This window comes from Haloglomus halophilum (assembly GCF_024298885.1).
Taxonomy (GTDB): Archaea; Halobacteriota; Halobacteria; order Halobacteriales; family Haloarculaceae; genus Haloglomus; species Haloglomus halophilum.
In genome coordinates this window covers 342,704-397,019 of the sequence record NZ_CP101166.1, presented here as the reverse complement: position 1 = coordinate 397,019, position 54,316 = coordinate 342,704, and the positions used below count along the sequence as shown (strand labels likewise).

The following is a 54,316-nucleotide window of genomic DNA, read 5'->3' as shown; positions in this document are numbered from 1 at the left end:
TGCCAGCGGCAACGTGATCTACCGCGAGCGGTCGGAGGCGGACTGGGTCGAGCGCTACTGGGACCGCGAGAGCCAGCTGACTCTCGAGGATCTGGAGGCGCTGCGAACCGAGACGGCCGACGGAATCGCGAAACTACCGACGCCGGAGGCATACGGACAGCAGCCGCAGGCGGAGTGGACCTGCGGCGTCTGGACGGAGGTGGAGCCGCGGCTGACGGGCGACTACCAGGCGGGCGATGGTGACACCGATGGGGGTGAGCAGCGGTGAGCCAGGAGCCCCGCCCCGAACCGCTCGGCTACCTCGTGCTCGCCGGCGTTGCCGTCGACGTGCTGGGTTCAGGAGGTATCCTCGGCGAGTTGCTGGTCCGGCCGGTGGTGCTGCTCGGACAGTCGGCGCGATGGTCGCTGGTGGCGCTCTCAGGAATCGGGCGGTTCGTCGCCGCGGCGGTGGTCCAGCCCGTGACCATGGTCTCGGAGTCGGCTGGGTGGTGGCTGGCCGCGCTCTCGGCGCTCGGTGCGGTGCGGCTACCGGTCGCGGTCGCGACAGTCCTGCTGGTGGCATACCTACTCCACCGGTACCGCTCAGAGGTGAGCGGGTAGATGTGTCTGGAGTCGCTCCTGACGGCCCTCGCGCCCGATGGACTCGCCTCGCTCGCGGTCTACGTGCTCGTGGTCGTGGTGGGTTTCTCCCTGGTTGTCAAGTTCGCACGAGTAGAGGACGAGCGACCGCCGATGCCGCCTATCGAGTGGCCCTGGGAGCCATGACCGTCGACGCCATCCTCGCGACGGTCGCGGAGCTGGGCACCGAGCACGCGCTGCTGACGATCCACGAGCGCGACGGCATGGACATCGTCCGGTGCGAGGCCTGCGGACACGCGGTGGTCGTCGGGCCGTGATGCTCCCAATCCTCTCCCATGGCCACGTCCACGACCCGCTGGCGGCGGCCATTCTCGCCGGCGCGGTGGTCGTGCTGTACGCCCGCGACAGAATCGAGGCGGCCGGTGCGCGGTTCTACGAGTGGGTGCACGAGGACGACGAGGAGCCCGTCGACGCGACCGCCCGCGAGCAGTACGTGGCTGGCGACATCACACTCACCGAGTACGAGCGCCGCGTCGAGGCGGCGCTGGACCCTTCGACATCGCGAGCGCTGGAAGTCCTCGACGAAGCCGACGGGATCGGCGAGCAGCGGGCGCTCCAGCTGGCCGAGGCGTTCGGTTCGGTCGAGACGCTGGCTGCTCACGAGCCCGCAGAGGTAGCCGACGAAGTCGATGGCATCGGCCCGACCTACGCCGAGCGAGCGGTCGAGACTGCGCGCTCGGAGAGCCGGTCCTAACGCGGACCGGCACGCCGACCGGCCGCTGTACCGCCCGGTAGTACTGCCCGTACATGGCGTCGTCAACCGTCCTCCCGCGTGCAGACGCTCGGGGCGGTGCGGTGCGGGAGGGCTGGCCCGCTATGGGCCAGCCCGCTATCCCTCACCACCTTAGTGGCACCCCTCTGAGGCCCCCCGGCAGCACCCCGGGCCGCTGGCTCCCTCCTGAGCGGCGCCGAGAGCGGTCGAGGCCGGCGGTCGCGCCGGCGACTGGCGGCCAGTTGTGGCGAAACTGGCGCGGAAATAAGCTATCAACTCCCCGGTGAAAGTGAAACTACGCACGGCGCCGGATGGGAGTGCGTCGAGACGCTGGGCTCGCGGCAAGCGAGCGCGAAAGAAAGGATTGGTATCGAGTGCTGCGGCTGGGGAAGCGGGCGAGCGCCGGCGTGAGCGGCGCTACCCGGGCGGGCCGTAGGTCGGGAACAGCGACGAGTCGTCGACGCGGACGCGGACGTGCTGGTCGGAGAGGTACTCCTGGTCGAGCGCGCTGGCCAGCTGGTCGGCGGTCAGGTCGAGATCGGCGAAGTACTCCCAGACGTTCGACGAGGCCGTGTCCTCGTTCTCGTCCGCCTGGTCGTCGCTCTCGCGGCGCTCGCGACGCTCCTCGGCACGCTCCTTGCGGTCTTCGGGCTGGTCGTCGGGCTTGATCTGGTCGAGCGCGTCGTCGGCCTGCTCCTCGAAGTAGCGGGAGCTGAAGGTGATGACCGTGACGGCGCCGCGATGCCGCTCCAGGATGCCGGGGTCGTCACCCCCGATCTCCTCGGCGAGCTTCCGGACGTGCTCGCGAACGGTCCGGTAGGCGGCGCCGGTCTCCTCGGCCAAACCGTGGTAGGTGACCGACTCCTTGCGCCGGACGACATCGAGGATGTCGTACACGAGGTCGGTGTGCGTGTGCGTGGCCTCGCGGTAGAGCGCGGGCACGAGGCTCTGGTAGTGCTTCTGGAGCCAGTGACGCCGGCCCGCCGGCATATCGAACGCCAGCACGTCGGCCTCGGGCCCGTCGAAGTAGTCATCCGCGACGAGGTCGCCGCGCTCGATGCCGGCCCACTCCAGGTGCGAGAGGAGGATCTCCTCCAGGATGGCGATGACCTCGTCCCAGCGGTCCCAGCTGAACATCCGCCGGTAGGTCGAGCCGTCCTCCTGCTGGACGCGCTCCTTGCCGGCGAGCGCAACCTCCATCTTCGGCTGGTCCATCGGGTAGTCGAGCGCCTCCTTGTGGTCAGGATAGTAGACCTTCAGGAGGATATCGGCATCGAGGTCGGGGAAGCCGAGTTGCTCCCAGCAGTCGGTCGCGGGGATCTTCCCCTTCAGGACACAGCCGTCCTCGACCTTCTTCAGCCACTCGTGGTCGCCGTGATGCGCCGTCAGCAGGTCCGAGGACTGCTGCAGCGTATGCACGGCATCGCCCTCACGGTCCTCGTCGAACCGGACGTGCACCTCGGCCTTCGAGAAGCCGAGCGAGTCCTGGACGACATCGTCGTGGTCGAGCTGGTAGCCGAGCGCGTGACCGAGGAGTCGCGCCGCACGCTCCAGCATCTCCTCGGGCTCGTCGACCCAGGTGGAGCTGACGCGGACGACCGACCCCTCGCCGTGCGGGAGGTCGAGATCGTTCCCGTCGGGGTAGACGAGGTCGTCGTACTGGGGCTCGATCTTCAGCGTGAGGCTCTGGTCGGGCGTCCGCTCGAAGTCGACCGCGCCGTCCTCGTCGAGCGGCTGGACGGTGAGGTCGTACTTCCACCACGCGCTGTAATCCTCACCCTCGCCGGTGCCAGCCTTCCAGCGACTCGATTTCAGCGTGACCGCGTACTCGGAGTCGTCGTCCGGGCGAGTGAACGACCGCGAGAGGACCGCGTACTGGCGGCCCTTGTGGTCCTCGACGAGCGCGTCGTCGTGAGCGACCCACGCGGCGCGACACCACTGGTAGAGCGAGCCGTCCGGGAGCGTGCGATACTCGCCGACCTCGAACGGGACCGCGTCGGCGTCACGGTGCTGGTCACACAGGACGAGCTTGCCACCGCCACCGTGGCGGGCTGGCGTCGGCCCCTTCGTCGGGACCGTCTCGATCCCCTCGACGCGGTCGGTCTGGTGCCGGGCGCCGGTGGGCCGGACCGAGCCCGAGACGGAATCGGAGCTCACAGCCGACCACCCGCGAATCGCGGGAAGTGTTCCGGGCGCGTCCAGGGGACGATGCGGGCGGCCCCGCGCCCGTAGGCCGAGATGGTGGCGCCCAACAGATGCTCGCGGGCGATGGAGCGGGGCATCTACGGCTCACCCCCGTCGGTGAACGCCTGCAGGTGGGTCTCACCTTCCTCCAGCAGTCGCTCGGGCTCGTCGACGTCGAGCCCGACGCGCTGCTGGGCCAGCGCCACGTACTCTGGGTTCAGGTCGATTCCGATGAACCGCCGGCCCAGTCGTTTCGCGACGAGGCAGGTAGTCCCGGCGCCCGCGAACGGGTCTAGGACGATGCCAGCCTCGGTCGCGTCGGTGTCGCAGTCGCAGGTCTGCCCCCAGCCGGTCGCGTCCCGCTCGGGCCGGTGGACGAACTCACGGAAGTAGCCACCGAGGACCTGCTTCGCCTCGTCGGCCAGCTTCCGGGTTCGATCGTCGACACGGTCGCGACTCCCCTGCGCGGCGTCGCCGTGGGCACCGTCGCCGAAGCCGACCGACCGAGCGGCCTGCAGGTGTGCGACCGTCAGGTCCGAGGCCTGGAACCGTTCCAGGGCCTTACGCTGCTGTGGTCGGTCGAGCGCCTGGATATCACGGTCCCAGAGCGGTGTCGTCTCGACCTCGCGCTCGTAGGGTGTTCCGCAGTCGACACAAACCTCCGGCGGCGCCGTCGCCTTCAGTGGCGTCTCGCAGAGCTCGGGCGGGTAAACTGCGAAGTGCGCCTCGGAGAACGGCTGGACGGTGACCTCGAACACGTCACCTGGGTTCTTGCCGTTCGGATGGACGCCGCGGTCGAAGTTGTGGACGCGAGACTCGGTCTCGCGCCCCGGCATGTGCTCGACGCGGGTCGTCTTCGTGCCAGTGTATCCTCGTGCCGCACGTTCGAGAGACTCGGCCTTGTGTGGCTCCCGAATCGCATCAAGGTCGTACCAGTAGTCCGGCGACGGTGTGAGGTGGAAGACCTGTTCGGTCGTCGTGTTCAGCCGGTCCTTGACCGCAGAGGGCATCGGGTTCGGCTTCACCCACGTCACGTCGTTCCGAACGACCCAACCGGCGTCCTGCAGGGCGCTGGCGACCCGATGCGGGACGAGCATCTTCTGCTTCCCATCGCCAAACGAGTCGCCGAGGTTGAGCCACCACGACCCATCGTCGCGGAGGACACGCCGGATGGCCGCCCCCACGTCGACGAGGTTCTCGATATACTCGTCCAGGGACTCCTCCAACCCGAGCTGGCCGTCGACGCCGTAGTCGCGAAGGCCGAAGTACGGCGGGCTCGTCATGCAGCAGTGAACCGACGAGGCTGGGAGCTGCTCCAGCGTCTCGATGGCGTCGCCGCAGTGGATGTCGTGGGCCCACGCGTCGATATCCGACATCTACGGCTCACCTCCGTCGGCCGCAACCGGCGTCGCGTTCGAGACGGCACTCAGCTCGGCGACCGAGCGCGTGATGGTGTCGCAGTCGGGACAGCGGTAGCCCTCGCCGTCGCGCTCTTCGACGACACTGCCGCAGTCGTCGTGGACCAGCTCCGGGCCGTCGTCGGCCTCGGGCTCGGCCGTGGGTGTCGGACGGCTAACGGCCCGCTGGGAAGGCTCCTCGCGCGCCTTCAGCTGCTGGTCGCGCTGGTTGAGCCAGGCCATCACCTGCTGGCGTGGGCCCCGCTCAAGCCGCACCTCGACGGTCTGCCAGGCGTCGATGACCTCTCGCGACCGGATGCCCTGGATGCGCGCGTGAACCGCTCGCTGCATGGTCCGGTCGGTGTGGCCGGGCGCACGCTCGACGAGGTCGCGGTCGAGCCAGCGGCCGGGGTCCTCGCCGATCTCGGCGGCGATGGCCTGGCGCCACGCGGGCACGCCGGCCTCGGCGCTGGCGCTCTGGAACTCACTGGGCATCGGACTCTCCGTAGTCCGGGCCGTGAACACCCGGGACGTACCCTCCGACGGTCACGTAACCCTCTTCATGGAGGACCTGCTGCTCCATCCGCTTCCCGAGCAGGCGGTGCTGTTCGCTGGTCGGCGTCGGGAGGAAGCACGAACACTCCCGACACATCCCGGGCTCGTTCGCGGCGCCGAGCCCGTGCTCGGCCCCACAGTTGCCACAGACGATGGCCAGCGGGTCCGTGACGGGCTCCTCAGACACCGTCTCTCACCTCTGCGTCGGAGTTTCGAATGAGTCGGTCTTCAGCCTCCCAGCCCTCCATCCAGCGCTTCCAGAAGGCCCGAGCGAACGTGACGCCTTGACGACCGTACTGGTCGCGGTCGTAAGGGCAGGCAGCTTTGCCCTTCCCGTCCCGGCGGGCGAGTGCGCCTTTCCGGTAGGCGCCAGCGAAGGCGGGGTTCGTATAATCGTCCTCGGAGAGGTGAGAGACGGTCGGGTCCTCTTCAGACACCGTCGCTCACCTCCGAATCCCGAAAGACGTGCGACCACGCCAGTTTCGTGTGCGTACACCGGTCCTCGACCTCGATCCAACTCCCGCGCAGCTCGTCGACCAGCGACGCGGGGACGAGCTTCATCGCGAGCGGGTCCCGATTCGGAACGGGCACCGCGACGACGAAGATGTAGACGCCCGCGTCCGCCAGCAGCTCGCCGTGCTGCCCCTCGCGCAGGTAGAAGCGCCCGGTCGCCTCGCGCTCGCCCTGCACTGCGGCGACGCTCTTGATCTCGACGGGCGTGCCCTGTTCGACGAGACAGATACCGGCGAACGGGAGCCGGTCGGTCGGCGCGAGACAGTGCTCGGCGACGGCGTCGTGGCGGCTATCGCGCTCGGGCGCCGCTCGGAGCCCGTCGACACGCTGGATGACCGTCGCCTCGACGCGCTCGCCGAGCCGCTTCGAGCGCGCGAGCCGACTGTCGGCCTCGGGCTGACGGCGGGACACGCTCATGTGCCACCTCCGGAGTCCAGGATGGGTGCGACGTGATACTCGGCCTCCGCCACGGGCCGCTGCTCGCCATGGCGCTCCTGTTTGAGCGTCCAGCGCAGGCGAAAGTCCGTCTCCGCACCGAACTGGAACGAGACGACCGCGCCGTCGGGGATGGACCCGACGACATCGCGGATTAGTTCGCCGGAGTAGACGGCCTCGACTGCGCTCTCGGGCGTCCGGATGGCGTCCTCGGTCGCGACCGGCGCGTCGACGTTGTCGATGTCGCTGTCGCCGATGACGTGCAGCGTGCCGTCGGGCTCGCCGCGGATGCGATACTGGTCGCTGGTGCTGCCGAAGCCGTCCATCGCGCGGAACGGGACGCGGGCGTGTTTGGCGGCTGCAACCAGCTGACGCCGGTCGATGGCGGCCCGATACGTGTAATCGCGCTCCAACTCGGACGCCCGCATCGTGCCGAGGTCGTCGTAGGCGGCGACCGTCCGGCCGACAGGGCCAGCCCGGAGGTGGAGCGGCTGCCCGACCTCGTCGACGGTGATCGAGACCGCCTCCTCGGCGTCGGGCTCGGCCAGCCGAGCGGTCTCGTGGAACGGCCGGAGCGCGACGATGCGCTCGGTCGACTCGTCGCCGAAGTGCTGGAACTCCTCGAAGGCCTCGGCGTAGAGTGCCGTGTCGAGCTGCATCGTCTTGGCCTCGTTGACGACCGAGACGCCGATGCCGTCGGTCCCGAACTCGAGTGGCGCCTCCGGATGGACGATGTCGAGCGCGGCGAGCCAGTCCTGCAGGAGCCCCGGGTCGATGACACCCTGGGTGACGACCTCCGAGGGCCCGTGAGCGGCCACGGGGTCCGGATACTCGGCGTCAGCGCCCCAGTTGCGGTTGCCGGAGAGGCTCACTGCTCGTCACCCCCGTCGAGATCGTACTGCGCGTCGAGCAGTCGCGCCAGCACGTCGGCCTCCGCACCGGCCACAGGGTCGCCGGCACCACCGAACGCGCCGGGGAATGACTGCGTGCAGGCCCACACGACCGCACGCGGGCGGTACCCGGCGTCGTCGTGCTGGGCCTCGTAGTCCCGATACCAGGTCCGCGAGACCGCAGCATCCACGTACAGCACGCGGATCATCGCGCGGTCGCCCTCCAGGCCTCGGAACCGCCCGCGAACCATGAGCACGGCGTAGCCGACGTGCTCGGTGGCCTCGCGGTCAGCGGTGTCGAAGCGGGCGGCGCGCCAGGACTCGGGCAGGGTGCGGGGCTCGCTCTCGGCCCGGAAGTCCGAGTCGTCGGGGAAGTACGTCGCGAGGACGGCCCCATCGGGATCGGCGTCGGTCGCCGCCATCACGCGTCACCTCCGTCGGCTGGCCGGTGGACGCGGTTCCCGCAGGTGCCACGCGACCGCAGGACCGTCTCGCCCTCGTCGGGCCCGTCGTCGGGGAAGCACTCCTGGCACGGCGGGTGGAAGGCCAGCAGGCCACCGGTAGCGGGCTCGGGCCGCCAGTCGCTGTTGGTGCGGCTACACGCGGGCTCGGGGCCGTCGCGCTCGGAGCGCCGTTGCTGCTCGGCGCTCATGGCCGACACCTCCCGTCCTCGCGAGCGTCACAGCGAGGCGGCCGGTCGGGATCGAACCGTTCACCGCAGAACCAGCACTCCGGATCAGGGAGCGCCTCGATATCGAGTGAGCGCTGCTGCTCACTCATCGAGACGCACCTCGTGAAAAACGGCTTGAGAGGTAATGTACCTCTTTTTTACCGGTATGGGTTGGGGCGGATTTGAACCGCCGGCCTCCTCCATGTCAAGGAGGTGTCATAACCAGCCTAGACCACCAACCCGACCTGCACTCACTCGTACCGCGTTTGGTAGTTTGAAGGTTTCGAAACGACCACGGTCCGGACCGGGCCGGGAGATGGCCGAGGCACAGGTCCGGGCCGGGGGCGAGGTCCCGGTTTACGAGTTCGTTTATATACGCGGGATGCTGCTTATAAACCACCGGAGATTACCGCGCCAAGTCATATTGATGGAACAGATAGTCAAAAGAATGTATGTTCAGTCGAACGGCACGGGTTCTTGCGACGGTCCTGGTGGCAGCGGCCGTCGTCCTCTCGATGGCGGTGGGACCAGCAGTGGCGACCCCGGACGACGGTGGCCTACTGGGTGGGGATAGCTCGGACGACAGCACGCTTGGCGGTGACTCCGGAGTCGATGTCGGAACGGACGGCGTCAGCGTCGGCGGTGACTCCGGCATCGATGTCGGAACGGACGGCGTCAGCGTCGGTGGCGACGAGGGAATCAACGCGAGTACCGACGGTGTGAGCGTCGCCGGCCAGGAGGTCGGCACGGGGACCCTCCCGGATGGTGACTCCCCGTCGCTCCCGGGAACGGACGACGGCCCGGTCGGTACCGACGGCTCGAACCTCGAAGTGGGTGGTGACGAAGGGGTCTCCATCGGGACTGACGGCGTGAGCGCCGGCGGAGACTCCGGCGTCAGTGTCGGGACGGACGGTGTCAGCGTCGCAGGGCAGGATGTCGGCGGCGACGGGCTGCCCTCCGGTGATGGACTTCCTTCTGGCGACGGGCTGCCTGGCGGTGAGGGGCTGCCGGGCCTTGATGGCGTTCCGGGCTCTGATTCCGGTAGCGTGGGCGAGGTCCCCACCGGTCCGCTTCCCGTCGATGTCGCGTTCGAGGGGAGCGGCGTGATGAACCGATACGTGACCATCGGCACGTCGGAGTCGAGTCCCGTCGGTGTCGACGGGATGCTGGTCTCCGCGCAGAAGGACGATGGGGCCATGGACATGGTCTCGCGGCTGGAGGTTTCGGACGCAGACCGAACGTATCTGGACTTCGACGGTCGGAACCTCGTCAGCGAGGAGGGCCTCGAGAAGTCCGACGGGGCCATCTACACGGTCAACGAGAGCGGCGGGACGTACCTCCTGGCACTCTCGCGCGACAACGTGCAGGCGGCCGGAACTGCGGTTGCACAGGGTAAGCAGGTCGGCGTCATCAACGCACAGAACGACCCCGGGACCCAGCAGGGGACCCTGGCGGGCGGTCTGAATCCCGCTAACACTCCCGGCCCGTCGCTTCCGGTCGGCCCGCAGGCGCCCGAACGACTCGGTGGCGGCATCAGCTGCAACGGTGAGGAGTGTCAGGTCGGGACGGCGGGCATCTACGAGCAGATTCCCGACAACCAGTTCACGCAGACGCTGCGGAACAACTACCCCTTCCCGCGGACCATCGACCAGAGCGGCGTCGTGGCCCCGTGCAACAAGCCCATCGACTCGGACGACATCCCTGCGGAGCAGCTCCCGGGGCTCTCGGACCTCCCGAAGGGCACCCTGCCCGGCGTGCCGACCTCCCTGCTGACGAACGAGGCGGTGCTCGGGCTCGCGTTCGGCGCCGCACCGGCGCCGTGTGAGGTCACGCAGCCCGTCCTCGACCCGGTCGCGAACCCCGCGAACGAGCCGGGGCAGGCGAGCCCGACGTTCGACGTGGGCGATGGCTCCATGAGCACCGATAGTGGGTTCAGTGCCGTGCGGTTCTTCGAGGTCGGTCCGGGTGGCAACCTCGGCACCGCCGACGGCGTCTACGCTGTCGTCCTCGACCAGGACAAGCAGGACGCGGTGTACGAGATGGACATCTCCAACAGCGAGTACCAGTACGTCCTCATCAACACGCGCGGGACGCGCGAGGATGGGGTCACGAGCGGCGAGCTCGAGGCATCACTCCGAGAGGACTACGCTGGTCTCGCCACCGACTTCGAGAACGGGCCCGGGCAGGGCGAGTTCTCTGGTGGGGTTTCCCCGAGCGTGCTCCAGAAACAGATTATTAAACTCGAGCTGAAGTGCGACGCCAGCGGCTGCCAGCCGAGCTACTCCGGGCTGCCGAGTCTGGGTGCGCTGCCCGAACTCCCGAACCCCATCGCTGGCGACGCGGGCCTCCCGGCCTGATCCGCGACGGTCCGGGCGGTTCGGTATTCGAGTGATCCACAGCTTTCGGGCCCTCCTCTCCGATTATGCGCGGTACTATCCCTTTCTGACTGAACATTCAGTCAGAACCTGGTGTAATAAACACCCGGACATAGCGGCCGCAAGGGGTATGCGGGGAGATGATACATATTGGGATACAACATGGCAGCCAGCATTGCACGGAAGATCGCGGCAATCCTCTTCGCCATGGCCATGGTCGGCAGCGTCGCTGTCGGCCCGGCCCTGGCGGACGACGACGGGGACGTCAGCGTTGGTGGCGATGGCGTCAACGTCGGTGGCGACGACGGGGTCACCGTCGGCGCCGGTGACGACGGCAGCACGAACGGTAGCACGACGGTCTCGGCCGATGCGGGTCAGGACGGTGTCGATGCCGACGCCTCGGTGAGTGGTGGCGACGGCAGCGGAACCGACGGCTCGCTCGACTGTAGCCTCGATACGAGTAGTCAGGAGGCGGACTGTGAGCCCAGCGGCACCGACGGTGGCTCGATGCCCGGCCTGGACGACGCCCCGGAAGCACCCGGCACGGGTGACGCCCCCGAGGCACCCGGTACGGGTGACGCACCCGATGCGCCCGAGGCACCTAGTCTCGGTGACGGTGGCGACGGTGACGGCGGTAGCGGCGAGAGCCCGTCCCCGCCGACCACGATGGACGAGATCTCCACGCCGGAGGTCCCCATCGACGCCCCCGACCTCCCCGTGAACTACGGGGAGAACGTGCCGTTCGAGGCCTTCCCGAACTTCTGTAATCCGCCGTACGGCGTCGACGACGTTCGCGAGGCCAACCCGGTCGACCCGACGGACCCGGTCCCGGGCGCCGTGCAGGAGCAGGCACCGGACGCGGTTCCGACGAGTCCTCCCGACACACCTGTCGGGGACCCGCTCGGGCTCGTGAGTGCGCCCATCGACCAGTGTGACGTCTTCAACCCGTACAACCCGGCCGTCAACCCGACGAGCCCGCCGGACGACCCGAGCGCGACGTTCGATCCGGCACGGACCGACGCCGGACAGGACGGAGTGACTCTCTACTGGCTCGCCGAGGGCACGAGCGATGAGGGTGCTGCCCCCGGTGGCGAGTCGATGGCCATCGTCATGGCCTCGCAGGACTCGAGTGCGGTCGTCGTCGAGCCCAGCGCCACGAACGGCCGAACTGACACGGGCGGTGCGGTCGACCTCCGGATGCCCGGGAACCAGCCCAATCAGGGCACCTACGTCGTCGAGGCCGTCGCGTTCGGCCAGGGCGCTAGCGCGAGCGTGACCTGTGACGGCTCGGAGTGCAAGCCCAAGGCCGGCGGCGTCCCCAGCGGGAACGCCGTGCCGGCCGTCCCGGCTGGCGGCGGTAGCGGCGGCGAGGACCCGCAGCCGGGTCCGTCCGCCGACACCGGCCAGCCGGTGACCAATGTCGGTCAGGGCGGCGCCGTCATCATCGACGACCGTGAGGCGACGCTCGGCGACGGCCTCCCCAGTGGAGAGCACGACGCCATATTCGCCACCGACGGTCAGCGAGTCGTCGCAGAGGAGGACGCCCAGGCATCCGGCCAGGGCCGTCAGGCTAACCTGGTGACGGCCTACGACAGCGGCCAGTACCCCGGTGACGACGACGTCTACGTGCTCGCGAAGGGCGAGGGCGCCGGAGTCATCGTCGGCCTGAACTGTGACGACTACCGCTGCAGCCCGGCCGACAACACCGGCGTCTACGCCGGCCCCGGCTCGATGGTCTTCGACATGATCCCGAGCCCGCCGGAGCCGGTCCCCTCGCCGTAAGCAGCCGTAGCGGCCTCGTTCTCTCTTCTCCTCCGTTCTCCTCTTCCGTTCTCACGCCCCGTAGCGACAGCCATGCCCGCCGAGCCGACACGCTTTTACTGCCGTACTACTTCGACCATCATAAGACAGAACTGTACATCAGTGATTCCACATGCAGGACTACATCGAGCGCGTGACGGACGGCGGGGACCTGACACAGGCGGAGGCCCGCGAGGTATCGACGCTGGTCTTCGAGGGGGCGACCGAGGCACAGATCGGGGCGTTGCTCGCGGCGCTCCGGGCGAAGGGGGAGACGGAAGCGGAGATCGCGGGGTTCGCCGAGGGGATGCGTGCGGCAGCGCGGACCATCTCGCCCGACCGCGAACCGCTCGTCGACACCTGTGGGACGGGCGGTGACGACTACGACACCATCAACGTCTCCACTACGAGCGCCATCGTCGCCAGCGGTGCCGGCGTCCCCGTCGCGAAACACGGCAACTACTCGGTCTCCTCGTCCTCGGGGAGCGCGGACGTGCTGGAGGTCGCGGGCGTGAACGTCGAAGCCGAGCCCGAAGCCGTCGAGCGGGCCATCCAACGCGACGGCATCGGCTTCATGCTGGCCCCCGTGTTCCACCCGGCGATGAAGGCGGTCATCGGACCGCGCCGCGAGCTGGGGATGCGGACGCTGTTCAACATCCTCGGCCCGCTGACCAACCCCGCGGGCGCCGACGCGCAGGTCGTCGGAACGTACGACCCCGACCTCGTGGTACCGATGGCCGAGGCGCTGGCGCGGATGGATGTCGAGCGCGCGCTCGTGGTCCATGGCGACGGTCTGGACGAGATCTGCCTCCACGGCGAGACCATCGCAGCCGAGGTGAGTGGTGCCGACGTGACCGAACTGGAACTCGCACCGGAGGACTTCGGGCTGGAACGCGCGCCCGTCGCGGACATCTCGGGTGGGACGCCGGAGGACAACGCCGCGGACCTCCGGGCCATCGTCGAGGGCGAGGAGCAGGGCGCCAAGCGCGACATCATCCTGGCGAACGCCGGCGCCGCCATCTACGTCGCGGGCGAGGCCGACTCCCTGGAGGCGGGTGCCGAGCGCGCGCTGCACGCCATCGAATCCGGTGACGCTGCGCAGAAACTCGACGACCTCTGTGATGGGGCCTGAGATGGACGGGGACACGTCCAGGGCCACGGCGGCTGCCCGAACCCGTACGAAGGTCTGTGGCGTCACGCTCGAGGTCGACCTCCGGACCGCGGTCGACGCGGGCACGGACGCCGTCGGCGTCATCACGGACGTGACCGTCGACACCCCCCGGGAGGTGTCCGTCGAGCAGGCGCGTGGCTTGCTCGATGTGGTCCCGCCGTTCGTGACGGGGACGCTGGTGACGATGCCAGCGAACGCGGAGGCCGCGGTTCGACTGGTCGAGCGGCTGGAGCCGGACGCCGTGCAGGTTCACGGCCTCACGCCCGACCGGGTCGCGGCCCTGCGCGTCCGCGCACCGGTGCCCGTGCTGGCGGCCGTCGACGCGGTCGACGCACCACGGTACGCCGACGCGGCCGATGCACTGGTCGTCGACTCGCTCGACGAGCAGGGCGGCGGCGGTACCGGCGAGACGGGTGACTGGGAGCGGACCCGTGACCTGGTCGCGGAGCTCGACGTGCCGGTCGTGCTGGCCGGCGGACTCACTCCCGAGAACGTGGCCGACGCGGTGCGAACGGTGCGACCGTTCGCCGTCGACGTGGCCTCGGGCGTCGAGCGCGAGGGTGGCGTCAAGGACGCCGACGCGGTCCGCGCGTTCGTCAGGAACGCGACGCAGGCACCCGACGAGGAGGGGGTCGCGACATGAGCGACGGCGCCGACGATGCCGAGCCCGGACCGATGCTCGACGTCTCCCGGGAGTCGTTCGCCGACCTCGTCGCCCACGGGCGCCGGACCGACGCCGGGAGCGAGACGGGCGTCGTGGTGCGCGCCGAGGCGACCCTCCCCGTGGACGTGGCCCCGCTCCCCGCGTACGCGGCGTTGAGCGGGCGCACCAGCGACGCGCCCGGCGCCGACCACACCTTCCTGCTGGAGAGTGCCGAGAAGGTCGCCTCCAGCGACCCGGACGGCGCGTTCACGCCCGACCGTGGCGGCGCCGACCGACACGCACGCTACTCGTTCGTCGGCTACGACCCAGCGGCGCGCGTGACGGTCCACCCCGAGGGCGAGGACCGCGTCGACATCGAGGTGCTGGACGAGCGCTACGAGAGGCTCGTGACGCCGGGCGAGGGCGACACGCTGGACACCCTCCGCGCGGCGCTGCCGGACGTCGCCCGGCGCGGCTTCGGCAACGGCCACCGCCAGCGACTCGATGGGGGCCTCGTCGGCTTCCTCTCCTACGACGCCGTCTACGACCTCCACCTCCACGAGGTGGGCCTGGAGCGGCCGGACTCGCGGTTCCCGGATGCCGAGTTCCTGCTGACGACCCGGACGCTCGTGTTCGACGACGAGCGTGATACGGTGTCGCTGGCGTTCACGCCCGTCGTCCGCCCGGAGGACGCCCCGGACGCGGTGTACGACGAACTCGTCGCCGAGGCCGAGCGGGTGGCGGGGCTGCTGGCGGACGCGGTCGCGCCCGACCCCGGCGGCTTCGTCCGAGCGGGCGAGCGTGCGGGCCCGCAGGACTCGTACGAGGACGCCGTCGCGACCGCGAAGGAACACGTCCTCGACGGCGACATCTACCAGGGCGTCATCTCGCGGACCCGGGAGCTGTACGGCGACATCGACCCGCTCGGGCTGTACGCGGCACTGCGTGAGGTGAACCCATCGCCGTACATGTACCTGCTCGACCACGACGACCTGACCATCGTCGGGGCGTCGCCGGAGACGCTGGTGTCGGTGCGCGGGGAGACGGTCACCGCGAACCCCATCGCGGGGACCTGTGACCGTGGCACCTCGCCCGTCGAGGACCGACGGCTCGCGGGCGAGATGCTGGCCGACGGGAAGGAGCGCGCCGAGCACACGATGCTGGTCGACCTCGCGCGCAACGACGTACGGCGGGTGAGCGAGGCCGGCTCGGTGCGCGTCGAGGAGTTCATGAACGTCCTGAAGTACAGCCACGTCCAGCACATCGAGTCGACCGTGACGGGCCGCCTGGCCGACGATGCCGACGCCTTCGACGCGGCGCGAGCGTCGTTCCCGGCGGGGACGCTCTCGGGCGCGCCGAAGATGCGTGCGATGGAGATCATCGACGACCTCGAACGGAGCCCACGGGGCCCGTACGGCGGCGGCGTCGGCTACGTCTCCTGGGACGGCGACGCCGACATGGCCATCGTCATCCGGACCGCGACGGTCGAGTCGGGGGCGGGGCCGGACGGCACGGACCTCGTCACCGTGCAGGCGGGTGCGGGCATCGTGGCGGATTCGGACCCGACCAGCGAGTACGAGGAGACCGAGAACAAGATGCGGGGGGTGCTCGCGGCGCTGGAGGAGATCGAGTGCGAGGGCGGGGCGACCGCTGACGGCGACGGCACGGCCGACGCGGAGCCGGAGGTGTCCCGATGAGCGTCGAGGCCGCCGCGGATGTCACCGACGACGCGCCGCTCGTGCTGTTCGTGGACAACTTCGACTCGTTCACCTACAACCTCGTCGAGTACGTCAGCCAGCACGCTCGGACGACGGTTCGGCGCAATACCGCATCACTCGACGAATTGCGCGATATCGACCCGGACGCCATCGTGGTGTCGCCGGGACCCGGCCATCCCAGGAACCCCCGCGACGTTGGCATCACCAACGAGGTGTTCCGGACGCTCTCGGAGACGGTTCCGACACTCGGCGTCTGTCTCGGCCTCGAAGCGGCCGTGTACGCCTACGGCGGGAGCGTCGGGCGCGCGCCCGAACCCATCCACGGCAAGGCGTTCCCCGTCGAGCACGACGGGCAGGGCGTCTTCGCGGGGCTGGACCAGGGGTTCCAGGGCGGGCGCTACCACTCGCTCGTCGCGACCGAGGTCCCCGACTGCTTTGACGTGACCGCGACGACCGACCACGAGGACGTGGACCTCGTGATGGGCGTCCGCCACGAGGACCACCCCATCGAGTGCGTGCAGTTCCACCCCGAGAGCGTCCTGACTGGCGTCGGCCACGACGTGGTGCGGAACTTCCTCGACGGCGTGTAGCCGCCCGGGAGACGGCCTTCGTGTCACGTACCGTCCATAAACGAGCTTCAGGAAAGCCTTACTCCGGGTCCGGGTCACGGGTCGAGCATGCTACTCGCTGGAACCGAGGACGGTGTTCACCGGGTCGAGGGCCTCGACAGCGGCGAGGCGACCGTTCGGACGGTGCTCGATGCGGGAGCCGTCATGCGTCTCCGAACGTTCGAGGCATTCGAGGGAGTGTTCGCGGCCACGGCGACGGGCCTGTACCACTCGACCGACGCCGAGCGGTGGGCGGACCTCGGCGTCCCGCAGGAACGGGTGTACGCTGTCGGGGCAGCCCCCGACGGTCGGCTGTACGCCGGCACGCGCCCCGCACATGTCTACGTCGCCCACCCGGGGGATGTGGACGACCTCGACGACCGCTCGTGGCGCGAACTCGATGGGTTCCAGGACCTCCCCTCGCGCGAGGAGTGGCGCCTGCCCCGCCACGAGGACCTCGCGCAGGTCCGGGACCTCCACGTCCACCCCGACGCGCCCGACCGCGTGACCGCCGGCGTCGAGGTCGGCGGCGTCCACGTCAGCGAGGACCGCGGGGAGACGTGGACCGAGCGCCGCGAGGGGGTCCACGACGATGTCCACGAACTCGCCGTGCTCGGCGCCGACGAGTTCGTCGCCGCGACGGGCTACGGGCTGTTCCACACGGACGACGCCGGGGCGTCGTGGACCCGGCTGGACGAGGGGTACGACCAGCGCTACTTCCGCTCGGTCGGCGTGGTCGGTGACGTGGTGTACGCCGGCGGGGCCCTCGCACACACGTCGACGTGGCTGGAGCCGGACGCCGACCCCGAACTGTTCGCCTGGCGCGGCGGCGACCGGGCCGAGCCCGTCTCGCATCCACGCCCCGACGAGACAGCCACCGGTATCACCGCGGCCGACGGCGACGTAGTCGTGGGGACCCACGAGGGGACGGTACTGCGCCGGACGGCCGGGGAGTGGACCGTCGTCGGAACGCTCCCGGCGACGGACGGGTTCGCGGGGAGCTACACGCCGCTGCTGGAGGTCAAGCGCTGACCCGGTCGGCTGGAGACGGGCTCAGAATATCTCGAACGAGCCCTGCTGCCGCTCGCGCTCCAGATGCTCGCGGTGGAACTCCCCGGTCATGCGGAGCATCGAGTCGGACATCTCGACCAGGTCGAGTATCGCGCCCGTCTCGTCGTCCGTGACGGTGTCACCCGGCGAGAGCTCGCGCCGGAGCCGGTCCGGGTCGGCACCGGTCTCCCTGGCGAAGTTCTGCAGGGAGATCGTCATCCGGAGCCGGACGATGTCCTTGCTGGCGTGGATAACCTCCGCACGATAGCCGTTCGCGTCCTGAAGCGTATCACCCTCCGAGAGCATCACCGGCCGTTCTGCCGCCGCCGGCAAGCCGTTTTCGCCGGGTCGGCTCCGGGAGTGGGAACGTCCGGCACGGTGGACGGCGCAGTTCCCGCACGTATCGAAACCTACACCTTCCGGACGCGTATCCCTCCGAGTGACTGATATGGCTGCACTCGACAAGCGGACCCACGACCGGAAGTTCGTGCGGACGTTCATGACGACGCCGACAGCTGTCAGCGATAAAGACGACACCGCGGAGATGCTCCGGAAGTCTATCCAGCTCCGCGGCATGCAGGCTCCCGACGTCTGGGTTCCGGACAACGAGGACGCCACGGCGCCGAACATGCGCGACGAGGGCGCCGAGAACATCGCCGAGGTGCTCGCCGAGGGCGGCGCCGACTTCCCCGGCGAGATCCACCCGCGCGTCGTCTGGCACCGCGACAGCCCGGAGACCCGCTACAAGGGCTTCCAGCACATGCTCCACATCGCGGACCCCGAGAACGGTGCCGTCGAGAACCTCGACGGCTTCGTCATCCCGGAGGTCGGCGACATCGACGACTGGAAGAAGGCCGACGAGTTCATGACCATCGTCGAGAACGAGCACGGTCTCGAAGAGGGGTCGCTCGCGATGAGCGTCATCATCGAGTCCGGCTCCGCCGAGCTCGCCATGGAGAAGCTCCGTGACGAGATGGGCAAGCCCTCGAACAACCTGCAGCGCCTCTTCCTGCTCGTCGACGGCGAGGTCGACTACACGAAGGACATGCGCGCCATCACGCCGACCGGCGCGCTGCCGGAGTGGAAGGAGCTGCGCCACAACACCTCCCGTGCCGCGAGCGCGGCCGGCCTCATCTCCGTCGACGGCCCGTACGACGACATCCGCGACGTGGACGGCTACCACGAGCGCATCACGGCCAACAACGCGATGGGGATGCTCGGCATCTGGTCCCTGACGCCCGGGCAGGTCGTCGAGGCCAACCGGAGCCCGCTCCCGCCGGCCGCCGGTTACTGGATCATCGACGCCGACGGCCGCGAGGTCGAACTCGAGAGCCAGGACGGCGTCGAGGTCTACTCCGGCGACCGCATCGAGCTCGAGGCGGAGGACGGCGGCTACGAGCTCGAGGTCGGCGGCGACGAGCTGTTCTTCGAGACCGAGGACGAGCTCCGCGAGGAGCTGCTCGACCTGCTCGACTACGTTCCCTCGATGGACGACATCGTCGACTCCATGGAGGAGTTCGAGGCCGCGAAGGAGGCCGGCAAGGGCGCCATCGCGATGACCCAGTCCGCCACCGTCTCCATCGACGGCGTCGAGGTCGACATCGCCAAGGACCGCATGTGGGACGAGGCGACCTACCAGGCCCTCATGACGCCGGTCGCGCTGTTCCAGGACGTCTACGAGAACCGCCCGGACCAGCACGACGACCTCGCCGAGCTGTACAGCGAGGACGTCGTCGAGCGGGCGATGGGCGTCGGGAACTGAAGCGGCCACGACCCACGTTCTCCGTTCTTTCACCTCTCCGGTAGCACCAGCAGTGGCTACGTGAGTTCTTGCTGAAAAGTATATTCAAAGGGCGAAAGACGAACATTGGGGGATAATTCTGCCACTCTGTGCTCTATGTCTGGGTTAGTGAAGATGTCTGCGTGACGCGCTGCTGCTCCTCGTCCTCTCTGGCGACGGCCCGTTCCACTCCGGTCCGACCGGCCGCACCCCAGCGCCCCCGACCTGTTTCGAGCCGCGAAAGTAGTCCCCGACCCTTTGTGTCCAGGAGTCCTACCGCGAGATATACCCGTGCGGTGTCTTCGACCGTCCGATCCGAGAGCCGTCTCGCCGGCCGTCGGCGTCGCGCTCATGCTCGCCATCGTCGTCGCGCTGGGCGTCGTCATCTCGGGGCTGGTGCTGGGGCTCGCGGATTCCGGGCCGGCGTCGCCGGAGAGTCGACTGGCGCTCCAGGGCGACGACTGTCCCGTCGACCTGGTCCATCGGCAGGGTGACACGCTCGACGGGGACCGGATTCGGCTCCAGGGGACCGAGCACGCTACACCACTGCAGGACCAGCGGTTCGAGGCCGGCGACAGCGTCACCGTGCGGCCGACCGCCGACGAGGTGACCGTCGTCTGGAACTCCCCCGACGACGGGTCGACGTACGTCCTCTCCCGTCTGGAGCCGCCCGGAGGGAGTGCGACCGCCTGCGGTGGCGTCCTCTACGCGGGTGACGGCGGCTCGCTGACCTCGATAGACACGGGAAGCGGCACGCTGGAGACGCTGTCCGTTCCCGGGAGTGTCGACGCGCTCGGCCCGGCGACGACCAACCTCCTCGACGACGGCGGGACGGACGTTCCCTACGTCGACGGCACGGACCGGGTCCGCGTGACCGGCCCCGACGGGTCGACCACGACGCTGGCGACGAGCGGCGACATCCCGGGCACCATCGAGGGCGCGAAGACCCGGCTGGCGACCGGCCGCTGGGACGGGAGCGACCCGTCGGTCCTCTTCGTGAACGAGAACCATGATACCCTCTATCGCGTCGCGGAGGGCGGAACGCCGACCGCAGTCGCCGCGCCGGGCGACGGCACCCAGGCGGTCGTCGGTATCGCCGACGTCGACGGCGACGCGGCCGACGAACTCGTGTTCGCCGACGGCAGCCAGCGGCTCCAGGCGCTCGACCCCGACGGAACCGTGACCGCGCTCGCCGACGGGCAGCTCGGGTCGAACAACGGCATCGGCGCGGGCGCGCTGGCCGACTTCGACGGAGACGGCATCCACCGCGCCGTCGGGGTGGACGGGAGCAATCAGGTGAAGCTGGTCGGAACCGGGACGGCTGCCGGTGGCGAGGCGACGACCACGCTCACGGGTGGCGTGGCCCGGAAGTCGCCGGCGACGGTCGCCGACGTGGATGGCGACGGCACGCCGGAGGTCGTCTTCGTGAGCAACGACAGCGAGAAGCTGAAGTACGTCGACGATGTCGGCGGCGCGAACACGGTGACGCTGCTCACCGACGCGGACGGCGACCCCATCCAGCGGTCCGAGGAGACTGGCGTGGTGTAGTCGAGGGCCACCGGTCCCGGAGCCCTACTCGTTGTAGAGTCGTCTGTACGCTGCGAACAGTTGGATCAGTACGACGATTGCACCGCCACCGACCAGCATGACGCCCGATGCGAATCGCGCTCGGCCAGCAGTGAGCAACACGGCGGATATGATGATGAAGAACAGCGCTGTCAGCCGAGAGAGGAAGTCGAGTTCGGCAGGCGAGAGACTCACGCCTGATCGGTCTCGAACCTGAACCGTCCCAGCGAGAAGGCGAGCAGAGCGACGACGGCCGACCCGCCCAGTGCAAGCAGGCCGCTGGTAGAGAGGCCGCCGGTGAGGATGAGCGCCCCAACGGCCATCATCGCGACACCGACCAGGAAGATGGTGAACTGCTCGATGCCGATACCATCCTCGATTCTCATGGCTCGGAATTGCCGGGCAAGGAATATATTCCCATCGGTGGCCGAGGTCCCGGTTCGAGCGTCCGGTGGCGACCAGGTCAGTCCCACGGCGCACTCGGCGGGTTCACGCAGCGATGGCGGTCCTCGATGGCCGAGATGCGCGCCACCTGGTCGTCCGTGAGCGTCACCGACTGCGACTCGAAGTTCTCCGCGAGGTGGCCGCCGGTCGTCTTCGGGATGGCGGCGACGTTGCGCGCGCGGAGCCACGCGAGACAGACCTGTCCGGGCGTGGCGTCGACCTCGTCGGCGACCTCCTGCACCACCGGATGGTCGAGTGCCTTCCCCCGCGCAATCGGGGAGTACGCCACGGGGAGCACGTCGCGCTCGTGGCACGCCTCGACCAGGTCCTCCTGCGGGAGCAGCGGGTGGCACTCGAACTGGTGGGCGACCGGACGGTGGTCGGCGTGGGCCACGAACTCGTCGAGCAGCTCGACCGTGAAGTTCGAGACGCCGACGGTGCGGGCGGTCCCCTCGTCGACGAGGTCGTCCAGCGCCCGCGTCGTGTCTTCGGGGTCGTACGCGGCGCGGGGCCAGTGGACGTAGACGAGGTCCGGCGCCCGGCCGAGGCGGTCCTTCGAAGCCCGGACCGAGGAGACGCAGTCCTCGTACGAACAGTTCTCCGGCGCGACCTTGGTGGCGAGGAAGACGTTCTCGTCGGGGTCGACCCGACGGATGCCACGCCCGACCTCGAGTTCGTTGTCGTACAGCTGGGCGGTGTCGACGTGGCGGTAATCCGTCTCCAGGGCGTCGGCCACGACCTCCGTACAGGTGTCGCCGGTCAGCTTCCAGGTGCCGAGGCCGAGGGCGGGCACGTCGTCGGGCGTCGGCGCGGGTTCGTCGGCGGTCATTGTGCGGTCCACCCCCCGTCGACCGCGATGTTCTCACCCGTGACGTACGAGGCCGCATCGGAGACGAGGTAGACGACCGCGCCCGCGATGTCCTCGGGATCGGCCATGCGCTCCATCGGCGTCCGGTCCTCGTACGCGGCCACGAACTCCGGGTCCTGCTCGTCGAAGACGCCGCCCGGCGAGACGGCGTTCACCCGGACCTCGGGGGCGAACTCGGAGGCGAGATAGCGCGTGAGGTTGAGGATGCCGCCCTTGCTGGCGGAGTAGTGCGCCGGGCTCGGCGGCATGTTCGCCTCTTCGTAGACCCGGAAGTCGGGCGCGACCATCCCGTAGGTCGAGCCGAAGTTGACGACTGCGCCGCCGTCGCGGACTGCGTCGTCCGGGTCGGACTGGCCGGCGGTCCCGGCACCGTCGGGGTGCATCCGGCGGATGGCCTCCCGGGAGAGGGTGGCGGTGGCCGTGAGCTGGGCGTCGACCTGCTCGCGCCAGTCGCTTTCGTCGCGCGCGAGGAAGGCGTCGCCGTAGGCCGCGTCCCGCGGGTAGGCGGCATGGACGGCGGCGTCGATGCGGTCGAAGCCGTCGATGACTGCGTCGTAGAGTTTGCGGATAGAGGTCTCGTCGGTCACGTCCACGTGGTGGTAGGTGCCGTCGATGTCGTCGGCCACGCGCCGGCCGGCGTCGCGGTCCACGTCGGCGACCACGACCTCGGCGCCGTGGTCGGCCAGCGCCCCGCAGACGGCGGGACCGATACGCCCGGCGCCCCCGACCACCACGACGACCTCGTCCGTCAGGTCGAACAGTGTCATGGCCGGGGGTTCTCCCGGCGGGAGCATAAAGCCGGGAGGCCGGAATCACCGGGAACCGCATCCGGCGGGACCGACGCCCGACCGCGAACGCGCCCGACGGGACCGACGCCCGACCGCGAACGCGCCCGACGGGACCGACGCCCGACCGCAACGCTAACGGCACGCGACCCACACCGCTCGGCAGTGACCGGTCCCGAATCCGAGGCGGCAGGGACAGCCGGGACGGCCGTCGCGGCGCCGCCCGAGCGCCCGCGCGACGCGCTCGTCTCCGTCGTCGTCCCGACCTACGAGCGGGCCGACCGGGTCGGCGGGGCCATCGAGAGCGCGCTCGACCAGAGCCACGACCGTCTGGAGGTCGTCGTGGTGAACGACGGCTCCACCGACGACACCCGCGCCGTCGTCGAGGGGTTCGCCGAGCGCCACGACCGGGTTCGGGCGCTCCACAACGACACCAACCGCGGTATCAGTCACACGCGCAATCGCGGCATCGGGGCCGCGCGCGGTGCGTACGTCTGTCAGCTCGACGACGACGACCGGTGGCGCTCCCGGAAGGTCGAGCGCCAGCTCGCCGCGCTCGCCCGGCTCCGCGAGCGCGACGACTGTGACCCGGCAGACTACTGCGGTGTCTACTGCGGCGGCGTGGTCCGCGACGGCGACGGCGCGGTCGTCCGCCGTGTCAACACCGGCGCGGCGGGGGATTGCTGGCCCGAGGTGCTCGTCCGATTCGATATCCGGCCCCACTCCGGCCATCTCGTCCGGCGCGACTGCCTGCGGGCCGTAGGCGGTTACGACGAGTCGTTCCCGCGCGGCGTCGACTGGGACCTCACGGTCCGCCTCTGCAGGCGCTGGCGCTGGGCGTACGTCCCCGAACCGCTCGTCGAGCGCCGCTACGCCGACGACAACGTCTCCGGCGACGCCGCGTTCGGCGACCCCTCCTACGAGGTGCGTATCCGTGAACGGCTCCGGGAGAAGTACCTCGACGACCTCGAATCGCATCCCGAAGCACGGCGGCGGTTCGAGGCGATGCTCGCGAAGCAACGGGGCCTCGCCGCGCTCGAACGACGCGACCGCCGCGAGGCCGTCCGCCGGTTCGCCCGCACGGTGCGGCTCGCACCCGAACCGACACACGCCGCGATGCTCGGCCTCGCGTCGCTCGGCCGGCGCCCGTACCGGCTCGCGTGGCGTGCGAAGCAGGCGGTCGCGGGGCCATGAGCGGGGACGGAGCACGCGACGGGGGCGCCCCGGAGCGAGATACCGACGACTGGACGCTCGCGGCCGTCACCGACGCGCTGCTCGCCGTCGAGGCGGACCTCGACCTCCTGTCCCGGACGGCGGACGGCTGTCGCTACTGGGCCCACGTCCGGTTCGATGCCCAGCAGCGGCTCCTCGAACGGACGGGGGCGACCGACCGTGCCCACGGCTCCGGCGGCCTGACGACGGCTGACCGCGCCCGGCGTATCCTGGGTGGGCTCCGACCGTCACGGAACCCGTGGCTGGCGCCGGATGCCGACCTCCTCGTGTGGGGCCACGAGCGTCGGACTCGGCGCGATGAGGTGTGGCACGACCGCTACTGCGACCCGTTGCTGGACGCGTTCGATGGAGGCGGAACCGAAAGCGGCGGCGAGCGCTCGTGGACCTTCGTCGAGGCGCCCCACGAGGGCGAGCACCTGACGCCGGCGCGGACGGACGGTGTCCGGTATCTCGACCCGGTCCTCTACGGTGCGGGGCTCGCGGACCATCTGGGCGATCCGGCCGACGAACTCCCGGCGAGCGAGCGGACGAAGCTGCGTACCGCCGAGGCACGCCTCCGTGCGGCCGTCGGCACGGCGCCGGACCTCGTGGCGATGGTCGGCCGGCGTCTCGCGCGGCGGCGGCTCGAGCGCCCCGCGTTCCGCGCGCTCCTCCGGCGCGTCGACCCGGACCTCGCGGTCGTGACCGTGTGGTACACGAAGCCGACGTTCGTCGAGGTCTGTCGGGAGGAGGGGGTCCCGGTCGCCGAGCTCCAGCACGGGGTGATGAGCCCGTACCACCTCGGGTACGCGTACCCCGACAGCGACGCCCCGGGCTGGACGGGGTCGCCGAGCGTCTTCCCGGACTACCTCCTCTCGTGGGGCGAGCACTGGGCCGACCTCTGTCCGCTCCCCCTGCCCGCGGAGCGTGTCCTGCCGGTCGGCTACCCGGAACTCGAACGCGGCCGCGAGCGATACGCCGAGACGAGGACCCGGGACCGAGTGACGTTCATCTCGCAGGGGACCGCCGGCGTCCGGCTCTCGCGGGTCGCGTGCGAGGTGGCCGACCGGCTCGCCGATCGGGCGGACGGCCCCGGTGACGGCCCGGAACTCGTCTACAAACTCCACCCCTCCGAGTACGACCGCTGGCGCGACCGGACGCCGTGGCTGGTCGATGCCCACGAGGCAGGGCGGCTCCGCGTCGTCGCGGACCCCTCGGCCGACCTGTACGAGCTGTTCGCCACGAGCCGGGCGCAGGTCGGTGTCTACTCGACGGCGCTGTTCGAGGGGCTGGCCTTCGGCTGCGAGACGCTGCTCGTCGACCTGCCGGGGGTCGCGTACATGGACCGGCTCGTCGAGGCCGGCGCCGCGACGGTGCTCCCGGACGCCGCGGCCGTCGCCGAGGCCATCGCGGCTGGTGGCGACGACGATGCCGCGGACACCGAGGCCTCCGCCCCGGCGTTCGGCCCGGATGCCCCCGCCCCGGCGTTCGACCCGGATGCCCCCGCCCCAGCGTTCGACCCGGACGCGTACTTCCGGCCGGACGCGACCCGCCACGCGGTCCGGACGCTCGACCGGCTGGCGGCCGAGGGACGGCGGCGGTGAGGGGGACGGCGGCGGTGAGCGCCCACGACGAGAAAAGCACTTACAGCGCAGGCGAGTGCGTGTGGTATGGCTACCGTCACCGACGCCGAGGGGGAGGCGGCGCTCGACCTCGACGCGGACGCCGGGACGTTCGCGGATACGCTGGCCGCCGACGGTGTCGTCGTGGTGGAGGACTTCCTCGCACCGTCGCTCTGTGACGAGATCCGCGAGCGCGTCGAGACACGGCTCGACGACCTCCCGCGCGCCGGCCCGGACGACGATTACGGCTCGCTCTCGACGCGCGGCGAGCCGGTCGTCAGGGAACGGACCGGCGAGAACGACGACGGGATGCTGGACGTGTTCAACATGGACCTCGCGGTCCCGGCGCTGGCACAGCGCAAGCGCGACCGCTTCGTCGCCGAGATCGTCAACGACGCGGCCGGGGCGCGTTACACCCCGGACAACCTCAACGTGTACGTCAACCGCGGCGTCACGGACACCCGGGACTTCCACGCCGACACCTACGCGGGCAAGTTCAAGGCGTTCGTCTACCTGACCGACGTACCCGACGAGCGCTACGGCCCGTTCCAGTACATTCCGGGGAGCCACGAGCCCTCCGTCCTGCGGAAGAAGGCCGCACAGCTCGTCAACCGGGTCCGCGGGGACCCGCCCACCGACGGCGTGTTCCACGACGAGGACGACGCCCTCGTCTGCACGGCCCCGAAGGGAACGCTCATCGTCGCGAACCAGGCCGGGCTCCACCGCGGGACCCCGCAGGAGCCGGGCTTCGAGCGCATGCTCGCGACCACCTCGTACACGCCGGCGGGCGCCGACCACCACTGATGATGCGCAGACCACCGACACCCACCACCCACTGATGCCGGACGAACGCGACATCGAGCCGGTCCACATCGGCGATAGGGCGGTCGGCCCGGGCGAGCCGGCCTACGTCATCGCCGAGGCCGGGGCCAACCACGACGGCGAACTGGCGAAGGCGAAGCGACTCGTCGACGCGGCCGTCGAGAGCGGCGCCGACGCCGTCAAGTTCCAGAACTACTCCGCGGACACCCTCGTCACGCGCGACGCACCGAAGTACTGGGGCGAGGGCACACAGTACGAGAAATTCGCGGAACTGGACGTCCTCGAGCGCTCGGACTACGAGGCGATGGCGGCTCACGCCCGCGAGCAGGACATCACCTATCTCTCGACGCCGTTCGACCACGCGGCGGTCGACCTGCTCGACGACCTCGACGTGCCCGCGTACAAGATTGCGTCGGGCGACCTCACCCACCATCCGCTCCTCCGGGACGTGGCCTCGCGGGGCGAACCAGTCATCCTCTCGACCGGGATGGCGACACTCGCGGAGATCCGCGAGGCCGTCGGCGTCATCGAGGACGCCGGGAACGACGACATCGTGTTGCTCCACTGCATCACGAAGTACCCGACCGACATCGAGGACGCGAACTTGCGGATGATGTCGACCCTGATGGCCGAGTTCGACTACCCCGTCGGCCTCTCGGACCACACCATCGGGACCACCGTCCCGGTCGCCGCGGCCGCGATGGGTGCCGCCATCATCGAGAAGCATTTCACCTACGACACGTCGCTGGAGAAGAGCCCGGACCATCGGCTCTCGGCCGACACGGAGGTCATGCGCGACATCGTCGACCGGACCCGCGAGGTCCACGCCGCGATGGGTCGGGCCGAGCAGGGGCCGACCGAGGTCGAGGCCGACGGGATGCGCCTGGCGCGGCGCTCGCTCGTCACCGACCGCGCCATCGAGGCGGGCGAGCGCATCCGGCGGGCGGACCTCGCGGTGAAGCGACCGGGGACCGGCCTCGCCCCGAAACTGCTGTTCGAGGTCGACGACGAGGCGTGGCGCGCGACCCGGGACCTACCCGCCGACGAGGTGCTGGCGGCCGAGGACATCGAGCGGGAGCACTGACGACGACCGAGGACGCCGACGACGGCACCACACCATGGACCCGACCGACCCACTCTGCATCGTCCCCGCGCGCGGGACCTCCCCCGGCCTGCCGAAGAAGCATTTCAAGCAGCTCGCCGGGAAGCCGGTCCTCGCACACACGGTCGAGACGGGACTCTCGTGCCCGGGCATCGAGGAGGTGCTCGTCACGACGGAGGACGAGGCGCTGGCCGACCTCGCGCGGGAGCACGGCGCCCGGGTCCCGTTCCTCCGCCCCGAGCGACTGGCCACGGACGCGCTCCTCCACGAGGTCGTCGCGCACGCCGTCGAGGAGATGCGCGCGGAGCGACCGGTCACGGCGGCGACGCCCATCGTCGTCCTCCAGCCGAACGTCCCGTTCCGGCGGGTCGCCGACGTGGAGACGGCAATCGAGCGGTTCCGGGACGGCCACGAGGCGGTCATCAGCGTGGCCGAGGAGCGGCGCTTCTTCTGGCAGGCACGCGACGACGGGGCGAGCGCGACCGGGGACGACGGGAGCGATGCGGACGACGGGGTCGGCGTGGGCGGAGACGCCGGGAGCGGTGAGAACCACGGAGCCGGGCGGCTCGAACCGCGTTTCGACGAGCGCGCGCTCCGGGCGGACCTCGAACCGTTCTACCGGGAGACGGGCTCCATCAACGTCACCTCGACGGCCCTGCTCGAACGGGGGACCCGGGTCGGTGAGGCGCCGGGCTACGTCGTCACCGACCGGCTCTCCTCGCTGGCCATCGACGGCGTCGTGGACCTGTGGCTGGCCGAACGGCTCGCGCAGGGCCCGCGCGTCGTCTTCCGCGTCGACGGGGGCGGGGGGCGCGGGCTGGGGCACGTCTCGCGGTGTCTCACGCTGGCCGCGGAGCTGGAGCGGACGCTCCGCGCGGCGCCGACCTTCGTCTGTCGGGCCGACTACCCCGCGGGGGTCGCCGCCATCCGGGACGCCGGGCGCGAGGTCCAGGTGGTCGACCCGGACGAGCGCGACCCGCTCGCGCCCGTCACGGCGATGGACCCGGACCTCGTGTTCCTGGACGTACTGGACACGGACCCCGAGCGGGTGCGCCAGCTCCACCGGACCGCCGCCGCGGTCGTCAACCTGGAGGACCTCGCGGGCGGCCCCGAGTCCGCCGACCTCGTCGTGAACGCGCTGTACGAGCCCGAACTCGTCGAGGGGGGTGACAACCACCTCGCGGGCGCGGAGTACTTCGTCCTGCGCGAGGAGTTCCGCGACCGCCCGCTCGAAGTACCCGAGACGGCCGAGCACGGCCTGCTGACGTTCGGCGGGAGCGACCCCGCGGGGCTGTCGGCGCTCGCCGTCGCGGCGGTGGCCGGGGACGGCCGCGAGTACCGGCTCGTCCGCGGGCCCGATTTCGACGACGCCGACCTCGACGACGCGCTGGCCGGGGCGCCGAACGTGGCCGCCGTCACGGACCCGGAGATGGGTGCGGTGATGGAGTGGGCCGACTTCGCGGTCTGCTCGGGCGGGCGGACGGCCTACGAACTCGCGGCGACCGGGACGCCGACGCTCGTCCTGGCGCAGAACGACCGCGAGCACGAACGGATGGCGGCGCTCGGCGAGCGCGGCGTCGTCGGCTACCTCGGCGACGGCCGCGGGATGTCGGCCGGGGCCCTGCGGACGGCCGTCGACGACCTCGCTGCGGACCGCGAGCGCCGGCGGCAACTGGCCGAGCGCGCCAGGGAGTTCGTCGACGGCGCGGGTACCCGGCGCATCCTCGATGCCGTCCACGAGGCACTGCTGGGGTGAGAATGGATTGCGGGAGTCGATACGCGTATCCCATCCGACAGTCTACCTCCGGGTATGCCCGAAGAAGTGCTGTTCGAGACGGAGTCGATGCGGAGCCGGTCGGAGGTCGCCGCCTACCTGCGCGATGTCGCGGACGCGCTGGAGTCCGACGGTGCCGTCACGCTGAAATCCGGGGACCAGTCGGTCTCCGTGACGCCGCCCAACCGGGTGGAGTTCGAGGTGAAGGTCGAGCGCGAGGGACCGGCCAGCGGCCCCGGCGAGCTCGGGCTCGAGCTGGAGCTGGAGTGGGACGAGGACGCCCCCGTCGACGGCGAGGAGCTCTCCATCGAGTGAGCCCCGTCGCGCGGCCGAGCGCCGCGGGACTACGCGGCCCGGGGACTCAGACCGAGAAGGGCGTCTCCGCGCGGACCTCGCTCTCGCGGACGCGGAGTTCGCCGATGGCGGTGTAGTCGCCGGGCTCGGGAGCCGGCCACTCGGCCTCGAACGTGGCCGACTCGCCGGGCGCGAACTCGGCCGGGCGGAGCGCCTGCGCGAACATCCGGCCGTCGGACCAGCGCCACACCTCCTCGCCGCCGGGCGTCAGCACGGCGAAATCCGCGTCGCCGCTGTCGCGGAAGGTCACGCTGACGGGGTCGTGACCGGCGTTCTCGACGACCAGCGTGAACTGCACCTGCTGGCCGTCGCCGTCGACCGTGACCTCCAGCGACGCGTCGAGCGGTGACACGGCCGGAGCATACGACCCCGGGGAGAAAGCGTTTGTGCGGGTTCGACGGGCTGCCGGGCTACCGCTGCAGCGCCGCTGGGACATCCAGCAGGCCGGCGCCCGTCTCGGCCACCTCCCGACCGATGTCCTCGGCCGTGTAGAGCAGTCGTTCCTCCGTCCGTGCGGGGTCGTGGCCGGCTGCACGGAGCAGCGCGGCGGCCCCGGTGACGTGGGGGGTCGCCATCGACGTGCCGCTCTTCTCCGTGTAGCCTGCACCGAGGTCGGTCGAGCGGACGTCGACGCCCGGCGCGGCGATGTCGACGCCCGGTCCCGTCGAGGAGAAGCCGGCCACGTCGTCGTCGGCATCGGTCGCGCCGACGCCGATGGTCGTGGGCAGCTTCCCGGGCGCGGCCACGCAGTCCGAACACGGGCCGTAGTTGCCGGCTGCCGCCACGAGGACGACCCCGCGCTCGCGGGCGAACGCGCAGGCGTCACGGAGCATCCGGGTGCCCGATGCGGCCGTGGTCTCGACGCTGAGGTTCACCACGTCCCAGCCCTGCTCCGCGGCGAGTTCGACACCACGGGCCAGGTCGGCGTTGTAGCCGACCCCGGCCGCGGTGAGCGCCTTGACCGCGTGGACGGTCACCCCGGGTGCGACCCCGACGACGCCGCCGGAGTCGTCGGTCGCGCCGACCGTCCCGGCGACGTGGGTGCCGTGTCCGTTGTCGTCCTGTCCCGCGGGTGCCGCGGCCCCGGTGACCCAGCTCCCGACCGTGGTGAAGCTCTCACCGACACGGCCGAGCAGGTCGGGGTGTGTCGCGTCGATACCCGTGTCCACGACGCCGACGTGGGCCCCTTCGCCGGTCGCGTCGACAGCCGTCGCCCCGACACGCTCGATGCCGTACGGGGCGGTCTGGGTGTCCTCGGACTCGACGGGCCCCGACCCGTCCACCCGGACCTCCCCGTCGACCTCGACGTAGCGCACGTCGTCGCGCGACCGGAGGTCCGGAATCGCCACCTCGGGGACGGTCGCCGTCAGCGCGTCGAACGCGTAGGTCCGGTGGACCGTCGCTGCGGCCGCCCGAATCGCCTGCTCCCCGCCCGGCCGGACACCGACGTTCACGCGCGTGGTCGCGCCACCATCGCGACCATCGCGCCCGTCGGCCGCTCCGAGACCAGCACCGAGACCGACCGCCGTCGTTCCCGCACCGATCGCCTGCAGTACCGCCCGCCGACTCCGTCCACCCTGTCTCATACCACCACCGACGGGTCGCCGGTCCGTATCCCCCCGTGCCATCACAATGTATCAAAGAATAGCCGTATCTGCGCCACCATTTATCAGTACAGCGGCGACGGCACCTCTTTTGCCGTCCCCCACGAACACCACGTGTGCAGTTCGTCGGCTACGACCGGTCCCCCGACCCCGCGCTACAGCTCGCCGCCGGGGGTCCCGTCGAGCGTGTAGCGCTGGTGTCGGGTGCCTCCCTGGAGTACGGGCTCGGGGAGCGCCACTGCGCGGGCGCGCTGGTCGCCGAGGGCGGGGACGGTGGGGCCGAACTGCAGCACCGCTCGTGTGCCGCGTCGCGGGCCCCGTACTGCCGTGACCACACCTCGACGTGGGCCTGCGCCCGTTGTACGGGGAACTGCGACATGCCGCTGGAGAACTGCGGCCGCGAGCACGTCTGCTACCTCGCCGCCTTCGCACCGGACACGTTCAAGGTCGGCGTCACGAAGCCCGAGCGCCTGGAGACCCGCCTCCGCGAGCAGGGCGCCGACCGCGCCGCGCTGATCGAACACTTCCCCGACGGCCGGGCCGCACGACGTCGGGAGGCCGCGCTCGCCGACCGCCTGCCGGACCGGGTCCGGACGCCGACGAAGGTGGCAGCCCTCGCGCGGACGGTGGACGCCGGGGCGTGGGAGGCACTGCTCGCGGAGTTCGACCCGCTGGAGACGTTCGACCTCGACTACGGCTTCACCGTCGACGACCGGCCGGTCCGCGAGACGCTCGCGACTGGAACGGTCGTCGGCGTGCAGGGCCGACTGCTTGTACTGGAGAACGCGGGCAGCACCTACGCCGTCGACCTGCGCGACCTGCTGGGTCACGAGGTCACGGACGGCGCGGGTGACCGGGATATCCAGTCGTCGCTCGGGAGGTTCGGGTAGCAGCGATACCGGACCGGGGGTTACCGACGATTCCCGCATGTTTTTCCGTGGCGCACCGATACCGGGAGGTATGACGGACGAACCCGAAGATACGGACAAGCCGGCCGAGAACAGCGGCGAGGACGGTGGCGAGAACGGCGGCGAGGAGAAGTCCTTCCGCGAGCGCGTCGAGGAGATCCGACAGCAGCGCGCCGAGGAGCGCGAGGGCGAGGGCGGCGAGGGGCAGAGCCCCGAGGAGCGCATGGAGGAGATGATGGGCGGCGGTGGCCCGCCCGGGATGGGTGGCGAGGGCGGTGGCCCGCCGGGCATGGGCGGCGGTGGCGGCGGCAACCCGTTCGCGCAGATGATGGGCGGCATGATGGGCGGTGGCGGCCCCGGCGGCGCGCTCGGCGGCTCGCCCGGTGGCCCCGAGGGCCGCGGGCGCGACGAGGGCGGCCAGGACAACGAGGAACTCGTCCGCGAGGTCCGGAAGGTCCGGGACGAGCTCCACGACATCCGCCGCGAGGTCGAGCGCGTGGCGGACGCGCTCGAGGACCGGTAACGGACGATTCGGCGGGTCGTACCCGTTCGGCCGACGTTTTCGAGAGTCCGACCAGAAGATTGAGACACCGGACCGTGCAAGCGCGGCCATGACCACTCGACGTACCTTCCTCGCGGCCGCCGGAACGACCGCCGCCGCGGGACTGACCGGTTGCACCGAACTGGGCGGTGGCGACGGTGATGACGGTGGCGACGGTGGCGATGGCGATGGCGGAAGCGGGAACCAGGGCACGCCGAACGGCCCCGTGGCGACCGCGCCCGTCCCGGACGATCCCGGGGCGACCACCTACGCCCGGATGGATGCCGGGGCGTCGACGACCATCACGTATCTCGGCAACTGGAAATGCCCGTTCTGCGCGGAGTTCTCGACGGGCTCGGACCGGGTGCTGTCGCTGGGCACCATCGTCTCCGACTACGTCGCCCCCGGCGACCTCGCGCTGGAGTACCGGGCGCTCTCCTACACCGGCGACGGCGAGCCGTTCCTCGGCCCCGACGCCCCCCGCGCCGCGCGGGCTGGCCTCGCCGTCTGGAACGTCGACCCGGATAACTACTGGCGGTACCACGAGCACGTGATGGCGAACCAGCCGGCCGAGAGCAAGCGCTGGGCGACGAAATCGAAGCTCGTCGAGTTCGCCCGCGAGGCCGGCGTCTCCGACCCGGAGGCCGTCGGCACGGCCATCGGCGGCGGCGAGTACGAGAGCGAGGTCCGCGCCAACACGGAGTTCGCCGCCAACAGCGGCGTCGAGGGGACACCCGCCGTCGTCGTCGGTGACGCTTCGTACAGCCCGTTCGAGCCCGATAGCCTGCGGAGCGCGCTCGAAGGAGCGACCGAGTGAGACGATGGCCGGCGAGACCGGGGGACCGCCGGGTGAGGTCGCCATCGACTCGCGGTCCCTGCTCGTGCTGGCGACACTCGTCGCGACCGTCGCGACGGCCGGGAGCCTCTGGTTCTCGCTCGGCCTCGGGCTGGTGCCGTGCGAGCTCTGCTGGTACCAGCGCGTCCTGATGTACCCGCTCGTGGTCGTGCTCGGCGTGGGAGTCGCGGAGTCGCGACCGGCGGTCTGGCGGACGGTCCTCCCGCTGGCCGTTTCCGGTCTCGTCGTCGCGGCGTACCACAGCTACCTGCAGGCGACGACCGTGGCCTGCGGTTTCGAGGGTGACTGCGCGGCGGTCCTGTGGCGCGCCCCCGTCGCCGGCCTCACGATTCCGAACCTGTCTCTGGTGGCGTTCGGACTCGTGGCTGGGCTGGGCGGCGTCGTGGCGGCCCGGGAACGCGGACTGCTCGGCTGAGTCAGTTCGCGCCGGCCTCGGGGGCCTCGGCCGGGTCGACCACCTCGCCCGTGGCGGGGTAGACACCGACCTGGTCGCAGACATCGGCCATCGGACACGCGTCCGGGTCCTCGAGACAGGCGGGCTTGCGGGCCGTGCAGAACTCGCGGCCGAACTGTATCATCGCGGTGTGGCCGAAGCCGCACTTCTCGGCCGGAACGTCGCGTTCGAGCGCCGCGCGGACGCCCTCGTGGTCGGCGTCGGCCGGCGCGAGCCCCAGCCGCCGGGCGATACGGTGGACGTGCGTGTCGACGGGGAAGACACCGCCGCGTCCACCGGAGAACAGCAGCACGCAGTCGGCCGTCTTCGGCCCGACACCCTTCATGTCCAGCAGCGCGCCGCGCACGGTCGTCGGGTCCTCTCCGGTGACGAACGCGTCGAAAGCGTCGGCACCCCCGTACTCGTCGCGGACGCGCCCGGCGAGACGGATGAGCGTCTCGGACTTCCGGTTGTAGAGGCCGGCCGACGAGATGGTCTCGGCCAGTTCGTCCTGCGCGGCCGCGGCGAGAGCGGCAGCCAGGTCGCCCTCCTCGTCGGGCCCGCCACGCCCGTACTGCTCCATCAGTGCGTCGTGGGCCGGCTGGGAGGCCTTGTCCGAGGTGTTCTGCGAGAGGACCGTCCGGACGAGACACTCGAAGGCGGCCTGCCCGCCGTACGCCTTCCGCCAGTAGCGCTCACCGAGGCGGTCGACGACGGCCTCGGCACGGGTCGCCGGGTCGGCCGCCGGCTCGAACGGGTGGGCATGGCCGCCCCCGGAGTCACCCCCCGAGATGTTCTCGGTCGGCTCCGGGTCCGACGCGGGGTCGCTGGAACCGTCTCCGGGCTGCTCGCTCATGGCCGAACCGTGGGGTGGCGGTGCCATAGGACTGCGGTTCGCGGCGGTCCCATCGGCATCCGTCAGCATCCGCCACGACCGAAACCAATGAATACCGTGGAGGACCATCGTACGGTAATGAATCCGTTCCTCGCGCCACTGCAGCTGTTCGTCCGCTCGCTGAACCTGCTGCCCGGCGTCTCCGCCGCCGTCCGGACAGGGTACGTCGAGGTCGAGGACCGCCCCGACATCGGCGGGCGGCGCGTGCTGCTCGTCCGGCGCGGTGGGGACGCGGACGCCGTCCGGCGGGCCGTCGCGGCCGGCCGGGGTGAGGTGGCCGACGACGCGGGGACGGTGCCCGAGCCGCTGGTCCGGTTCGACTGCGCGCCGGACGGCGAGACGGCGACCGTCGTCGTGGACGACCCGGACGCGACGGTCGAGCTGGGTCGCTTCGGCGTGACCGTCCGCGCCGAGGGTGTCGAGCGCTCGTTCGACCTCCCCTTCGACCCGACGGATGCCGACCGACGCGTCTCGAACGGCGTCCTGACCGTCGACATCGAGTAGTCAGCAGGAGCGTCAGTTCTCGGTGACCCGGAGCGTGAGCCGCAGGTCCGCGCCGTCCGCGAGCGCCGCGACCAGGTCGCGGTCGAGGTCCGCGGCCGCCGCGTCGGTACCCAGCATGACGGTCCGGTCGTCGGCGTGGTCGCTGGTCCGACCCACCGCACCACGGTCGTCCGAGAAGGTCAGGTCCGGATGGCCCCGCCCCGTGATGGTCGTCTCGTGGGCTGGCGCGTCCCAGTCGCCGGCCGGGTCGACGGCGATGGTGGCCTCGATACGGGCGTCGGCATCCCGGCATGCGGCGACGAAGCCCTCGTCGAAGTCCGCGGGCGCGCGGTCGGCCTCGATGGCGAGGATGCAGTCGCCGGCGGGCGTGAGCCAGTCGTCGGTCGTCACCTCGAACGTGCTGGCGTGTTCGGCGCGGACGTGCTCGTGTCCGTGCGCGTGGACGACCTCCTCGTGGGTGGTGTCGACGGGGGCGTGGTCGCTCATACCCGGACCGGAGCGACGGCTGCACTTCAGGCCGACGTTCCGCTGGTCCGTCCGGTGGAATTCCCCCCCGGTGACGCCGGGCGGGCCCGGTGACGAGCCCCGGAGACACGGGTAACTTATATACTGCTTGCCTGTCCCGTGTGAACTGTTGTCGCGGGTAGGAGGGCCGTGTGGCTCGTTTTCACGGGTCTCGCATCGGCGAAACCATTATATGGTTGAATGATAAAGATGCAGGTACCAGAACGCCTCCGGCGTTCACCCGCATCGCCAGCCGACCAGAATGACAGGACCCTTCGATCCTTCGGTGGCTGCAATGTCCCCTAGGGACCGGTGTGTGGACCCGGAGCGGTAATGGATAGAGAGTTACTAACAATGGCAGAGAGCATTGACGAAAGCAAGAACGTAGAACTGACAGACGACGACCTCGAGAGCAACTCCAAGGGCCAGCTCATCAAGAAGGCCGGGCAGCTCCGTGACCGGCGGAACGAGCTGAACCAGATGGCCTCCGAGCGCGCCTCCAAGCGCGACGAGCTGAACGCGAAGACCCGCGAGAAGGTCGACGAGGCCCAGGAGCACCGCGAGAAGCGCGACGAGCTCAACGAGCAGGTCCAGGAGCACAAGGAGCAGCGCAACGAGCTCAACGCGAAGGCCAACGAGCTCTTCGACAAGGTCGACGACATGAAGGACGACCTCGAGCTGAACGAGGGCAAGTCGGCCGACGAGCTCAAGGAGGAGATCGAGGATCTGGAGTTCAAGCAGCAGACGGAGGTTCTCTCGACGGACGAGGAGCGCGAGCTCATCGAGAAGATCGAGAACAAGCGCGAGAAGCTCCAGAACCGGAAGGAGAAGCTCGACCAGACCGGTGACCTCGAGGGCGTCAAGGAGGAGGCCCAGGAGGTCCGCGCCGAGGCCAGCGAGCACCACCAGAAGGTGACCGAGCTCGCGGACAAGGCCCAGGAGCACCACAACCAGATGATCGAGGCCTACCGCGAGGCCGACGACATCCGCGACGAGGCCGACGAGTGGCACGAGAAGTTCGTCGACGCCCAGGAGGCCGCCGACCGCCACCACGAGGACTTCGTCCGCGTCCAGAAGCGACTCCGCGAGATGGACAAGGAGGAGGAGGAAGAGCGCAAGGACGAGCGCCAGGCCAAGAAGGAGCAGGCCCAGGAGGAGGCCGAGGAGATCTACCAGCGCTTCAAGGAGGGCGAGACCCTCGACACCGAGGACCTCATGAAGCTGCAGCGCGCCGGCAAGCTCTGAGTTAGCGAGTTCCGTTTCTACCCGTTCTCACCGACCGGTAGCCGTGCATCGGTGGTTCTCGTTCACCGAGAGCCGACAGTATCCTGAAGTGCGGTCCCGTCGAACTGCCGGCCGAGATGACGATGACGGACCCGCGGCACGAACTAGAGCTGTACCGGGAGGACGACCACTACCTCGTGCTCGCCCACGTCGATGCCGACCCCGCGGACATCGACGTGAAGTGGGTCGACGGCCACCTCCACGTCGCCGCCGAACACCATCAGGAGGGCCGCACCCGCGTCACCCATCGGGACATGACGTTCCCGCGGGCGGTCGACGAGGACGCGATCACCGCCGACTACAACGACTCCGATGACGTACTGGAGATCCGCCTCCCCATCTCCGGCGACCGCCCGCAGAGCCGGACTGTCGAGGTCGGGCGGTCCGAGTAATCGGCACTATCCCGTACCAGTGGCGTATAACTAGCACATTCTGGAGTTTCCTATAGAGTACAAGATACATCTCGTATAGCTAGAGGATTCTGCAACTATCGGTCTAGCGACAGCCCCGCGTGCCAGTGGTCGGCGCCGGCCTCCTGCTTGACGTGGTCCATGTGGTCGAGGACGACGGCGGCCTCGCTGGCCACCTCGGCGGCGCGTGACTCGCCCTCGGTCCGGAACTCGCCGGTGACGCGGTTGGCGAAGACCGTACAGACCGCACCCGCCCGCAGGCCGTAGAGGGAGGCCAGCGTCAGGAGCGCGGCGGCCTCCATCTCGTAGTTGAGGACGCCCGCCTCCTGCAGTTCGGCGGTGCGCTCCTCGGCCCCTGCGGCCTCGAAGCCGCCGTGCCCGGGGCGCCCCTGCCCGGCGTAGAACGAGTCCGTCGAGCAGGTGACGCCGAGGTGGTAGTCGTAGTCGAGGCGCTCGGCCGCCGTCACGAGGGCGGTGACGACCTCGCCGTGCGCGCTTGCCGGGTAGTCCTCGCGGACGTACTCCGCGCTGGCCCCTTCCTGCCGGACGGCACCGGTGGTGATGACGAGGTCGCCGACCTCGGCCTCGGGCTGGATGGCCCCGCAGGAGCCGACGCGGATGAGCGTCTCGGCGCCGACGTTGGCGAGTTCCTCGGCCGCGATGGCCGCGGAGGGTGAGCCGATCCCCGTCGAGGTACAGGCGACCGGCGACCCTGCGCGGTGGCCCCGCATCGTCCGGTACTCGCGGTGGTGCGCGACCTCCTCGGCCCGGTCCCACTGCTCGGCGACGACCGGGACCCGGTCGGGGTCCCCCGGGAGCAGGACCGGCCCGTCGATGTCGCCGGGCGCCAGTTCGAGGTGGTACTGGACCTCGTCGTTCGGGTCCTCGCTGTCCATGGGCCGTTGTGGACGGGGGGGCACTTTGTAGTTGAGCGTGTGGGCGGGAACGCTGGGACCACGCGGTCTCTTTCAACTCCGACGGCGACGACGGGGACTCCTCCGAAGCCCTCGTGCTTCGATTCTGCCAGGACTGCACACTTGTCAGTCGGTATTCGTCGGCCTCACACCTCCCCAGCCGTCTGCGGTGCTCACTCCGGTCGCTTCGCTCCCTCCGTTGCGCTCCTCGTCCCTCGCACGGTGCCGGCGGCTGGCCTGCGGCACAGCCGCCAGCGCGCGCCCGCTCGACTGACGGGGAGTGGATCCCCGACGAGCGGTATCCCGGCAGGGTCGACGCGGGACGGCGGGTTATGCGGCGTCCGTGACGGCGGCCTCGACGACCTCGACGGTTCGGTCGACGAGCGCGTCCACGTCGTCGTGTTCGGCGTAGACCCGGACGTACGGTTCGGTTCCGGAGGGGCGGACGAGGGTCCAGCCCCCGTCGAGTTCGAGGCGGACGCCGTGTTCGGTGTCGACCGCGGCGTCCGGGAACGCCTCCGGGAGGGTGCGCTCGAGCGCCGCCATCACCGCCGTCTTGCGGTCGTCCGGGCAGTCGACGCTCACCTTCCGGTAGGGACGTTCGGTGATGGGGTCGCGGAGCGCCCCGAGGCCGGACTCGGCGACCAGCCGCGCGAGGACGGCCGCGCTGGCGACGCCGTCGATCCACGGGCCGAACCGGGTGTGCGTGTGCTTCCAGGGTTCGGCGGCGAACACGACTTCGGTGTCGGGGCCACCCGCGGCCCGGGCGGCGGCGATGCCCTCGTGGAGCGCACCCAGGCGGACGCGCTCGACGCGGCCACCCGCCTCGGCGACGCGCTCGTCGATGCGCCCGGAGGCGTTCGGCGTCGTCACGACCACCGGGTCGCCCGGGGCCGCGGCGCGGGTGTAGTGCTCGGCGAGGACGGCGAGGACGGTGTCCTCGTGGACCACGTCGCCGTCGTCGTCGACGACGACGATGCGGTCGGCGTCGCCATCGAACCCCAGCCCGAACGCGAACTCGCCGTCCGCGACGAACGCGCGGAGGTCCGCCAGGCTCTCGGGCGTGGGTTTGGACTCGCGGCCGGGGAAGTGACCGTCCACGTTCCCGTTGAGCGTGACGACGTGCGCGCCGAGTTCCCGGAGCACCCAGGGCGCGGCCCGCGCGGCCATCCCGTTGCCCGTGTCGGCGGCGATCCGGAGGCCGTCGAGCGGGACGCCGTGGCCCCGGGCGTACGCGACGACGGCGTGGCGGTACTCGGTGAGCCGGTCGGCACGCTCGGCGCCGCCCCAGTCGTCCCAGGCGACCGGCGGGGCCTCGGTCGCGACGGCTTGCTCGATACGCCGCTCGACCTCGCGGTCGTACTCCCGGCCGTCGCGGAACAGTTTGAGGCCGTTGTCGGCCGGCGGGTTGTGGCTGGCCGTGACCATCACGCCGTAGCGGCCGCGCGAGGCGTACGCGAGCGTCGGCGTGGGGACGCGGCCGACCCGGACGACGCGCGCGCCACCGGACTGGAGCCCCGAGGTGACCGCCGACGCGATGGCGTCGCCCGTCTCCCGGCCGTCGCGCCCGACCACGAACTCGACCGGCGTGCCGTCGCCGTCCCCTCCGTTCCCGTCTCGTTCGCCGTCAGCGTGTGCTTCACGCGCCGCCGCGCGCCCGACGCGCAGGGCGAGTGCCGGCGTCACGCGGTCGCGAACCGGCCCGCGGATGCCCGCCGTGCCGAAGAGGTCCATACCGACCGCAGGCGGCGAGGGGGTTTCAATCTCCGCGGTCCCGTCCGTCCCCGTCCGGGCGAGACTGACTCCACACGGGCGTCGAGGCACGGCCTGTCTCCCGATGAGGGCAGTCTTTTGTACGAGGCGCGGCGTACTGTCGGACGATGGGAGTCCGGCCACCGCAGAACGACGACGACGAGCCCGATACGATCACGTTCGGCATCGCGGCTCTGGACGCCCACCTCGAGCGCGCGGACGTGGAGTTCCCCGTCGACGCCGAGACGCTGCTGACCCAGCTGGGCGACCCGGACATCCCCTACGACGCCACCGGGTCGACCGTGGCGCTCTCGGAGGCCATGGACAAGGTCCACATCCAGCAGTTCGACTCCGAACAGGAGCTGCTGAACACGCTCCACCCCGTCTTCGAGTCCTACCGCGAGCGCGCCGGCAACAGTATCCTCGGCCAGTTGCGCGCGCTGCTCCCCTTCTGAGTCAGCGAGCGTCACCCCTATCGGTACGGGCACCGTCCCCGGCGGTATGACCGAGTACACCACCGTCTCCATCCCGAAGGACCTGGCCGAGCGCGTCGAGGGGACCATCGAGGGGACCTCCTTCTCCTCGACCAGCGACCTGGTGCGGTTCCTGTTGCGGAGCATCGTCATCCAGCACCAGCAGCAGGGCGAGCTGACCGAGGCGGAGTTCGAGGAGATAACCGCACAGCTGCAGGACCTGGGCTATCTGGAGTAACGGGGCCGTCAGGGCGGCAGCGACTCGGCCGGCGGCTCGACATCGAGCAATTCCAGGTCCCGCCCGCGGCCACGGCGGTCGAACGCCGCGATGGCGGTATCGTCCCACGGGGGAACACCGATGAACACGACCTCGTGGAGGTCGTCCGTCTGCCGGACCTCGAGCCGGCCGTCCGGGTGTGAGACGAACCGCCCGTCGGAGGCGGGCGTCCCGAGGTCCATCCCGAAGACGGCCGCGACGGAGCCCCCCGTTCCCGGGAGGTAGAGGTCCGTGAAGACGGGTGTCTCCGGCGGCAGGTCGAGCGGCGGCTCGAACTCGCCGGCGGGGGTGGTGGTGACCGCGATGGTCACCTTGTTCGGCGAGCGGTCCTCGGCGATGTCCAGCAGCGCCCGCACGAGCCCCGCGGTGGCGTACACCGGCGGCCGCCCGCCCGAACCGTCCGGCGTCGCCGCGTCGAGGTCGTCGGTCACACCTCCAGTACGCCGCCGAATCGCTTAACACCGGTGGTCGCCGGGGCGACCGGCTGACCGACGGCCGCGTCAGAAGAGCGCGTTCTTGACCGTGCTGATGTAGAGCCCGGGCGCGTTGGTCGTGGCCTTCCGGAGTGCCGTCCGAATCAGGTCGTCGGCGTCGTCGGTGATCCCCTCCCCGTGGCCGACGAGGAGACGCTCGAGGTCGAGGCGCTTGAGCTTCTTCGGCGGCGTGAGCCGGAGCATCGGGTGGACGCCCAGTTGCTCGCTCGGGGCGCAGTAGTAGTCGACGGTGCCGAACACCTCCGGCAGGACCAGCACCTCGGCGTCGGGGTCGTACATCCCGGCCTCCTGCCAGAACGGGTTGTCGATGACCCGCCGGACCTCGTAGGAGGTGTCCGCGAGCAGGTCCGCGAGGTCGGTCGTGGGCGCGTCGAGGTCGCCGGCGACGCCGCTCATCCACGACGGGACGCCCACGGGGACATCGTGGCGGTTCGCGACGGCGGCCGAGTCGCGTTTGTGCCGGTCCAGCAGCACGGCCACGCCGGCCACCCCGTCCGCGCCGGTGTCCGCGGCGAGGTCCGCGAGCCACTCGTCGAGGTTCGGTACGTCCACCGGGTCGACGACGACGAGCCCCTCGTCGGTGGCGACGGCGTGACTCGCGCGCTGCATCTCCTCCTCGGGATAGGGAATCCAGCTCGCGCCACCGCCCCAGCGGTTGACCTCGTTGAGCGACCCCGCTCCGGATGACTTCATCGGCATACCCCTCGATTCGGCCGGAACGCGGTTAAAGGGTCGTCTCCGGGCAAGCGAGCGGCCCCACCGGTGGGCGACGGCGCTGTCCGGTGCCGGGGCGGCACTTAACACCCGAGCGCGCGAACGGCGGGTATGCTCTCGGGACTCGCGTGGCTGGCGCTGGAGGTCAAGTACCTCGACCGGGCGGTCGCGTTCTACCGCGAGCACCTGGACCTCCCGATCCGGCGCAAGGACGGCCGCGAGGCCGCGCTCGGGGCCGGGGAGACGGATCTCGTCCTGCGGCGCCCGGCCGGCGTTCCCCGGGGTGGTCTCCACACCCACTACGCCTTCTCCTGTCCGGCCGACGCGTACGAGGACTGGTGGGACCGGCTGGAGGACGACTTCGACCTCCACGAGGAGACCTTCGGCGACGTGCGGTCGCTGTACTTCTACGACACGGAGGGGAACTGCGTCGAAGTCATGGGGCGGGACCAGGGGAGCCAGACCGCCATCACGGGCCTGATGGAGGTGGTCCTCGAGGTCGAGGACCTGCCGCGCGCGGAGGCGTTCTACACCGCACTGGGGATGGAGATCGTCGACCAGGGCGACCGGCGCAAGCGGACCCGTCTCACTGCGGGCCCGTTCGACCTGGAGCTGTGGGAGCCCCACCTCGGGCTGGCCGACGCGCGCGGCGGCGTCCACGTCGACCTCGGCGTGTACGTCGACGACCCCGAGACCGCGACCGACGCCGTCTGGGGCCGGGCCGACCGCATCGAGGACCTCGACTCGGGTGCGGTCCGGGTGCGGGACCCGGACGGGCACTACCTGACGTTCGTCGGGGAGTGAGCCGCGCGGCGGACTTTTGTCCCGTCCGCGCGACAAGGGGGCATGGCCGACGAGGAGGACACCCACCCCGACCCGGACCCGCTGGACGGCGCGTACGACTACCGGCAGGTCGCGGTCGACGACCTGCCCGACGCCCCGAACCCGACCCGCGCGAAGCGCGAGGTGGACGAGGCCGTCGGCGCCACACAGTTCGGCTACAACGTCTTCGTCGCCGAGCCCGGCGAGAAACTGCCGTGGGGCTACCACTACCACCCGGACCACGAGGAGGTGCTGCACGTGCTGGAGGGCGAGTTGCGGGTGGAGACTCCTGACGGAGAGCGCCGGGTTCCGGCGGGCGAGGTGCTGTTCGTCCCGCCGAACCACCCGCAGAAGGCCGTCGCCGTCGGGGACGAACCCGCGCGGGTCATCGCCGTCGGCGCGCCGAAGGCGTCCGACGGGGCCACCATCGTCGAGGTGTGCGAGGCGTGCGGTGAGCGGACGGGGCGGGACTTCGCGGCCGACGAGGAGAACGGTGTGACGGTGTACGTCCTGTCCTGCGCGGGGTGTGGTGCCGAGACCGACCGACTCCGGCCGGGTTCGGCGGAGTGAGGCGGCGGCCCGGGCCGACGACCTGACGCGTCCCCACTCGGGGACAGGTATTTGTTCTCGGTGAACAGTCATTCAACCAATGTCCAACAGTAGACGTAGCGCGACGTGGGGCTTCGGCGGGCCCGAGGACACCACTGCCCTCGGACTCGGGGCTCTCTTCGCGGCGCTCATCGCCGTCAGTCTCTGGTCGGCCGCGGTGGCCTCCCTGGCACAGTTCGCCGGGCGGCCCCTCGGGACCCCCGGATCACTCCTCCTCGTCTCGGGAGCCGCGTCGCTCGCCGGACTCGCCGGCGGCGCGCTAGCGTACGCTCGCTACCGTGGCATCGACATCTCGCTGGGGCGGCCCCGTGACGGGTCGTGGCCGGTCGCCACCGCGACCGTCGTCGGGCCAGCAGCCATCGCGGGGGGCACGGCGCTCGTCGCGAACACGGTGTTCGGGGTTCCCCTGAGCTCGCTCCTGAACCGGTTCGTGAACCCCGAGGCATCGATGTCGGTCCTCGCGTGGGTGATGGGGCTCCCGTCCGTGTTCCTCGGTGTCGGTCTCGGCGTCCTGTTCTGTGCGCTGGTCCCGGAGCGGGCACGGGCTCTCGTCGGCGCCGAGGACGCGCCCGTGGTCGCCACCCTGCTGGTCGCGTTCTTCTGGCTCCTCCCCATGGACGCTGTCGGCCTCCGGCTCAGCGTCGGGAACGCCGTCGAGTTCACCGCGTCGCTCGTGTTCGGCGTCGCGTTCGCGATGGGCGTGGGCATCCTCTACCGCCACGCCGAGGGGACGGACGGCTCCGTGACGTTCGACGGCGAGGCCCTGGAACGCCGACATCTCGCCGTACTGGCGCTGGCGCTCGTCGGCATCGTGGGTGTCGGAACCGGCCTGACGACGCTCGGGGAGATCGTCGTCGACGCGCTGTGGGTCGCCGCGTTCGGGCTCGCGGTCCTCGGCTACGAACGGACCCGGTCGGTGTGGGTACCGGCCCTGGCGATGGTCGGGTTCACGCTCGCGCTCGACGTGGTGGTCTACGCGGAGGCGCTGGCCGGCCTGAGCGGTATCTAACCGGGGCCGTCCGGCCGTCCCCGAGACGCGCGATGACCCAGCCTCGTCGGGAGAGCTGTCGACGGGTATTCGCCGTTCACGTGGGAGCGCCGTTCCCGTGGGAGCGCCGTTCACAGTCGGTCGGTATCGATCTCCACGTCGGGCGGTGAGACCACGAGGAAGCCCCGGAAGTGCATCAGTTCGCCGCCGAGTTCCCGCACGTCGCGGGCGAAGCCGGCCGCGAGTTCGTTGAGGTCGCCCTCCACGTCCAGCACGAGGACCGCGCCGTCCCGGATGGCGGCGATCCACTCCTCGGGGTCGTCGGAGCCGTCCAGCACGCCGAGTTCGACGCGGTCGAACGCCTTGGGGGTCGGCTCGTCGATCTCCCCCTCGGCGGCCTGCAGGTCGAGGTCGCTCAGCGGCCCGCCCGTCGAGTCCGGGTCGTCGCTCATGGGCGAGGGGTCGGGAGGGGGCGGCAAAAAGGTCGCGGCAGGGTCCGACGCGCGGCTGTCGGCGGGCCGGGCGGGCAGCGGGTCAGTCCTGCGCGTACTCCTTGCGGAAGCCGCGGAACTCCGTGCGGTGGGCCTCCTCGTCCGCCAGCAGGGTCACGGCGAGGTCCTCGGTGACGGGGTCGTCGGCCGCCTCGGCAGCGTCGATGAGGTCGCGGTAGGTGGCGATGGCGTCCTCCTCGGCCTCGATGACGCCGTCGATGACGCCGAGTACGTCGGTGGTGTCCTCCGGCGGCTGGAGCGAGCCCTGGGTGGCGACGAACGCCTCGCTTCCGGGGACGTTCTCGTCGAGCTGTTTGAGGCGCTCGCCCAGCATCCGGGCGTGCTGGAGCTCCTCGTCGATGTCCACCTCGAGGGACTCCTTGATCTCCTCGGCCCGCACGCCGTCGAGGACGATGCTGTTCGACAGGTAGTTCATCACGGTCTCGATCTCGTCCTGGTACGCCTTCTGCAGCAGTCGGGTTACCTCGTCGTCGCTCATACAGTCGGGACTCACGGGCTCCGGACTTAGGTGTGTGCCGGCGAGAGGCTCCGACGGTAGTTCCGGGGTACCGTTCCCGACCCGGTCGCGGACCGAGACGGACACGTGTCCACCGGACCGGCGCGCGCTGGCCGCGTGCGAGTTTATTCTGTCAGAGAACCTCTGGAATGTTCACCTGGCTCCGATATAAACCACTCCGTTCGTGGCACGTTGTACCTTGGCATATAAGGGCCCTCCCGGTCTCCCACACCGTTTACGTCGTGCGGTTCTGCTGCAGTGGTCGTGCTGGGGTGGGCCGGACTCGTGCCCGCAGACGCTGCCGCGACGACAGTATTAAATAGCCGGGAGCATCCAGTGACGGATAGCCATGACAGGCAACACCGAGGGTTCGTCGACTTCGTCGGCGGGTCGAGTTCTTCCAGGGCACGCTTGATTCCACTGGAGAGATAGACGAGGCACGAATTTTCGACACCACGCTGCGCGACGGTGAGCAGTCGCCACGCACATCGTTCTCGTACGAGGACAAGCGCGAGATCGCGGAGGTCCTCGACGAGATGGGCACCCACGTCATCGAGGCCGGGTTCCCCGTGAACTCCGACGCGGAGTTCGAGGCCGTGAGCGACATCGCCGAGAGCACCCGCAACTCCACCGTGTGCGGGCTGGCGCGGGTCGTCGACAAGGATATCGAGGCGGCGCTGGACTCGGGCGTGGGCATGGTCCACGTCTTCTGTTCGACCAGTGACGTCCAGCTGGAGGACTCGATGCACGCTTCCCGCGAGGAGGCCGTCGAGCGCTCCGTGGACGCGGTCGAACGGGTCAAGGAGGCCGGCGCGACCTGCATGTTCTCGCCGATGGACGCCACGCGGACCGACGAGGCGTTCCTGGGCGAGGTCGTGGAGGCCGTCTCGAAGGCGGGAACCGACTGGATCAACATCCCCGACACCTGCGGGGTGGCCACGCCGCGACGCTTCTACGACATGGTCGAGGGCGTCGTCGGAACGGCCAACGAGGCCGCGACGGAGGTCGGCCAGGGCGAGGTGTACGTGGACGTCCACACCCACGACGACTTCGGGCTGGCCGCCGCCAACGCCATCTCGGGCTACGAGGCCGGCGCGACCCAGTCGCAGGTGTCGGTCAACGGTATCGGCGAGCGCGCGGGCAACGCGGCCTACGAGGAGGTCGTGATGAGCCTCGAGTCGCTGTACGACGTGGATACGGGCATCGACACCACGCGCATCGTGGAGCTGTCCCGTATCGTGGAGGAGAAGTCCGGCATCGACGTGCCGGCCAACAAGCCCATCGTCGGCTCGAACGCGTTCAGCCACGAATCCGGTATCCACGCGGCCGGAGTCATCGAGAACTCCGACACCTTCGAACCCGGCGTGATGACGCCGGAGATGGTCGGCGCGAAGCGCGAACTCGTGCTGGGCAAGCACACGGGCCAGCACTCCGTGCGCGAGCGCCTCGAGGAGGAGGGCTTCGCCCCGACCGACGACGAGGTCCGCGAGGTCACCCGGCGGGTGAAGGACTACGGCGCCGAGCAGGGCCGCGTCACGCTGGCGCACCTGAAGGAGTTCGCCCGCGAGATCGGCGTCACCCGCGAGGAGGTCAGGGTCTAGGCCCATGCCCCCTCATCCGGTCGTCGCGCCCACGAGAGTGGTACGTAGCGAGCAGACCAGCGCGCGTCGCTCACCTACGAGCGGCTGCGCCGCCGTGCGCGCGACCGGGCCATGCGCCCACGTGGACGGCCACACCCGCGCTCGGGGGGGCGCGACACGACAGCGTTTTACCAGAGCAGCGCACTATCCACGACGTGATGACACGGCGTGTCGCGCAGGACCGGACGCCCCGGACCAGCGACGCGACCGTGCGCCGTCTCCTTACGATTCTGGGTATTGTAGGGGCTGCCTAGCCCCGACATCACCCATCCTATCGACGTTGCCGCAGTTCACGACCAACAGCACGCGTTCGCGTGCTACCTGCCGCGTTCACGAGGAACCAGATATGTACGACGAAAACAACCACCCAACCCCGGACCGACGGAGGTATCGACCATGAGCAAGGAACAACCGAAGCCGGTGTCGCCCACGACCGAGACCGAGGCGACACCCGACGAGACCGAGGCCGACGAGGAGCCGACCGGTCGCGGTGCCGTGACTGGCGCCGAGACCGTCGTCGAGGCGATGGAGAACGCCGGCGTCGAGTACCTGTTCGGCGTGCAGGGCGGCGCCATCATGCCCGTCTACGACGCGCTGTACGACTCGGAGATGACCCATATCACGATGGCCCACGAGCAGGGCGCGGCCCACGCGGCCGACGCGTACGGCATCGTGAGCGGGGAGCCGGGCGTCTGCATGGCCACCTCCGGGCCGGGCGCGACCAACCTCGTCACGGGGCTGGCCGACTCCAACATGGACTCGGACCCGGTCGTCGCGCTGACGGGGCAGGTCCCGACGGATTTCGTCGGGAGCGACGCCTTCCAGGAGACCGACACCATCGGCGTCACCCGCCCCATCACGAAGGAGAACACGTTCGCCTCCGACCCGGACGAGGTCGGGACGGACGTGAGCGAGGCGTTCGCACTGGCCCGCGAGGGCCGCCAGGGGCCGACCCTGGTCGACCTGCCGAAGGACGTGACGAAGGGCGAGACCGAGCGGCGCCCGGGCGCGCCGAAGACGCCGAAGACGTACGACCCGCCCGAGCGAGCGGACCCCGAGGCCGTCCGTGACGCGGCCGACGTGCTCGCGAGCGCCGACCGGCCCGTCATCCTCGCGGGTGGCGGCGTCATCAAGGCCGACGCGAGCGACGAACTCCGGGAGTTCGCCATGGAGCACGAGATCCCGGTCATCACCACGATGCCGGCCATCGGTGCGTTCCCGGAGGACCACGACCTCTCGCTGGAGTGGGCCGGGATGCACGGCACCGGCTACGCGAACATGGCCATCACGAACTGCGACGCCATGTTCGCCGTCGGGACGCGGTTCGACGACCGCCTGACCGGTGGCATCGAGACGTTCGCGCCGGACGCGGACATCATCCACGCGGACATCGACCCCGCCGAGATATCGAAGAACGTCGAGGCCGACTACGCCCTGCTGGGTGACGCCGCACACGTCATCAGCCAGGTCCACGAGGCGATGCCGACCGCGCCCGACTGCGAGGCGTGGCGGGACACCTGCCAGCAGTGGAAATCGGAGTACCCGATGGACTACTCGGCGCCGGCCGACGAGCCGGTCAAGCCGCAGTTCGTCGTCGAGGCGTACGACGAGGCGACCGACGACGATACCGTCGTGACGACCGGCGTCGGCCAGCACCAGATGTGGGCCTGTCAGTACTGGATGTTCACCGAGCCCCGGACCTGGGTCTCCAGCCACGGGCTGGGGACGATGGGCTACGGCCTGCCGTCGGCCATCGGCGCCCGCCTCGCCGCGGACGACGACCAGACGGTCGTCTGCTTCGACGGCGACGGTTCCTTCCTGATGACGCTGCAGGAACTCTCGGTCGCCGTGCGCGAGGACATGGACATCACCGTCGTCGTCCTCAACAACGCCGCGGTCGGGATGGTCCGGCAGTGGCAGGACGCCTTCTTCGAGAAGCGCCGGATGGCCTCCGAATATCCGTGGGTGCCGGAGTTCGACACCCTCGCCGAGGCGTTCGGCGCGAAGGGCTTCCGCGTGGACACGTACGAGGAGCTTCCCGACGTGGTCGAGGAGTCGCTGGCGTACGACGGCCCGAGCGTCGTCGACGTCCACATCGACCCCGAGGAGAACGTCTACCCGATGGTTCCGAGTGGCGGAGACAACGGACAGTTCGCGCTGTCGGAGGACCAGCTATGAGCAGCGAGGACACGCACGACGAGTTCGAGTCCCGCTCGCGCGCCGAGCGCGAGGCGGAGGACCGAAAGGGCGGCCTGCACGGGCCCGAGCCGGGCGAGCGGATGCGCCCGACCGGCCGGCGCAACTCGCAGGGTATCCGTATCGACCCCGAGGCCGAGGCCGAGCACCACCCGCGCCGCACGGTCATGACCGCGCTCGTGGAGAACGAGCCGGGGGTGCTCTCGCGCGTCTCGGGGCTGTTCAGCCGCCGGCAGTTCAACATCGAGTCGCTGACGGTCGGCCCCACGCAGGAGGACGACTACTCGCGCATCACCATCGTCGTCGAGGAGCCGGACCCGAACATCGACCAGATCGAGAAGCAGCTGAGCAAGCTCGTCCCGGTCGTGAGCGCCCGCGAACTGGACGGCCAGCCCGTCTCGCGCGAGCTGGTGCTGCTGAAGGTGAACGGCGAGGAGCCGGACAAGGTCCACGCCATCACCGAGATGTACGACGGCACCACCCTCGACGCCGGGCCCCGGACCATCACGGTCCAGATAACCGGCGACGAGGGGAAGATCGACGACGCCATCGACGCCTACGAGCAGTTCGGCATCCGGGAGATTGCCCGGACCGGGCAGGCGGCGCTGGCCCGCGGCGAGACCGCGACCGCGCCCAACGACGCCATCGCCGTCACGGACGGGAGCGGCGCAGCCGACGAGGCCGCGGTGACGGCGCCCGCGAACGACGCGGACGCCCCGGACCCGGAGTACGAGCGGCCCGCCGTCACGGCGCCCGCCAACCGGGAGGCTGCCGTGGACGTGCCCGCCAACCGCGAGCGCGTCATCTCCGTGCCGGCGAACGAGGAAGCGACCGACGGCGTGACCGACGACGAGGCGAATACTGACGGGACCGCGCACGACGAGGGCGCGGCCGACGAGGTGGTTGACGAATGAGCACTAACGACGACGACGGAAACGAGGAGTTCACGACGACGGTCTACTACGACGACGACGCCGACCTCGGCGCGCTGGCCGAGCAGACGGTCGCGGTGCTGGGCTACGGCAGCCAGGGCCACGCGCACGCCCTGAACCTGCACGAGTCCGGCATCGATGTCGTGGTCGGCCTGCGCAAATCATCGAGTTCCCGCGAGGCCGCCGAGGCCGAGGGGCTGCGCGTGACGACCCCGAAGAACGCCGCCAGCGAGGCCGACCTCGTGAGCGTGCTGGTGCCCGACACCGTCCAGCCCGCCGTCTACGACGAGATCGAGGACGAACTGGGGCCCGGCGACACGCTCCAGTTCGCACACGGCTTCAACATCCACTACGGGCAGATCGAGCCCAAGGAGGAGGTCAACGTGACGATGGTCGCCCCGAAGTCGCCGGGGCACCTCGTCCGCCGGAACTACGAGCACGACGAGGGCACGCCCGGCCTGCTCGCGGTCTACCAGGACGCGACCGGCGAGGCCCACGACGTGGGGCTGGCGTACGCGAAGGCCATCGGCTGCACCCGCGCGGGTGTCGTCGAGACCTCGTTCCGCGAGGAGACCGAGACCGACCTGTTCGGCGAGCAGGCCGTCCTCTGTGGCGGCGTCACCTCGCTGGTCAAGCAGGGGTACGAGACGCTCGTCGACAACGGCTACTCGCCGGAGATGGCCTACTTCGAGTGCCTGAACGAGCTGAAGCTCATCGTCGACCTGATGTACGAGGGTGGGCTCGGCGAGATGTGGGATTCCGTCTCCGACACCGCCGAGTACGGCGGCCTCACCCGCGGTGACATGGTCGTCGACGACCACGCCCGCGAGAACATGGAGGAGGTCCTCGAGGCGGTCCAGGACGGCACCTTCGCTCGCGAGTGGATCAACGAGAACCAGGCGAACCGACCCTCCTACAAGCAGCTCCGGCAGGCCGAGAAGGACCACGAGATCGAGGCGGTGGGCGAGAACCTGCGCTCCCTGTTCGCGTGGGGCGAGGACGCCGAATCGGAGGGAGAGACAGCGGAGACACCTGCGGACGACTGACAACAATGACAGAGGACACACCGGACGACACGGAACCGAAGACGCTGGGCGAACTGAGCCACACCAACCCGTTCACGAACAAGGCGTTCGGCGCCACGCAGACGTACGACCGTGGCCGCACCATCGCCGCGGACGGCGGGGAGGCCGAGGTCGAGGCCACAGCCGACGAGGCGTCGGCCGACACCGAGACGGCCACCGACGGCGGTGAGGCCGAAGCCGAGGAACTGCAGGACGTCGAGCACACGCCCCCGGGCGACGCCGAGGGGACCAACGGCGTATACGAGCGCGGCCACGAGGGCCGCGAGGAGAACCGATAGGATGAGTCAGGGCACGCTCTACGACAAGGTCTGGGACCGCCACAAGGTGACGACCCTGCCGAACGGGCAGGACCAGCTGTTCGTCGGCCTCCACCTCATCCACGAGGTGACGAGCCCGCAGGCGTTCGGCATGCTCCGCGAGCGCGACCTGGAGGTCGCGCGGCCGGACCTGACCCACGCGACGGTCGACCACATCGTCCCGACGGCCGACCAGTCGCGGCCGTACAGCGACGACGCTGCCGAGGAGATGATGGCCGAACTCGAGGAGAACGTCCGCGACGCGGGCATCGAGTTCGACGACCCCACCACGGGCAACCAGGGCATCGTCCACGTCATCGGGCCGGAGCAGGGCATCACCCAGCCCGGCAAGACCATCGTCTGCGGTGACTCCCACACCTCGACGCACGGCGCGTTCGGCGCGCTGGCGTTCGGCATCGGGACCTCGCAGATCCGTGACGTGCTGGCGACCCAGACCGTCGCGATGGAGAAGCAGCAGGTGCGGAAGATCCAGGTCGACGGCGAACTCGGCGAGGGCGTCGAGGCCAAGGACATCATCCTGGAGATCATCCGCCGCCTGGGCACCGAGGGCGGCGTCGGCTACGTCTACGAGTACGCCGGCGAGGCCATCGAGAACCTCGACATGGAGGGCCGGATGTCCATCTGCAACATGTCCATCGAGGGTGGCGCCCGCGCGGGCTACGTCAACCCCGACGAGACCACCTACGAGTGGCTCGCGGAGACCGACTACTTCCAGGAGAACCCCGAGGAGTTCGACGAACTGAAGCCGTACTGGGAGTCCATCCGGAGCGACGCGGACGCCGAGTACGACGACGTCGTCACCATCGACGCCTCCGAACTCGACCCCGTCGTCACGTGGGGCACCACGCCCGGGCAGGGCGTCGGCATCCACGACCCCATCCCGGCACCGGAGGACCTCGCCGAGGACAAGCAGGACACGGCCCGGCGCGCCCAGAAGCACATGCGCGTCGAGCCCGGCGAGACGATGGAGGGCTACGACATCGACGTGGCCTTCCTCGGCTCCTGTACGAACGCCCGCCTGCCCGACCTGCGGCGTGCCGCCCGCATCGTGAAGGGCCGGCAGGTCGCCGACGACGTACGCGCGTTCGTCGTCCCCGGCAGTCAGCGCGTCCAGCAGGCCGCCGAGGAGGAGGGTCTCGCTGACATCTTCCGCGAGGCCGGCTTCGACTGGCGGAACGCGGGCTGCTCGATGTGTCTCGGCATGAACGAGGACCAGCTGGAGGGTGACGAGGCGTGTGCCTCCTCCTCGAACCGGAACTTCGTCGGCCGGCAGGGGAGCAAGGACGGGCGGACCGTCCTGATGAACCCGCGGATGGTGGCCGCCGCGGCCATCACCGGCGAGGTCACAGACGTGCGCGACCTGAAGGAGGTGACCTTAGCGTGACCGACGCGACCGAGGAGATCCCCGAGGTCGACTACGTCGAGGGGACCGGCATCCCCATCCGCGGGAACGACATCGACACGGACCAGATCATCCCCGCGCGGTTCATGAAGGTCGTCACCTTCGACGGCCTGGGCCAGTTCTCCTTCTTCGACCTGCGGTTCGACGACGACGACAACGAGAAGGACCACCCGATGAACGAGGAGCGGTTCCAGGACGCGAACATCATGGTGGTCAACAACAACTTCGGCTGTGGCTCCTCCCGGGAGCACGCGCCGCAGGCCCTGATGCGCTGGGGGATCGACGCGCTCATCGGCGAGTCCTTCGCCGAGATCTTCGCGGGCAACTGCCTCGCGCTCGGCATCCCGACGGTGACCGCGGACCACGAGACCATCAACGACCTGCAGCAGTGGGTCGACGACAACCCCGACGGGGAGGTCGAGGTCGACGTGGCCGCCGAGACGGTCACCTACGGCGGCCAGGAGGTCGGCGTCTCCGTCGACGACGCCCAGCGGAAGGCACTGGTCGACGGCATCTGGGATACGACCGCGCTGATGAAGGCCAACGAGCAGGCCATCGCGGAGACGGCGGCGAACCTGCCGTACGTCACGGGCGACTGAACGTCGGCTGGAACTGCTGCGTTCCGGCCGTCGTCACTCCTCGACGACGCGGACGATGACCTGTGCCACCTTCTCGCCGCGGTAGTGGCCCGGGGCGGTCGCGATGACCGCTTGCTTCACCGTGCCGTCGACCGTCTGGAGTTTGAACTCGGCCCGTGGGGCCGGCTCTCCCTCGTCCATGAGCTGTGCGAACCGTCCGTCGGCGGCCTCCTGGTACTCCGGGTGGACGAACTCCGGCATCGGCGTATCGAGTAGCGCCGCGGCGCTGTCGGCCTCGAGGAACTCGACGGCCGCGTCGTTGGCGTAGCGGAGATGCCCGTCAGGACCGAACAGCGCGATGGGGACCGGCGCGGTGTCGACGAGGTTGTGGTAGCGCTCCTCGGAGCGGTACCGGCTGACCGCGTCCCGGACGCGCTTGGCGAGTATCTCGTAGCAGTCCCGCCCGCCGCTCTTCTGGAGGTAGTCG

Annotated in this window: 65 protein-coding genes, 1 tRNA gene and 1 pseudogene (2 of these 67 cut by a window edge); 39 read left to right on the top strand and 28 right to left on the bottom strand. The window is 70.2% G+C overall.

All coding sequences use genetic code 11. From position 1 onward, the window contains the following. The 5 genes in view from NL114_RS01875 to NL114_RS01860 are tightly spaced (each overlapping or abutting the next) and all read left to right on the top strand, a layout consistent with a single transcriptional unit that may run on beyond the window. On the top strand, positions 1–268 hold the end of the coding sequence (locus NL114_RS01875) for a hypothetical protein (RefSeq protein WP_254823107.1). The gene continues 389 nt to the left of window position 1, outside the view; the window shows 268 of its 657 coding nt (coding positions 390–657); its start codon lies off the left edge, out of view; it ends in the stop codon at positions 266–268. Beyond that, positions 265–600, top strand: a complete 336-nt coding sequence (locus tag NL114_RS01870; RefSeq protein ID WP_254823106.1) for a hypothetical protein — start codon at positions 265–267, stop codon at positions 598–600. Before NL114_RS01875 ends, NL114_RS01870 begins: the two co-directional genes overlap by 4 nt. Continuing rightward, on the top strand, positions 601–765 hold the full coding sequence (locus tag NL114_RS01865) for a hypothetical protein (protein WP_254823105.1): 165 nt from the start codon (positions 601–603) through the stop codon (positions 763–765). After that, complete coding sequence (locus NL114_RS21575; protein WP_286671092.1) at positions 762–896, top strand: hypothetical protein; 135 nt, start codon at positions 762–764, stop codon at positions 894–896. Before NL114_RS01865 ends, NL114_RS21575 begins: the two co-directional genes overlap by 4 nt. After that, entirely contained in the window at positions 896–1,333 is a 438-nt protein-coding gene (locus tag NL114_RS01860; RefSeq protein ID WP_254823104.1) for a helix-hairpin-helix domain-containing protein, read from the top strand. Before NL114_RS21575 ends, NL114_RS01860 begins: the two co-directional genes overlap by 1 nt. Before the next feature lie 435 nt (positions 1,334–1,768). On the opposite strand, the gene NL114_RS01855 is transcribed toward NL114_RS01860, so the two are convergent. From NL114_RS01855 to NL114_RS01810, 12 genes are all read right to left on the bottom strand, one after another. Beyond that, a complete protein-coding gene (locus NL114_RS01855; protein WP_254823103.1) occupies positions 1,769–3,508 on the bottom strand; it encodes a DUF7845 domain-containing protein in 1,740 nt (579 codons plus the stop codon). Continuing rightward, entirely contained in the window at positions 3,505–3,633 is a 129-nt protein-coding gene (locus tag NL114_RS21570; RefSeq protein ID WP_286667631.1) for a hypothetical protein, read from the bottom strand. Before NL114_RS21570 ends, NL114_RS01855 begins: the two co-directional genes overlap by 4 nt. Then, entirely contained in the window at positions 3,634–4,911 is a 1,278-nt protein-coding gene (locus NL114_RS01850; protein ID WP_254823102.1) for a DNA-methyltransferase, read from the bottom strand. After that, a complete protein-coding gene (locus NL114_RS01845) occupies positions 4,912–5,427 on the bottom strand; it encodes a DUF8129 domain-containing protein (protein ID WP_254823101.1) in 516 nt (171 codons plus the stop codon). Beyond that, complete coding sequence (locus NL114_RS01840; protein WP_254823100.1) at positions 5,417–5,674, bottom strand: hypothetical protein; 258 nt, start codon at positions 5,672–5,674, stop codon at positions 5,417–5,419. Before NL114_RS01840 ends, NL114_RS01845 begins: the two co-directional genes overlap by 11 nt. After that, entirely contained in the window at positions 5,667–5,924 is a 258-nt protein-coding gene (locus NL114_RS01835; protein ID WP_254823099.1) for a hypothetical protein, read from the bottom strand. Before NL114_RS01835 ends, NL114_RS01840 begins: the two co-directional genes overlap by 8 nt. After that, the gene (locus tag NL114_RS01830; RefSeq protein ID WP_254823098.1) at positions 5,917–6,417 is read right to left on the bottom strand and encodes a PD-(D/E)XK family putative nuclease; all 501 of its coding nucleotides are present in this window, start codon (positions 6,415–6,417) and stop codon (positions 5,917–5,919) included. Before NL114_RS01830 ends, NL114_RS01835 begins: the two co-directional genes overlap by 8 nt. Further along, positions 6,414–7,307: a beta clamp domain-containing protein gene (locus NL114_RS01825; protein ID WP_254823097.1), complete on the bottom strand. Its 894-nt coding sequence runs from the start codon at positions 7,305–7,307 to the stop codon at positions 6,414–6,416. The genes NL114_RS01830 and NL114_RS01825 overlap by 4 nt, the downstream gene beginning before the upstream one ends. Next, entirely contained in the window at positions 7,304–7,747 is a 444-nt protein-coding gene (locus NL114_RS01820; protein ID WP_254823096.1) for a hypothetical protein, read from the bottom strand. Before NL114_RS01820 ends, NL114_RS01825 begins: the two co-directional genes overlap by 4 nt. Next, positions 7,747–7,977, bottom strand: a complete 231-nt coding sequence (locus NL114_RS01815) for a hypothetical protein (protein ID WP_254823095.1) — start codon at positions 7,975–7,977, stop codon at positions 7,747–7,749. The genes NL114_RS01820 and NL114_RS01815 overlap by 1 nt, the downstream gene beginning before the upstream one ends. Beyond that, on the bottom strand, positions 7,974–8,105 hold the full coding sequence (locus NL114_RS21565) for a hypothetical protein (RefSeq protein WP_286671091.1): 132 nt from the start codon (positions 8,103–8,105) through the stop codon (positions 7,974–7,976). Before NL114_RS21565 ends, NL114_RS01815 begins: the two co-directional genes overlap by 4 nt. 57 nt (positions 8,106–8,162) lie before the next feature. Beyond that, a tRNA-Val gene (locus NL114_RS01810) sits at positions 8,163–8,237 on the bottom strand. A 210-nt stretch (positions 8,238–8,447) separates the two neighbouring features. Between NL114_RS01810 and NL114_RS01805 the strand changes: the two genes are divergently transcribed. The 7 genes from NL114_RS01805 (at position 8,448) to NL114_RS01775 (ending at position 17,342) form a co-directional block, all read left to right on the top strand. Then, positions 8,448–10,352 (top strand): hypothetical protein, encoded by a 1,905-nt coding sequence (locus NL114_RS01805; protein ID WP_254823094.1) that lies wholly within the window; start codon positions 8,448–8,450, stop codon positions 10,350–10,352. 180 nt (positions 10,353–10,532) lie between these two features. Next, on the top strand, positions 10,533–12,152 hold the full coding sequence (locus tag NL114_RS01800; protein ID WP_254823093.1) for a hypothetical protein: 1,620 nt from the start codon (positions 10,533–10,535) through the stop codon (positions 12,150–12,152). Between the two features lie 151 nt (positions 12,153–12,303). Next, positions 12,304–13,302, top strand: a complete 999-nt coding sequence (gene trpD, locus NL114_RS01795; protein WP_254823092.1) for an anthranilate phosphoribosyltransferase — start codon at positions 12,304–12,306, stop codon at positions 13,300–13,302. A 1-nt stretch (position 13,303) separates the two neighbouring features. Next, positions 13,304–13,984: a phosphoribosylanthranilate isomerase gene (locus NL114_RS01790; RefSeq protein ID WP_254823091.1), complete on the top strand. Its 681-nt coding sequence runs from the start codon at positions 13,304–13,306 to the stop codon at positions 13,982–13,984. Further along, entirely contained in the window at positions 13,981–15,681 is a 1,701-nt protein-coding gene (gene trpE, locus NL114_RS01785; protein ID WP_434084103.1) for an anthranilate synthase component I, read from the top strand. Before NL114_RS01790 ends, trpE begins: the two co-directional genes overlap by 4 nt. Beyond that, positions 15,678–16,292 (top strand): anthranilate synthase component II, encoded by a 615-nt coding sequence (gene trpG, locus NL114_RS01780; protein WP_254823090.1) that lies wholly within the window; start codon positions 15,678–15,680, stop codon positions 16,290–16,292. Before trpE ends, trpG begins: the two co-directional genes overlap by 4 nt. Before the next feature lie 87 nt (positions 16,293–16,379). Further along, entirely contained in the window at positions 16,380–17,342 is a 963-nt protein-coding gene (locus NL114_RS01775) for a WD40/YVTN/BNR-like repeat-containing protein (protein WP_254823089.1), read from the top strand. 21 nt (positions 17,343–17,363) lie between these two features. Here the strand turns inward: NL114_RS01775 and NL114_RS01770 are convergent, their stop codons facing one another. Next, entirely contained in the window at positions 17,364–17,666 is a 303-nt protein-coding gene (locus tag NL114_RS01770) for a hypothetical protein (protein ID WP_254823088.1), read from the bottom strand. A gap of 142 nt (positions 17,667–17,808) precedes the next feature. Here NL114_RS01770 and aceB point away from each other — a divergent pair, with 142 nt between their 5' ends. Then, a complete protein-coding gene (aceB, locus tag NL114_RS01765) occupies positions 17,809–19,122 on the top strand; it encodes a malate synthase AceB (RefSeq protein WP_254823087.1) in 1,314 nt (437 codons plus the stop codon). A 309-nt stretch (positions 19,123–19,431) separates the two neighbouring features. Further along, entirely contained in the window at positions 19,432–20,688 is a 1,257-nt protein-coding gene (locus NL114_RS01760) for an archaellin/type IV pilin N-terminal domain-containing protein (protein WP_254823086.1), read from the top strand. 24 nt (positions 20,689–20,712) lie between these two features. Here NL114_RS01760 and NL114_RS01755 read toward each other — a convergent pair whose 3' ends face one another. From NL114_RS01755 to NL114_RS01740, 4 genes are all read right to left on the bottom strand, one after another. Then, positions 20,713–20,901 (bottom strand): hypothetical protein, encoded by a 189-nt coding sequence (locus NL114_RS01755; RefSeq protein ID WP_254823085.1) that lies wholly within the window; start codon positions 20,899–20,901, stop codon positions 20,713–20,715. After that, entirely contained in the window at positions 20,898–21,092 is a 195-nt protein-coding gene (locus NL114_RS01750; RefSeq protein ID WP_254823084.1) for a hypothetical protein, read from the bottom strand. Before NL114_RS01750 ends, NL114_RS01755 begins: the two co-directional genes overlap by 4 nt. Positions 21,093–21,169: 77 nt before the next feature. Continuing rightward, the gene (locus NL114_RS01745; RefSeq protein WP_254823083.1) at positions 21,170–21,979 is read right to left on the bottom strand and encodes an aldo/keto reductase; all 810 of its coding nucleotides are present in this window, start codon (positions 21,977–21,979) and stop codon (positions 21,170–21,172) included. Continuing rightward, entirely contained in the window at positions 21,976–22,785 is an 810-nt protein-coding gene (locus NL114_RS01740) for an SDR family oxidoreductase (protein ID WP_254823082.1), read from the bottom strand. The genes NL114_RS01745 and NL114_RS01740 overlap by 4 nt, the downstream gene beginning before the upstream one ends. A 183-nt stretch (positions 22,786–22,968) precedes the next feature. On the opposite strand from NL114_RS01740, the gene NL114_RS01735 reads away from it, so the two are divergent. The 6 genes from NL114_RS01735 to NL114_RS01710 all read left to right on the top strand — a co-directional run bounded on the left by NL114_RS01735 (position 22,969) and on the right by NL114_RS01710 (position 29,650). Further along, entirely contained in the window at positions 22,969–23,997 is a 1,029-nt protein-coding gene (locus tag NL114_RS01735; RefSeq protein ID WP_254823081.1) for a glycosyltransferase family 2 protein, read from the top strand. Then, positions 23,994–25,619 carry a hypothetical protein gene (locus NL114_RS01730; RefSeq protein ID WP_254823080.1) on the top strand — a complete coding sequence of 542 codons (1,626 nt, stop codon included), beginning with the start codon at positions 23,994–23,996 and terminating at the stop codon, positions 25,617–25,619. The genes NL114_RS01735 and NL114_RS01730 overlap by 4 nt, the downstream gene beginning before the upstream one ends. A gap of 66 nt (positions 25,620–25,685) precedes the next feature. Next, positions 25,686–26,441, top strand: a complete 756-nt coding sequence (locus tag NL114_RS01725) for a phytanoyl-CoA dioxygenase family protein (RefSeq protein WP_254823079.1) — start codon at positions 25,686–25,688, stop codon at positions 26,439–26,441. 34 nt (positions 26,442–26,475) lie between these two features. Further along, the gene (locus NL114_RS01720) at positions 26,476–27,543 is read left to right on the top strand and encodes an N-acetylneuraminate synthase family protein (protein ID WP_254823078.1); all 1,068 of its coding nucleotides are present in this window, start codon (positions 26,476–26,478) and stop codon (positions 27,541–27,543) included. Positions 27,544–27,577: 34 nt separating this feature from the next. Beyond that, on the top strand, positions 27,578–29,317 hold the full coding sequence (locus NL114_RS01715) for a cytidylyltransferase domain-containing protein (RefSeq protein ID WP_254823077.1): 1,740 nt from the start codon (positions 27,578–27,580) through the stop codon (positions 29,315–29,317). Between the two features lie 54 nt (positions 29,318–29,371). Then, positions 29,372–29,650, top strand: a complete 279-nt coding sequence (locus NL114_RS01710) for an amphi-Trp domain-containing protein (RefSeq protein WP_254823076.1) — start codon at positions 29,372–29,374, stop codon at positions 29,648–29,650. 46 nt (positions 29,651–29,696) lie between these two features. On the opposite strand, the gene NL114_RS01705 is transcribed toward NL114_RS01710, so the two are convergent. Beyond that, entirely contained in the window at positions 29,697–30,041 is a 345-nt protein-coding gene (locus tag NL114_RS01705) for a BsuPI-related putative proteinase inhibitor (protein WP_254823075.1), read from the bottom strand. 58 nt (positions 30,042–30,099) lie between these two features. Next, entirely contained in the window at positions 30,100–31,275 is a 1,176-nt protein-coding gene (locus NL114_RS01700) for a S8 family serine peptidase (protein ID WP_254823074.1), read from the bottom strand. A gap of 134 nt (positions 31,276–31,409) precedes the next feature. On the opposite strand from NL114_RS01700, the gene NL114_RS01695 reads away from it, so the two are divergent. The 4 genes from NL114_RS01695 (at position 31,410) to NL114_RS01680 (ending at position 34,013) form a co-directional block, all read left to right on the top strand. Continuing rightward, complete coding sequence (locus NL114_RS01695) at positions 31,410–32,183, top strand: DUF2797 domain-containing protein (protein WP_254823073.1); 774 nt, start codon at positions 31,410–31,412, stop codon at positions 32,181–32,183. A gap of 70 nt (positions 32,184–32,253) precedes the next feature. Further along, positions 32,254–32,724 (top strand): hypothetical protein, encoded by a 471-nt coding sequence (locus NL114_RS01690; RefSeq protein ID WP_254823072.1) that lies wholly within the window; start codon positions 32,254–32,256, stop codon positions 32,722–32,724. A gap of 88 nt (positions 32,725–32,812) precedes the next feature. Then, positions 32,813–33,559 carry a DsbA family protein gene (locus tag NL114_RS01685; RefSeq protein WP_254823071.1) on the top strand — a complete coding sequence of 249 codons (747 nt, stop codon included), beginning with the start codon at positions 32,813–32,815 and terminating at the stop codon, positions 33,557–33,559. Between the two features lie 4 nt (positions 33,560–33,563). Next, entirely contained in the window at positions 33,564–34,013 is a 450-nt protein-coding gene (locus tag NL114_RS01680) for a disulfide bond formation protein B (protein ID WP_254823070.1), read from the top strand. Position 34,014: 1 nt separating this feature from the next. Here NL114_RS01680 and NL114_RS01675 read toward each other — a convergent pair whose 3' ends face one another. Then, complete coding sequence (locus NL114_RS01675) at positions 34,015–34,887, bottom strand: endonuclease III domain-containing protein (protein WP_254823069.1); 873 nt, start codon at positions 34,885–34,887, stop codon at positions 34,015–34,017. 117 nt (positions 34,888–35,004) lie between these two features. On the opposite strand from NL114_RS01675, the gene NL114_RS01670 reads away from it, so the two are divergent. Continuing rightward, positions 35,005–35,430 carry a hypothetical protein gene (locus NL114_RS01670; protein ID WP_254823068.1) on the top strand — a complete coding sequence of 142 codons (426 nt, stop codon included), beginning with the start codon at positions 35,005–35,007 and terminating at the stop codon, positions 35,428–35,430. Between the two features lie 12 nt (positions 35,431–35,442). Here the strand turns inward: NL114_RS01670 and NL114_RS01665 are convergent, their stop codons facing one another. Continuing rightward, positions 35,443–35,916: a DUF371 domain-containing protein gene (locus NL114_RS01665; RefSeq protein ID WP_254823067.1), complete on the bottom strand. Its 474-nt coding sequence runs from the start codon at positions 35,914–35,916 to the stop codon at positions 35,443–35,445. 372 nt (positions 35,917–36,288) lie between these two features. Between NL114_RS01665 and NL114_RS01660 the strand changes: the two genes are divergently transcribed. Continuing rightward, entirely contained in the window at positions 36,289–37,179 is an 891-nt protein-coding gene (locus NL114_RS01660) for a coiled-coil protein (RefSeq protein WP_254823066.1), read from the top strand. A gap of 122 nt (positions 37,180–37,301) precedes the next feature. Next, positions 37,302–37,610: an Hsp20/alpha crystallin family protein gene (locus tag NL114_RS01655; protein WP_254823065.1), complete on the top strand. Its 309-nt coding sequence runs from the start codon at positions 37,302–37,304 to the stop codon at positions 37,608–37,610. 95 nt (positions 37,611–37,705) lie between these two features. Here NL114_RS01655 and NL114_RS01650 read toward each other — a convergent pair whose 3' ends face one another. Both NL114_RS01650 and NL114_RS01645 read right to left on the bottom strand, forming a co-directional pair. Then, entirely contained in the window at positions 37,706–38,524 is an 819-nt protein-coding gene (locus tag NL114_RS01650; protein WP_254823064.1) for a nucleoside phosphorylase, read from the bottom strand. Between the two features lie 348 nt (positions 38,525–38,872). After that, positions 38,873–40,276: a phosphohexomutase domain-containing protein gene (locus NL114_RS01645; protein ID WP_254823063.1), complete on the bottom strand. Its 1,404-nt coding sequence runs from the start codon at positions 40,274–40,276 to the stop codon at positions 38,873–38,875. Between the two features lie 146 nt (positions 40,277–40,422). Between NL114_RS01645 and NL114_RS01640 the strand changes: the two genes are divergently transcribed. Continuing rightward, positions 40,423–40,749 carry a hypothetical protein gene (locus NL114_RS01640; protein ID WP_254823062.1) on the top strand — a complete coding sequence of 109 codons (327 nt, stop codon included), beginning with the start codon at positions 40,423–40,425 and terminating at the stop codon, positions 40,747–40,749. A 46-nt stretch (positions 40,750–40,795) separates the two neighbouring features. Then, positions 40,796–41,005, top strand: coding sequence for a ribbon-helix-helix domain-containing protein (locus tag NL114_RS01635; protein ID WP_254823061.1), 210 nt, complete (start codon positions 40,796–40,798; stop codon positions 41,003–41,005). An 8-nt stretch (positions 41,006–41,013) separates the two neighbouring features. On the opposite strand, the gene NL114_RS01630 is transcribed toward NL114_RS01635, so the two are convergent. Continuing rightward, positions 41,014–41,475, bottom strand: a complete 462-nt coding sequence (locus tag NL114_RS01630; protein WP_254823060.1) for a JAB/MPN domain protein-containing protein — start codon at positions 41,473–41,475, stop codon at positions 41,014–41,016. A gap of 69 nt (positions 41,476–41,544) precedes the next feature. Beyond that, positions 41,545–42,237: a hypothetical protein gene (locus NL114_RS01625; RefSeq protein WP_254823059.1), complete on the bottom strand. Its 693-nt coding sequence runs from the start codon at positions 42,235–42,237 to the stop codon at positions 41,545–41,547. Positions 42,238–42,363: 126 nt separating this feature from the next. Here NL114_RS01625 and NL114_RS01620 point away from each other — a divergent pair, with 126 nt between their 5' ends. The 3 genes from NL114_RS01620 to NL114_RS01610 all read left to right on the top strand — a co-directional run bounded on the left by NL114_RS01620 (position 42,364) and on the right by NL114_RS01610 (position 44,692). Next, on the top strand, positions 42,364–43,056 hold the full coding sequence (locus NL114_RS01620; RefSeq protein ID WP_254823058.1) for a VOC family protein: 693 nt from the start codon (positions 42,364–42,366) through the stop codon (positions 43,054–43,056). 42 nt (positions 43,057–43,098) lie between these two features. Beyond that, positions 43,099–43,644, top strand: coding sequence for a cupin domain-containing protein (locus NL114_RS01615; protein WP_254823057.1), 546 nt, complete (start codon positions 43,099–43,101; stop codon positions 43,642–43,644). Positions 43,645–43,723: 79 nt separating this feature from the next. Further along, a complete protein-coding gene (locus tag NL114_RS01610) occupies positions 43,724–44,692 on the top strand; it encodes a hypothetical protein (RefSeq protein ID WP_254823056.1) in 969 nt (322 codons plus the stop codon). A gap of 110 nt (positions 44,693–44,802) precedes the next feature. Here NL114_RS01610 and NL114_RS01605 read toward each other — a convergent pair whose 3' ends face one another. Together NL114_RS01605 and NL114_RS01600 are read right to left on the bottom strand one after the other, a co-directional pair. Continuing rightward, a complete protein-coding gene (locus NL114_RS01605) occupies positions 44,803–45,123 on the bottom strand; it encodes a DUF5779 family protein (RefSeq protein ID WP_434084102.1) in 321 nt (106 codons plus the stop codon). 82 nt (positions 45,124–45,205) lie between these two features. Then, positions 45,206–45,661 carry a ferritin-like domain-containing protein gene (locus NL114_RS01600; protein ID WP_254823055.1) on the bottom strand — a complete coding sequence of 152 codons (456 nt, stop codon included), beginning with the start codon at positions 45,659–45,661 and terminating at the stop codon, positions 45,206–45,208. A gap of 446 nt (positions 45,662–46,107) precedes the next feature. On the opposite strand from NL114_RS01600, the gene NL114_RS01595 reads away from it, so the two are divergent. The 7 genes and pseudogenes from NL114_RS01595 to leuD all read left to right on the top strand — a co-directional run bounded on the left by NL114_RS01595 (position 46,108) and on the right by leuD (position 53,850). Further along, on the top strand, positions 46,108–47,280 hold the full coding sequence (locus NL114_RS01595; protein WP_254824758.1) for a LeuA family protein: 1,173 nt from the start codon (positions 46,108–46,110) through the stop codon (positions 47,278–47,280). 435 nt (positions 47,281–47,715) lie between these two features. After that, complete coding sequence (gene ilvB / locus NL114_RS01590; protein ID WP_254823054.1) at positions 47,716–49,497, top strand: biosynthetic-type acetolactate synthase large subunit; 1,782 nt, start codon at positions 47,716–47,718, stop codon at positions 49,495–49,497. 101 nt (positions 49,498–49,598) lie between these two features. Continuing rightward, a pseudogene (gene ilvN, locus NL114_RS01585) lies at positions 49,599–50,156 on the top strand (acetolactate synthase small subunit); the annotation flags it as partial. 269 nt (positions 50,157–50,425) lie between these two features. Continuing rightward, positions 50,426–51,493: a ketol-acid reductoisomerase gene (gene ilvC / locus NL114_RS01580; RefSeq protein WP_254823053.1), complete on the top strand. Its 1,068-nt coding sequence runs from the start codon at positions 50,426–50,428 to the stop codon at positions 51,491–51,493. A gap of 5 nt (positions 51,494–51,498) precedes the next feature. Then, positions 51,499–51,810 (top strand): DUF7989 family protein, encoded by a 312-nt coding sequence (locus tag NL114_RS01575; protein WP_254823052.1) that lies wholly within the window; start codon positions 51,499–51,501, stop codon positions 51,808–51,810. 1 nt (position 51,811) lies between these two features. Next, complete coding sequence (leuC, locus tag NL114_RS01570; protein WP_254823051.1) at positions 51,812–53,233, top strand: 3-isopropylmalate dehydratase large subunit; 1,422 nt, start codon at positions 51,812–51,814, stop codon at positions 53,231–53,233. After that, on the top strand, positions 53,230–53,850 hold the full coding sequence (leuD, locus tag NL114_RS01565; protein WP_254823050.1) for a 3-isopropylmalate dehydratase small subunit: 621 nt from the start codon (positions 53,230–53,232) through the stop codon (positions 53,848–53,850). Before leuC ends, leuD begins: the two co-directional genes overlap by 4 nt. A gap of 33 nt (positions 53,851–53,883) precedes the next feature. On the opposite strand, the gene NL114_RS01560 is transcribed toward leuD, so the two are convergent. Continuing rightward, a protein-coding gene (locus tag NL114_RS01560) for a response regulator (RefSeq protein ID WP_254823049.1) crosses the window boundary here: on the bottom strand, positions 53,884–54,316 show its 3' portion. 317 nt of this gene lie beyond the right edge of the window; only the last 433 of its 750 coding nucleotides appear in the window; its start codon lies off the right edge, out of view; it ends in the stop codon at positions 53,884–53,886.

Coding starts and splice junctions, on each gene's coding strand:
- NL114_RS01680 (WP_254823070.1), top strand. CDS start 33,564: ATGGCCGGCGAGACCGGGGGACCGCCGGGTGAGGTCGCCATCGACTCG.
- NL114_RS01645 (WP_254823063.1), bottom strand. CDS start 40,276: ATGGACCTCTTCGGCACGGCGGGCATCCGCGGGCCGGTTCGCGACCGC.
- NL114_RS01690 (WP_254823072.1), top strand. CDS start 32,254: ATGACGGACGAACCCGAAGATACGGACAAGCCGGCCGAGAACAGCGGC.
- NL114_RS01845 (WP_254823101.1), bottom strand. CDS start 5,427: ATGCCCAGTGAGTTCCAGAGCGCCAGCGCCGAGGCCGGCGTGCCCGCG.
- ilvC (WP_254823053.1), top strand. CDS start 50,426: ATGAGCACTAACGACGACGACGGAAACGAGGAGTTCACGACGACGGTC.
- NL114_RS21565 (WP_286671091.1), bottom strand. CDS start 8,105: ATGAGTGAGCAGCAGCGCTCACTCGATATCGAGGCGCTCCCTGATCCG.
- trpD (WP_254823092.1), top strand. CDS start 12,304: ATGCAGGACTACATCGAGCGCGTGACGGACGGCGGGGACCTGACACAG.
- NL114_RS01640 (WP_254823062.1), top strand. CDS start 40,423: ATGGGAGTCCGGCCACCGCAGAACGACGACGACGAGCCCGATACGATC.
- NL114_RS01770 (WP_254823088.1), bottom strand. CDS start 17,666: ATGCTCTCGGAGGGTGATACGCTTCAGGACGCGAACGGCTATCGTGCG.
- NL114_RS01860 (WP_254823104.1), top strand. CDS start 896: ATGCTCCCAATCCTCTCCCATGGCCACGTCCACGACCCGCTGGCGGCG.
- aceB (WP_254823087.1), top strand. CDS start 17,809: ATGGCTGCACTCGACAAGCGGACCCACGACCGGAAGTTCGTGCGGACG.
- NL114_RS01600 (WP_254823055.1), bottom strand. CDS start 45,661: ATGAGCGACGACGAGGTAACCCGACTGCTGCAGAAGGCGTACCAGGAC.
- NL114_RS01610 (WP_254823056.1), top strand. CDS start 43,724: ATGTCCAACAGTAGACGTAGCGCGACGTGGGGCTTCGGCGGGCCCGAG.
- NL114_RS01655 (WP_254823065.1), top strand. CDS start 37,302: ATGACGGACCCGCGGCACGAACTAGAGCTGTACCGGGAGGACGACCAC.
- NL114_RS01685 (WP_254823071.1), top strand. CDS start 32,813: ATGACCACTCGACGTACCTTCCTCGCGGCCGCCGGAACGACCGCCGCC.
- NL114_RS01815 (WP_254823095.1), bottom strand. CDS start 7,977: ATGAGCGCCGAGCAGCAACGGCGCTCCGAGCGCGACGGCCCCGAGCCC.
- NL114_RS01775 (WP_254823089.1), top strand. CDS start 16,380: ATGCTACTCGCTGGAACCGAGGACGGTGTTCACCGGGTCGAGGGCCTC.
- NL114_RS01865 (WP_254823105.1), top strand. CDS start 601: ATGTGTCTGGAGTCGCTCCTGACGGCCCTCGCGCCCGATGGACTCGCC.
- NL114_RS01675 (WP_254823069.1), bottom strand. CDS start 34,887: ATGAGCGAGCAGCCCGGAGACGGTTCCAGCGACCCCGCGTCGGACCCG.
- NL114_RS01740 (WP_254823082.1), bottom strand. CDS start 22,785: ATGACACTGTTCGACCTGACGGACGAGGTCGTCGTGGTGGTCGGGGGC.
- NL114_RS01605 (WP_434084102.1), bottom strand. CDS start 45,123: ATGAGCGACGACCCGGACTCGACGGGCGGGCCGCTGAGCGACCTCGAC.
- NL114_RS01725 (WP_254823079.1), top strand. CDS start 25,686: ATGGCTACCGTCACCGACGCCGAGGGGGAGGCGGCGCTCGACCTCGAC.
- NL114_RS01830 (WP_254823098.1), bottom strand. CDS start 6,417: ATGAGCGTGTCCCGCCGTCAGCCCGAGGCCGACAGTCGGCTCGCGCGC.
- NL114_RS01820 (WP_254823096.1), bottom strand. CDS start 7,747: ATGGCGGCGACCGACGCCGATCCCGATGGGGCCGTCCTCGCGACGTAC.
- NL114_RS01730 (WP_254823080.1), top strand. CDS start 23,994: ATGAGCGGGGACGGAGCACGCGACGGGGGCGCCCCGGAGCGAGATACC.
- NL114_RS01700 (WP_254823074.1), bottom strand. CDS start 31,275: ATGAGACAGGGTGGACGGAGTCGGCGGGCGGTACTGCAGGCGATCGGT.
- NL114_RS01620 (WP_254823058.1), top strand. CDS start 42,364: ATGCTCTCGGGACTCGCGTGGCTGGCGCTGGAGGTCAAGTACCTCGAC.
- NL114_RS01670 (WP_254823068.1), top strand. CDS start 35,005: ATGAATCCGTTCCTCGCGCCACTGCAGCTGTTCGTCCGCTCGCTGAAC.
- trpG (WP_254823090.1), top strand. CDS start 15,678: ATGAGCGTCGAGGCCGCCGCGGATGTCACCGACGACGCGCCGCTCGTG.
- NL114_RS01575 (WP_254823052.1), top strand. CDS start 51,499: ATGACAGAGGACACACCGGACGACACGGAACCGAAGACGCTGGGCGAA.
- NL114_RS01790 (WP_254823091.1), top strand. CDS start 13,304: ATGGACGGGGACACGTCCAGGGCCACGGCGGCTGCCCGAACCCGTACG.
- NL114_RS01850 (WP_254823102.1), bottom strand. CDS start 4,911: ATGTCGGATATCGACGCGTGGGCCCACGACATCCACTGCGGCGACGCC.
- NL114_RS01635 (WP_254823061.1), top strand. CDS start 40,796: ATGACCGAGTACACCACCGTCTCCATCCCGAAGGACCTGGCCGAGCGC.
- NL114_RS01800 (WP_254823093.1), top strand. CDS start 10,533: ATGGCAGCCAGCATTGCACGGAAGATCGCGGCAATCCTCTTCGCCATG.
- NL114_RS01745 (WP_254823083.1), bottom strand. CDS start 21,979: ATGACCGCCGACGAACCCGCGCCGACGCCCGACGACGTGCCCGCCCTC.
- NL114_RS01665 (WP_254823067.1), bottom strand. CDS start 35,916: ATGAGCGACCACGCCCCCGTCGACACCACCCACGAGGAGGTCGTCCAC.
- NL114_RS01650 (WP_254823064.1), bottom strand. CDS start 38,524: ATGGACAGCGAGGACCCGAACGACGAGGTCCAGTACCACCTCGAACTG.
- trpE (WP_434084103.1), top strand. CDS start 13,981: ATGAGCGACGGCGCCGACGATGCCGAGCCCGGACCGATGCTCGACGTC.
- NL114_RS01720 (WP_254823078.1), top strand. CDS start 26,476: ATGCCGGACGAACGCGACATCGAGCCGGTCCACATCGGCGATAGGGCG.
- NL114_RS01710 (WP_254823076.1), top strand. CDS start 29,372: ATGCCCGAAGAAGTGCTGTTCGAGACGGAGTCGATGCGGAGCCGGTCG.
- NL114_RS01805 (WP_254823094.1), top strand. CDS start 8,448: ATGTTCAGTCGAACGGCACGGGTTCTTGCGACGGTCCTGGTGGCAGCG.
- NL114_RS01625 (WP_254823059.1), bottom strand. CDS start 42,237: ATGCCGATGAAGTCATCCGGAGCGGGGTCGCTCAACGAGGTCAACCGC.
- leuC (WP_254823051.1), top strand. CDS start 51,812: ATGAGTCAGGGCACGCTCTACGACAAGGTCTGGGACCGCCACAAGGTG.
- NL114_RS21570 (WP_286667631.1), bottom strand. CDS start 3,633: ATGCCCCGCTCCATCGCCCGCGAGCATCTGTTGGGCGCCACCATCTCG.
- NL114_RS01715 (WP_254823077.1), top strand. CDS start 27,578: ATGGACCCGACCGACCCACTCTGCATCGTCCCCGCGCGCGGGACCTCC.
- NL114_RS01660 (WP_254823066.1), top strand. CDS start 36,289: ATGGCAGAGAGCATTGACGAAAGCAAGAACGTAGAACTGACAGACGAC.
- NL114_RS01750 (WP_254823084.1), bottom strand. CDS start 21,092: ATGAGAATCGAGGATGGTATCGGCATCGAGCAGTTCACCATCTTCCTG.
- NL114_RS01615 (WP_254823057.1), top strand. CDS start 43,099: ATGGCCGACGAGGAGGACACCCACCCCGACCCGGACCCGCTGGACGGC.
- NL114_RS21575 (WP_286671092.1), top strand. CDS start 762: ATGACCGTCGACGCCATCCTCGCGACGGTCGCGGAGCTGGGCACCGAG.
- ilvB (WP_254823054.1), top strand. CDS start 47,716: ATGAGCAAGGAACAACCGAAGCCGGTGTCGCCCACGACCGAGACCGAG.